Source organism: Flavobacterium sp., from assembly GCF_036759525.1.
Taxonomy (GTDB): domain Bacteria; phylum Bacteroidota; class Bacteroidia; order Flavobacteriales; family Flavobacteriaceae; genus Flavobacterium.
In genome coordinates this window covers 115,343-159,388 of record NZ_DAIOUN010000005.1, presented here as the reverse complement: position 1 = coordinate 159,388, position 44,046 = coordinate 115,343, and the positions used below count along the sequence as shown (strand labels likewise).

Sequence of the window (44,046 nt, the reverse complement as noted above, 5' to 3'; positions counted from 1 at the left end):
TTGGAATGAAAAGCGGGAAAAGCTTCGTAAATTAATCGAATCGAAGGGCTTTTACCGGTGAAATTTTGGTTATAATGTAAGATGGAATTAACAAAACCAGAAGACTTATTATAATTGTTCCTAAATTTACACCTATAAAGAAAAGCCAATTAAAGGATACAGGAGCTTGGGTGACGTAATAATTTTCGGGATTGAGTTTTATGATTCCAAATTGATACTGCAGTAAGAGGAGGGTTATTGCAATTAGATTACCCCAAAGCAATCCTCTAAGAATAATATAAAAAGCGTTGTAGAGAAATATTTTTCGGATTGCCCAATTGTTGGCTCCAAGAGCTTTGAGTATGGCTATCATTTGGGTTCGCTCCAGAATGAGAACCAAAAGAGCCACTATCATGTTTATGGTGGCTACAACAATCATTATAACTAAAATAACTATAATATTAAAGTCGAATAACTCGAGCCATTCAAAAATATAATAGTACTTGTCTGTAATGGTTTTACTGTCTAAACTGTAGGGTATTTGTTCATATACTTCCTCACCCTTTTGACTTATTAGATTAAAATCATCGACAAAAACTTCAAAAGCTCCTACTTCATGGGATTTCCAACGATTGATGCGTTGAATGTGCCGAATATCACCCAATATATAAGTGGCATCAAATTCTTGAAATCCGGAATTGTAAATTCCGACCACTTTAAAAACTCTTAGATTAGGCATTTCGTTACTGTCTTCTTTTAAGAAAAAAGTATTAAATGTATCGCCTACTTTTAAAAATAATCGGTTGGCAAGAAATTGAGAAATGAGAATCTCCTGATTGAGTTGGTTTTTGACATTTGGAATTCGACCTTCTAAAATATACTCCTGAAGATTATCCCAATTATAATCTGCTCCAATACCTTTTAAAATTACTCCTTCAAAAGCTTGCTCGGTTCTGATAATTCCCGCTTTAGTAGCAACAGCCTGAATGTGGCTAATACCTTTTACAGATTTAAATTCGGGATAAAACTCTTGAAGGATTGAAACAGGAACCTTGCTTACTTCCGATTGATTATCATCAAAATTAGAAATAATTATATGCCCATTAAAAGCGGAGACTTTTTGGCGTATTTTTTGTTGTAAACCCAAACCGGTTGCCACAGAGAGCAACATCATTACAATACCAATTGCTATAGCAGATATTGCAATTTTTATAATTGGTTTAGATATACTACTTTTATGCTGTTTTGAAGTAGTTAATCTTTTCGCGATAAAAAATTCTAAATTCAAGGGTATTGGATTTATTGCAAATATAGATTTTTTTTTGGGTGCTAGTGTTATAGAGTAGCAGAGAGACAACGCTTTTTTATTATTTTAAATTATGAAGTATTACTTGTTTTGCCTTGGAATATTGGGAGTATTAATTTGTTGTGGAGTGAAAAATAAAGGAGAATACACTCATTTGAATACAAATCTCACAGATTCACATTTCGAAAATAAATTGGAGAGAATTATTACGGGTTCAGAAAACTATGAGGCTTATGTGAATTTATTATTAGGCAAAAAAGTTGGAATAGTAACCAATCAAACAGGAATTATAACTTATCCTTATTCCAAAGGAGACTTGGTATATAGTACCGTTGATGTTTTTATTGAAAAGGGAATTATAGTTCAAAAAATCTATGCACCTGAACATGGTTTTCGTGGTACAGCAGATGCCGGAGAATTGATTAAAGACGGTAAAGACAGTAAAACCGGATTACCCATTATCTCACTTTATGGAGATAATAAAAAACCAAAACCGGAGCAATTAACCGGAATTGAGGTAATGGTTTTTGATTTGCAAGATGTGGGTGCCCGATTTTATACTTACATTTCATCTCTGCATTATGTAATGGAAGCTTGTGCCGAAAATAACATTCCGCTTATTGTTTTAGACCGACCCAATCCGAATGGAAATATTGTTGACGGTCCGATTTTAGAAAAAGAATTTACCAGTTTTGTGGGCATGCACCCGATACCCGTTTTACATGGTATGACAATCGGTGAATATGCTAATATGATTAATGGTGAAAAATGGTTGAAGAATGGTATTCGATGTCAATTGACAGTTATTCCATGTTTAAATTACAATAGAAGCATGAAATACAGTTTACCTGTAAAACCATCTCCGAATTTACCAAATGACCAATCAATCAATTTATATGCGAGTTTGTGTTTTTTTGAAGGAACCAATGTGAGTGTGGGTCGCGGAACGGAAAAACAATTTCAGATTTATGGTTCGCCTTTTTTATCAAAAACAGATTTTAGTTTTACGCCTCAACCCAATTTAGGAGCCAAAGACCCGATGCATAATGGAAAATTGTGTTATGGAGAGGATTTAAGTACCCAGGAAAAAGTGAATCGATTGGAATTAAAATGGCTTTTGAAAGCTTACGAATCAACTGCTGATAAAAAAGTATTTTTTAATTCGTTTTTTGTAAAACTGGCCGGTACAAAAAAATTGCAAGAGCAGATTGAAAATGGAGTTTCAGAAAGTGAAATTCGAAAAAGTTGGGAAAAAGGTCTGCTAACTTTTAAAGACATGAGGAAGAAATATTTAATCTACCCTTAAATTTCCACCTCAATATTGGGGTTAATTTTCAGCAATTCTTCTACAAATTCTTTTTTCAATTTTGGTGAAATTAATACTTCATCATATGTATTGTAAACAATAGCAATTCTATCTAATGATAAAGCCGGAGAGCTTAATGGATTATTTGTTTTGTATATTCTTTTAATCGAATGAATGTCAATTTTTACCCCCCAAACTTTTAGCATAGTTCCTTCGATCACATATTTTATTTTTGAAAACATCCAAAACATGACAATTAAAATTGAAATCATTATGATTGACAAACCATATTGATTAGTTTGAATACCCTCCAAAATTGGATATCCAAAGATTACCAAAATTAAGAGTAGTAGCCACCAATCTATTTTTGACTTGTAAGTTCTCATATTATAAAGGTAACTTTTTTTTCATTTCTTCTACAATATTATAGGCGGCAGGACAAATGGCTACATTTTTCAATGTTAAATCTGATATTTGTTGAAATTTTTTACGGTCGGTATGAGGGAATTCGCGACAAGCTTTGGGACGAACGTCATAAATAAAACATTTATTATCGCTATCTAGAAATGTACACGGAACCGATTTCAAAACAAAATCATTGTCTTCATCAATTCTAAGGTATTGGTCGATAAATTGTTGTGGTTTTTGCTTGAAATGCTTTGAAATACGTTCAATATCAGCCGACGTAAAAAGCGGACCGGTTGTTTTGCAACAATTGGCACACGCTAAACAATCCGTCTTTTTAAATTCGGCTTCATGTAAATCTTGCATCACATAATCCAAATTTTTGGGTGTTTTCTTTTTTAGCTTATCAAAATACTTTTTGTTTTCGATATGCTTATCTTTGGCTAGTTTTCCGAGTTCCTTTAATTGTGGTTTCAAGTTTCAAGTTTCAGGTTGAACTGCAAAATTAGTGAACTTGAAATTTGAAACCTAAAACAAAAAAAATGAAAGACCTCTTTGGAAAAGCCATTTTAGACTATCAAACCGGGAATAACCCGGAAGATATTATCACAGAAACATCTATTTCTGAAGCAGATGAAATGAGTGTAGCTTATCTGTTTCGAAATTTCAAAGAAATGCCAAAACTGGAAAAAAAAGCTTTAGCACTATCAAATGGAAAAGTTTTGGATGTGGGTTGTGGAGCCGGAAGTCATTCTTTGTATTTGCAAAAAAAAGGATTAAATGTGACGGCAATAGATATTTCTAAAAACGCAATTAAAGCTTGTGAATTAAGAGGTTTAATAAATTGTTATGTTTCAGATATTTTAGAATTTAATACTTCGGAAAAATTTGACACAATCCTATTATTAATGAATGGAACAGGGATTTTTGGCCAATTAAAAACGATTTCTTCTTATCTCAAAAAATTAAAATTACTTTTAAACGAAGACGGTCAAATTCTGATTGACAGTTCCGATTTGATTTATATGTATGACCAAGATGATGCAGGTGCGTATGAAGTTCCGGCTGATAAGTATTATGGTGAATTAACATTTACCATTCATTACAAAGGAGAAAGTGAAGAACCTTTTGATTGGTTGTATTTGGACTATAACACACTTCAAAATGCCGCTCATGCTCACGGATTACTATGTGAATTGATTGAAGAAGGAGAACATTACGATTACCTAGCTAAACTAACTTTATAAAAAAACCCGACTCAAGGTCGGGTTATATTTATTGCATATATTTCATCATGAGGGTTTGTATTCCTTGCCCCCAATCCTGTCCTACTTGTTGTCCTTTGGCATACAATACTTCAGTTTTTGAAGCCAATTTTTTACCCACTTCAGAATCGTAAAATTTTAAAAGCGATTTAATGTCTTCATGCGTAAATTCAGTCATGTACATATCTGCCATTTTGCTCATCAAATCGTTAATAGAAGCGTCTAGCTCTTTTTGAAAATCGGCTCTTTTAGCTTCAGGAATGTTTGAACTCAAATCTTTTGTTAGCATTCTAAAGGTATTTACCTGGCCACTAATCTCTAAATATCTTAGTATATCTTTCTTGAAAGCATCTTGCGAAAACCCTAATTGAGAAACTAAAACAAAGGCGATTGTAAAAATTAATTTTTTCATTTTGTTGATTTTAAATAGCTGTAAATATAAATTAATTTAAGGAATATTCAAATATTTATGGGTTTGCAACGATACTCTCCATTTCGGATTTTTCATCACATACTCAACAATTAAAGGCGTCATTTGTTCTTTTTTACTCCACTCAGGTTGTAAAAATAAAATAGCATCCGAATTTACTTTTGCCGCTTGTTCTTCTGCAAAAATGAAATCGTGTTTGTTGTAAATGATAACTTTCAACTCATTGGCCAAATCATACGCACTTTGAACCGGCAACTTATTTTTCTTAGGTGAAAGGCAAAACCAATCCCATTTTCCCGTAACGGGATAACATCCCGATGTTTCAATATGAATATTTACTCCAACACTTTTCAATTTTTGAGTTAACGGATCCATATCCCATGTAAGTGGTTCACCACCGGTAATTACCACAGTATCCGAATATTTTTTAGCATTCGAAACAATGGTATCTATTTCGGTTGGTGGATGAAGCTCGGCATTCCAACTTTCCTTCACATCACACCAATGACAACCCACATCGCAACCGCCAATTCGAATAAAATATGCCGCGGTTCCGGTATGATAGCCTTCGCCTTGAATGGTATAAAATTCTTCCATCAACGGAAGCATTTCTCCTTTTTCGACAGCTAATTGTATTTCTTTTTGAAGCATTTATACTGAAATAAGTGTGCAAAGATAAGGAAATGGATGCTTGGATTTTTTAGATTGTTAGATTATTCGATTTTTTTGATTGTCAGAAAAAAGAATGCTTTTAAGAAATGCTATTTTTTGAATCATTTCCTTTTAGTACATTTGAAATATAAATCTATTATTATGAGTAAAGCCGAAGAATTCAGTACACATATTAAAAACGGATATGCTTGCAAAGGTGATTTTATAACGCTTGGAGGAGCTATGTTAGATGGTGTTCCCGTTGGTGGTGAAGCCCATGTTAATATTGCTTTAAAAACCTTAAACCGTCATGGATTGATTGCCGGAGCAACCGGAACAGGTAAAACCAAAACTATTCAGGTACTCTCCGAACAACTTTCTCAAAACGGAATTCCGGTATTGATGATGGATATCAAAGGAGATTTCTCCGGAATTGCGATGCCGGGAATTGAACAATCTTTTATCATGGAGCGTCATACTAAAATCAATTTAGGGTATGAAACCAAAGGTTTTCCGGTAGAATTGATGACCATTTCCAAACAAAATGGAGTTCGCTTACGAGCTACAGTTTCTGAATTTGGTCCGGTTTTATTTTCACGCATTTTAGATTTGAATGATACGCAAGGTGGTGTTGTTGCGGTTATTTTTAAATATTGCGACGACCATCATTTGCCTCTTTTGGATTTAAAAGATTTTAAAAAAGTACTACAATATATCACCGAAGAAGGTAAAGCCGAAATTGAAAAAGAATACGGTCGGATTTCCACTTCTTCAACGGGTTCGATTTTGCGAAAAATCATTGAATTAGAACAACAAGGTGCCGATGTTTTTTTTGGGGAATTATCCTTTGACATCAATGATTTGATGCGAATTGACCAAAATGGAAACGGTTATGTCAACATTATTCGCTTGACCGATATTCAAGATAAACCGAAGTTGTTTTCGACGTTTATGCTGAGTTTATTAGCCGAAATTTACAGTACCATGCCGGAACAAGGCGATGCCGGCAGACCGGAATTGGTCATTTTTATTGACGAGGCCCATTTGATTTTTGACCAAGCCAGTAAAGCTTTGCAAGATCAGATTGAAACTATCGTGAAATTGATTCGCTCCAAAGGAATTGGTATTTATTTTATCACGCAAAACCCGCAAGATATTCCGGCTGGAGTGTTGAGTCAGTTGGGTCTAAAAATCCAACACGCGTTGCGAGCTTTCACGGCAAACGACCGAAAAGCGATTAAAATGACAGCTGAAAATTATCCGTTATCCGATTATTACAAAACGGACGAAGTAATTACGCAACTCGGAATTGGAGAAGCCTTTGTAACAGCCTTAAATGAAAAAGGGATTCCTACTCCACTAGTTGCCACAATGCTACGTGCACCAATGAGTCGCATGGATGTGTTGACGCAACCGGAGATTGATTCGCATATTACAAGTTCAAAATTGGCAAAAAAATACAATGAAGTGATTGACCGTGAAAGTGCGTATGAATTATTAAACAAAAAAATTGCCGTTGCTGAAGAACAAGCTGCAAAGCGTGCTGAAGAAGTGGCCAAACAAAAAGAAGCTCAAAAAAATACAACCAGTACTACTCGACGAGCACCCGAAAGTCAAACCACAAAAGCGGTAGTAAAAGTATTAACCAGTGCTACTTTTATTCGCGGTGCATTGGGAATTTTGAGTAAGATGTTTAAGAAGTAAAAGGAAATGGGTAAAGGGTAATAGGTAATTGGTGAATTTTAAATCAATTCGTTTTAGCCATTACCAATTACCGATTACCCATCACCATAAAAAAATGAAAGGATTCTTCACCATAGGATTATTGATACTTTCCAACATCTTTATGACATTGGCGTGGTATGGTCATTTGAAGTTTAAAGAGTTGAAATGGTTTGAAAATGCCGGACTGATTACAATTGTTTTAATCAGTTGGGGATTGGCTTTGTTTGAATATTTTTTTCAAGTTCCGGCCAATCGGATTGGGTATGAAGGCAATGGCGGACCCTTTTCACTCATGCAACTAAAAGTGATTCAAGAAGTGATTACGTTGGTTATTTTTGTGATTTTTTCAATGCTTTTCTTTAAAACCGAAACGTTTAAATGGAATCATTTTGTGGGAATGTGTTGTTTGGTGTTGGCAGTTTATTTTATTTTTAAAAAATAGAGAAAAAACAGAGAATAGACGTTATGAAAAAATATATCATCCAAAAATCCCCATTCATTGTTCCAACAACTGATGGAAAACTAATTGAAGAACATTATGGTAAAGCTTCCGATGGCAACAGCAACATTTCCATTGCTCACATGATTGCTCCGCCTCATTGGAGTGAGCCGTTTCAAACACCAGAATTTGATGAATATACTTTTATCATTAAAGGAAAAAAACAATTTATTATTGAAGACGAAGTAATTGTTTTAGAAGCTGGTCAATCCATCAAAATTGAGAAAAACACACGTGTTCAATATTCCAATCCGTTTGAAGAAGTGTGTGAATACATTGCTATTTGCCTACCGGCATTTGATTTTGAGAAGGTACATCGGGAGGAAGCGTAATTTATTTTGAAAGAAGCGAAATAATCTTCGCTTCTACAGCTTCGCTATCCCAAATCGCCTCAATATTTTCCATTTGCATCACTTCTTCCATGATTTTATTTTGAAAATCGCCAATAGCTAGAGCTTCGGAATACGGTTGCAAACTAAAAGTTACTCGGCTGTACAAGGGCATCCATTTGTCGGGATGTTTATCAGAAAACCATTTTTCAATTTTCTTTTGTAACAAGAATTTCTCATCGGCGGTTTTGGCACTCATTTCCATAAAATTGCGATAGGAAAGTTCGGCAATTGCATCCGCGTTGGGTTTTCGGGATTTTTCATAGGCTTTGAAAATGGCTTCCCAATCATCACCGTATTTTGCAATCATTTCATTTAAAACGGTAATGTCTTCAAATCCGGCATTCATTCCGTGACCATAAAAAGGAACAATGGCATGAGCTGAATCGCCAATTAAAGCCACATTATCGGAATGCGTCCATGGAAAACATTTCATCATCACCAAATAACTAGTTGGATTTTTAAAAAAATCACGCACCAAATCCGGAATTACTTCTTTCGTATCAGGGAAAAATTCGGCAAAGAAATCGACTAATGTTTTTTCGTCTTTCAAGCTTTCAAAGGAATTTTCACCTTCAAACGGCATGAACAGTGTACAGGTAAATGAACCATCCAAATTGGCCAAAGCCATCAACATGAAATTGCCTCGAGGCCAGATGTGTAGCGAATTTTTATCAATTTTATGCGAACCATCCGGATTGGCAGGGATATGCAATTCTTTATAGCCAATATGCAAAAACTCTTGCGAATAATTGAACATACTTTGGCGTTGCATCCGATGGCGAATTCTGGAAAAAGCTCCATCTGCACCAAAAACTTTGTCGTATTTTAAATCAGTCCACTCGCCTCTTTCGGTTTCTCCGATGTGAAGCGTAGCATCTGCCAATGATACATCCCAAATGCGGTGTTCAAAAAAGAATTCAACTCCGGCTTCTTCCGCTAAATCAATCATTTTTCGATTCAAAACTCCACGGGAAAGCGAATAAATGGCTTCCCCTTCTTTTCCGTAATATTGGTAATTGAGTTTGGAATCTTTTAAATGAATGGCACGCTTATCAACCGGAATTCCGATTTTTTTAATTTCCTCGGTCAAGCCGATATCTTCCAACGCTTTCCAACCTCTATTTGACATCACCAAATTGATAGAACGACCGGAAAATTCAACGGTGCGAATATCCGGACTACGGTCTAAAACATGAACAGTATGCCCTAATTTTTTGAGGTAAATTGCCAATAAAGTTCCTACTAAACCGGAACCCACAACAGCAATTTTTTGTGGCGTTTGCATGATAAAAATCAAAAATTGGAATACAAAAGTACGGAATACCAAAAGATAAAACGACCTAAAATCGGGAAAATTTTCAGTTAGAAAATAATTTTGTTTAACTTTTTGTTTTATTTGTTAAACAATTTGTACTTTTGAAAAAAATTGTTTGTGAAAAAGTTTACCAAAGAAGTTATTCAAGAGCTTCCTAAAATTCCGCGATTGAATTTGATTAATAGTTGTACCGGTTATAAATCGGCTAATTTAATCGCCACAAAAACGGCTAATGGAGTTTCCAATGTGGCGGTCTTTAGCAGTGTCACGCATTTAGGAAGCGATCCGGCTCTATTAGGTTTTATTCTTCGGCCGACAACTGTTCCCAGAAATACCTATAAAAATATTAAAGATGTAGGGTTTTTTACGGTGAATCACATTACGGAAACCATGATTGCAGATGCTCATCATTCCTCAGCTAGTTATGATGAACATATATCTGAATTTGATAAAACCAACTTGGAAGAAACGTTTCATGAAGGTATTTCCATACCATTTGTAAAAGGTAGTCCGGTTCAAATTTTATGCAAATACCTCAACGAATATGCAATTAAAGAAAACGGAACGATTCACATTATCGCTTCTATCGAAGAATTATATATTGAGGAAAACTTGATTCAAAAAGACCATTGGCTTCGATTGGATGAAGAAAACGTAGTAACTATTAATGGATTAGATGGCTATTGCGTCCCAAAATTAGTGGATCGATTTGATTATGCCCGACCATATGTACCAACGAAATCCATCCTCTAAAAATGGCTCATAAGAAAGTACATCTTCCTCAAAAAAACTGCAAAACCTGCGGACTTCCGTTTTCCTGGCGAAAAAAATGGGAAAAGAATTGGGAAGAGGTTTTGTATTGTAGTGAGAAATGTAGGAGGAATAAAGTTGGGTGTAAGGAGTAGGGAGTTTACAGTCGCAGTCGCAGTTTTCAGTTTAGTAGTAACCTTTAACCAATTACCTTTAACCCATCACCATAAAAATGAACAATCTAGTTTGGTTTCGAAATGATTTACGCGTGAATGACAATCATTCACTTTTTCAGGCATGTCAAAAAAAAGGAAAAGTGATTGGGGTTTATTTTCTGGACCCGAGACAATTTGAAATGACGCGTTATGGATTTAAAAAAACAGAAAAATTCAGAGCTAAATTTCTGTTGGAAACGCTTCGGGATTTGAAAAATAATTTAGCCGCTAAAAATATTTCATTGCTTATTTTTCATGATTTCCCTGAAAATGTATTGCCTAAATTGGTGGATGAATATCAGATTTCGACCGTTTTTCTTCAGAAAGAATGGACACTGGAAGAAGTCAATGTCAATAACAATATCAATCTCAAAATCAATGGCAATGGCAATTTCAAAAATCAAACTTTAAGGGTTGAATTTGTAGAAACGTACGACCAATTTTTATTCCATCCGGATGATATTCCGTATACTGGTTTTTCCAAAATACCGGAAGTTTTTACAGAATTTCGAAAGAAATGTGAAAAAGAAAGTAAGATTCGACCTTTAGTTGAAATTTCGGTTCAACCCGAAGAAAATTTGGTGGAAACATCCAATATAATTCCGAGTTTGGAAGATTTAGGATTGGAATCGTTTAAGGTGCATAAACATTCGGCCTTCCCTTTTCGGGGCGGAGAAACTTCTGCTTTGAAACGTTTGAACCACTATTTTTTTGACACCGAAAATTTATCCCAATACAAACAAACCCGAAATGGTTTAATGGGTACCGATTACAGTTCGAAATTTTCGGCTTGGTTGGCCAACGGTAGCATTTCTGCCCGAACCATTTATTGGGAAGTACAAAATTATGAGCGAGAAATTTGTAAAAATGAAGACACGTATTGGTTGATTTTTGAATTGATTTGGCGGGATTATTTCAAATACATTTCACTGAAACACGGCAACAAAATCTTTCAACTCGATGGCATTTTAGGAAAAAAATACGATTGGAAGTTCAATGAAAAAGCCCTTCGTCAATGGATGAACGGCAATACGCGTGAGCCTTTTGTAAACGCCAATATGATTGAATTGCAACAAACCGGATTCATGAGTAATCGAGGCAGGCAAAATGTGGCGAGTTATTGGGCGAAAGAATGGGAGCAAGATTGGCGAGTAGCTGCGGCTTACTTTGAAAGCATGTTGATTGATTACGATGTCCATTCCAATTACGGCAATTGGATCTACAATGCCGGTGTGGGAAATGACCCAAGAGATCGCAAATTCAACATCAAACGCCAAGCGGAAATGTATGATGGGGATGGAAAGTATCAAAAATTATGGTTGGGTTAAGTTTGTTTCAGGTTTCAAGTTTCAAGTTGATTGTAGCTGAAAGCAGAATTCATAAGACACGGATTTCACGGATTAACACGGATTTAAAAATTTTACGGAGCAACTCTCAACTTGAAACCTGAAACCTGAAACTTGAAACAAAAGAACAAAAATGAAAACACTTCGGCTTCTTCTCGGTGATCAATTGAATCACAACCATTCTTGGTTTCAACAAACCGATGAAAATGTCATCTATCTGATGGCAGAAATGCGTCAGGAAACCGATTATGTGAAACATCACATTCAGAAAGTCGTGGCGTTCTTTTTGAGTATGCGGAATTTTGCCACGCATCTAAAAAGTAATAATCATCAAGTGGTTTATTTTGAGATTGATGATGCCAAAAATCCGCAACATTTAGAAGCATTAATACAACAAACTATTGAACATTATTCCATTCAAAAATTGGAATACCAATTGCCGGATGAATATCGATTGGATGAACAATTGAAGCAAATTTGTAAAAAACTTACCATCTCAACAGAAGTTTTTGACACGGAACATTTTTATACAACCCGAACCGAATTAGCCGAATTTTTTCAGGGAAAGAAATTGTTGTTGATGGAAAACTTCTATCGCATGATGCGAAAAAAGCACGATATTTTGATGGTTGGAGCCAATCCGGTGGGAAATCAATGGAATTTTGATCACGACAATCGCAAAAAATACAAAGGCGAAGTCCCGATTCCGAAAGCAAAAATTTTTCCTAAAAATGTGGAAAAAGTGGTGCATCAATTGGAAAAAATGGAGGTCAAAACTTTTGGTTCTATTGATGTGGAAAAATTCAATTGGCCGACTTCGAGAGGGGAATGTTTGGAGCAATTGCATTATTTCTGTCATCATTTGTTGAAACATTTTGGCGATTATGAAGATGCTATGCACACTGATGAAAAGTTTCTATTTCATTCCCGTTTGTCGTTTGCGATGAATTCGAAAATGCTTTCGCCGAAGGAAGTGATTGAGCAAGTTGTACAATATTATCATCAAAACGAAGATCAAATTACGCTTTCGCAAGTAGAAGGTTTTGTGCGTCAAATTTTGGGCTGGCGAGAATATGTTCGCGGGATTTATTGGAAAGAAATGCCGAATTACGGACAAATGAATGCATTAGAAAACCAAAACAGATTTCCCGATTTTTATTGGACGGGAAATACTAAAATGAATTGTATGCAAAAAGCCATTTCGCAAAGTTTGGAAGAATCGTATGCACATCATATTCAGCGGTTGATGATTATTGGCAACTTTTCATTGCTTACACAAATTCACCCCGATGAAGTCGATGCGTGGTATTTAGGTGTTTACATAGATGCGATTGAATGGGTGGAAATGCCCAATACACGAGGTATGAGTCAGTACGCCGATGGTGGAATTTTAGCCACCAAACCTTATGTTTCTTCGGGTAGTTACATTAACAAAATGAGTAATTACTGTGGAAGTTGTCATTATAATGTGAAAGATAAATTGGGCGAAAAAGCATGTCCGTTCAACAGCTTGTATTGGAATTTTTTAGATGATAAAAAAGAGCATTTTAAAAACAATCAACGCATGGCGATGATGTTGAATTTGTTGCATAAGATTCCGGCGGAGGAATTGTTTCAAATCAAATTGAGGGCGAAGGAGATTATGGAGGGTTTGGAAAATATTTAAAAAACTATTCTTTTAATCTTTGTTTTAAATCCATTTTTGAATGTAATATTCTTGTAATTTCAATTAATTCTTCTGAAAGTTTTCGATAAAAAATCATGTGTTCACCAGATTTTAGACCGAAAATTTCTATCTCAATCTCATCATACTTCCTACCAATATCTTGATTGTTAGCTAAAAACTGAAAATCACTAATCAATTGCAAATAATATTTATCGGCTTGATTTTCTGACCAAAACTCAAAAGAATATTCCCATATTGCTGTCAAATCTTCAACAGCTTTGTTAGTTAATACATACTTAGCCATTTCTTTTTTGAGCTTTCAATGAAGCTAAATGTTTTTGGGGATTAAAATCATTTGCAATACCACTTTCAATTCCTTCATTAATAGCTTTCTTTAATGCAATTATTTTACGTTCTTCTTCTTCTAACAATCTCAAACCTGCACGAATGACTTCGCTTGCATTTTTGAATCTACCTTCTGAAACACTTTCATCTACAAATTTTTCAAAATAGTTACCTAATGATACTGATGTATTACGTCCCATATTTAAATTTTTTCGTAAAGTTACCAATTTTTGGTAATAAAACAAAACTTATTTAGACTTTGGTTTAAACACCAATTTCCTTGCACTCGCTTCAATCTCCTTTTTATTCATTTTCATTTTTCGGAATTTGCCTTGGTTGTATAGTTCAGCTTGATCATAATAATGTTCACTCAACGGATTTCCCGATTGTCCTGTGGGAAGAATGCTCATACTGTTTTCAATATCTGAAAAATCGATAATTCTGCGGGTGGAAGGACCGGCTTTCACTTGATGATTTCCTGTTTCAGTAAACGTAAACATTAAATTATTGATGACTTCATTGGAACCATTAATTTCAAACGGACCCACATTGAAATAACTTCGTAAAGCAGCTACTTCACCCAACGGATGTTTGTGTTCCACAGTATGCACCTTATTCCACGTCCATCCCGAAACTTGATTGCCCAGTTTTTTTTCCAAATGCGAAATGGTTTGTTGAAAAGAACGCGTCAAAATTTCACTTCTCGTCTCTTTTTTATCCGACGTAGTTTTATTGTCCCACCAAGGAGAAGTTTCATTCGCAATTTGAAACGCAATCATTTGCTTCATAATATGCGTGTTCAATAAAATGGCAAAACGGTCTTTTCCTAATTCATCTTCAAAGGTATTTTGGAGATAGTGATAGAGAAATTGGTTGTAAATGGTGGGAGCTGTGGCTGTTAATCCATTATTTCCATTCCATTTTTGAAGTTGTGAAATAGCTTCTTTTTCGGAATCGGAAAGATTTTCTTGATTAATTCCGTTTAAGATACTTCGCACTATTGAGGGTGCCACCGACGATTGATCATCGTTAATCATGTTCATCATATCTTCTTTCGTCCAATCATTTTTAGGTTCTAACAATTGAACAATGCGTTTGGCTCGATCTTCCGGCAAATAATAACCCGGATATAAATAATCGTCAATTGGTTCTACTTGATTGTTGGACGAATAAACATAGTTCCAATCCGGATTGATGGCATACGGATTTTCGGAAAAATCATAGTATTCTTTTTGTTCGTCTTTCCCATTTGAACCATCCAAAATAAAATTGGCGTTGACATTTTCGGGCATTTTATATAGCTTCCCGGAGGTAATCCAAGCGATATTTCCTTTGGCATCGCCATACATGATATTCAATCCCGGAGCGGCAATCAACTCAATACTTTGATGAAAATGAGCCAAATCTTTCGCATGAGAAAGAGCATAAACCGCATCTAAAATCTGATTTTTATGTTGCAAATACGTCCACCACATCGAAATGGGTTTGTCCACCTTCAAACCTTCTATCAAACCGTTCATTAAAGGTCCGTGATGCGATTTTTTAAATTTTAAATCTACATCGGAACTGTCTTTTACTTTGATAGTTTTTTCTGAAAGTTGATAGTTTTTAAATCCTTCCGGTGTTTGGTATTGGTTTTCATTTTCGGGATTGTTGGTTTCCAAAAACAAATCCATGTCATCGTTTTCAAACATGGTCAAACCGTACGCATAGTCACGATTATGACCTAAAAGCGGAAAAGGAGTTCCGGCTAAATAATAGCCATACATTTCATAATCGGGCGTCACAATGTGAGCTTCGTACCAAGTGGCCGGTTGCGAAAATCCAATATGTGGATCATTGGCAAACAATACTTTTCCGCTTTTGGTTTTTTGAGGACCAACAACCCAACTGTTACTACCAATAAAAGGTGGAATGGGTGATTGTTCCAACAAGGAAGCTACTGATTTTGAAATTTCGGCATACGCTTCTGATTTTCCTTTGAAACTTTTTAATTTGGTATGGGCTAATGAACCATCAATACCAAAATCTTTGAGATACTCCATTCCCAATTCATCCCGAATATCGGTCAATAATGGATCTGTTTTTTGAGCCATAGCAAAGCTGAATGCCATGTAACCAAAAATATTATACACGTCTTTGATAGTGAATTTTTCTTTTGGAACACCGACTAATTGAAACTCGATTGGCGTTGGCCCTTCTTCTAAATACTGATTGATTCCATCAAGATAGGCTAAGGTCAATTGATAACTTTCACTGTTTTTATCCAATTGAGCAATGGCTTTTTCGGAATCTTCATCAATCCCTAAACCGGAGAAAAACTTGTCGTTTTTAAGCATTACCGAACCAAAAATTTCGGATAATCTTCCCGGAGCAATGCGTCGCATGAGTTCCATTTGCCATAAGCGGTCTTGAGCATGCACATAACCCAAAGTAGTCATTGCATCTTTTTGAGATTGAGCGTAAATATGCGGAATTCCATATTCGTCAAAATAAACGGTGGTTTCTTTTTGGATGGAATTTAATACCGCTTCACCCTCATATTTTGGTTTGAGAAAATAGGCATAACCCACTACTGCAAGGGCTAAAATGAGAAAAAGTATAAGAATAACACCAACTATTTTTTTGAGTTTTTTCATGGAAATGGAATTTGACTTAAAGGTATAAAAAAACCATTAAGAAATTAAGATTGATTAAGTTTTGAAACTTAAATTCTTAACTGCTTAACGGTTTAAAATTTGCAAAAACTATTTTCTCGGAAAGTTAATTTTCTCTCCTACATTCATTTTATTGTTTTTGGCTAAAACACCGCACATGTGAAATAACATGCGGGCACCCACGTTTCCATCCCAGTCATCATTCTCTCCTGGGGCGACTTCAACTAAATCAAATCCGATGATTTCTTTGTCGGTTTCGGCTAAACGACTTAACAAAAAAGCGGCTTGTTCAAATGAAAATCCACCCGGAACCGGAGTTCCTGTATTGGGACAATACCAAGGATACATGCCATCAATATCAAAACTGATGCAAACTTTTTGCGGTAATGCCGCGATAATGGCATCGCATTGTTGTTGCCATGTTTTCCCTTCAAACGTTTCTTTTTTCAAATCGGAATCGGTGTGGATGACGACTCTTCCGTTCTCTTTTTTTACCACCTCCACTTCTTGTTCGCAAAAATCACGAATGCCTACTTGCACAATTTTTGAAATATGCGGAATTTGCAAAGCGTTATACATGATAGAAGCATGTGAATACGTGAAACCTTCATAGGCAATTCGCAAATCCATGTGAGCATCTAAATGAAGAATTCCGAAGTTATCGTGTTTTTCAGCTAAAGCTTGGTAATAGCCTAGTGGCGTACTGTGATCGCCTCCTAATAAAACCACTTTTTTACCATGATTTAACCAATACAATGTTTTCTCACGAACGGCTTCTACCATATCGGAACAAGCGTAATTAATTTTATCCAAGTTTTTTTGCAAACCGGGATGATGTTCAATTACTGAACCACTTTCGAGTGCTTCGATAATGGGAGCCGCTTTCTTTTTATATTTTTTGGAATTCTTTTTAACACCTTTTGGCGATTCGTCTAAAAAGATGCCTAATTTCCATAATTCAGGAAATTCTTGGTGGTTTAAATCCACTTGAAAAGAAGCGTCTAAAATGGCTTCCGGCCCTTTTGAAGCACCTGAACCGTAGCTTACGGTTACTTCCCACGGTACGGGAATGACAATGATTTCACTGTCTTCAATGGAAAAAGGTAAGCCAAAAATGGTAGCATCGGCTAAACCGGGTTGGCTAGGGTCGAAGGATTGGAGTATTTCTTGTTTGTTCATTTTTTATTGTGCTAAGGTACTGAGGTGCTAAGTTTTTGAAATTCCTGCTTTTAATATTTGTCCAAATTCATACATGTCTTCAAAAGAGCAGTAGAACGGTGCGGGTGCAAGGCGTATTACGTTGGGTTCACGCCAATCGGTGATGACGCCGTTTTTCATAAGATATTCGAATAATGCTCTGCCTTGACCGTGAAGATAAACCGATAATTGACAAGCTCGTTCTTCTTGGTTTTGGGGAGTGATGATTTCAAATTCGGTTCCGTCGATTTCGCGGTCGATTTCGTGGAGGATGAATTCTAAATAGGCCGTTAAGAGATTTCTTTTTTGAATTAATTTTTTCATGCCCACTTCGGCAAACATTTCAACTGAAGCTAGATAAGGAGCAAGAGATAAAATCGGTAAATTACTGATTTGCCATCCATCGGCACCGTGAACGGGATCAAAATCGGGTTCCATTTTGAAACGACGCTCTTTATTGTGTCCCCACCAACCGGCAAAACGAGGCAAATCGTTGTCATGATGATGTCTTTCGTGAACGAAGCAACCGGAAGCATTACCCGGTCCGGAATTCATGTATTTATAACTGCACCAGCAGGCGAAATCTACATTCCATTCGTGGAGCTCGAGTTCAATATTTCCGGCGGCATGAGCCAAATCCCACCCCACATAAGCACCGGTTTTATGACCGGCTTCAGTGATGGATTTGATGTCGAACACCTGTCCGGTATAATAGTTTACCCCGCCAATTAAAACTAAAGCCAACTCCTCGCCTACTTCTTCAATTTTGGCAATGATATCTTCATGGCGAATGTTGTGTTCTCCTTCTCTACGTTTGATTTCAACTATGGCTTCTTTGGGGTCGTACCCATGAAATTTTACCTGACTTTGAAACATGTATTGGTCGGAAGGAAAGGCTTTTTCTTCGCAGATGATTTTGTATTTTTTGGGTGTGGGTCGATAAAAAGAAACCATCATCAAGTGAAGGTTTACCGTTAAGGTATTCATCACTGTGATTTCGGAAGGTTTTGCTCCTACGATTCCACTTAACGGATTGGCAAAACGCTCATGATAATCCCACCAAGGTTTGTCGGCATAAAAATGACCTTCTACTGCTAATTTTGCCCAATCGTTCATAACTTCATCCACATAATCTTGAGTGCGTTTGGGTTGTAAACCAAGTGAATTTCCGGTGAAATAAATCACGTTTTTACCATTTATACTGGGAAAAATAAATTCGTCACGATACTTATAAAGTTCGTCTTGTGCGTCTAATTGTTGAGCAAATTCGCGTGTATTTTGAAAATTCATGTAGTAGTTTGTTTGTTTGGTAAAGGTAATAATTTTTTGGATTGTAGGGCAGGTCGCGACCTGTCTGTACGGGGAAAAAGAAGAATTTTTATTCCAAAGAAGAATTTTTTATTTGAAACACCATTTGCGTTAGGGATTGAAGCGGAAAGCCCGGAGCACGAAAGCACAAATTTTCTTAGGTTAAAGAAGCGACCAACGGAAGCTCTTTTTAACCTCTTGAAAATTGTGTTTTGGTGTGAGGACTTGGAGTGAAAAGCCCGTAATACTCCCAAAAAAAATCCCAACCGGAAAAGATTGGGATTTTGTATTTTAAGATTTTAAACGTGTTGAGATTAAATAATCAACATGGCGTCACCATACGAATAGAATCTGTATTTTTCTTTAATGGCTTCTTCGTAGGCTTTTTTCATTAAATCATGACCGCAGAAAGCCGAAATCATCATTAAAAGAGTTGATTTAGGTGTATGAAAATTTGTTACCATACAATTGGCAATACTAAAATCGTAAGGCGGATAGATGAACTTATTGGTCCACCCTTCGTAAGGATTCAACGTTTTAGCAGAAGAAACCGAACTTTCTATGGCTCTCATAGAGGTTGTTCCGATACAACAAACACGTTTTTTGTTTGCTATAGCATTGTTTACCACATCGCAAGCTTGTGGGGTGATGAATAGTTCTTCTGAATCCATTTTATGCTTGGATAAATCTTCTACCTCAACCGGATTGAAAGTACCTAAGCCTACGTGTAAGGTTACTTCGGCAAAATTGATTCCTTTGATTTCCAAACGTTTCATCAAATGTTTAGAAAAGTGCAAACCGGCAGTTGGAGCCGCCACAGCACCTTCTACTTTGGCGTAGATGGTTTGGTAACGTTCTTCATCTTCAGGAGTAACTTCTCTGTTGATATATTTTGGGATTGGGGTTTCACCCAACTCAGTTAATTTATTTCGAAACTCGTCATACGAACCATCGTATAAGAAACGTAGCGTTCTACCGCGAGAAGTAGTGTTGTCGATAACCTCAGCCACTAGTGAATCATCGTCTCCAAAATACAATTTGTTTCCGATACGGATTTTTCTGGCCGGATCAACCAACACATCCCAAAGGCGTTGCTCTGCATTGAGTTCACGTAACAAAAACACTTCGATTCTAGCTCCGGTTTTTTCTTTGTTTCCGTACAAACGAGCAGGAAAAACTTTGGTATTGTTCATAATCATTACATCACCATCATCAAAATAATCGATAATGTCTTTGAATAATTTGTGTTCAATTGTTTTTTTGGCTCTGTTCACCACCATTAAACGAGATTCGTCACGGTTTTCTGTTGGAAATTCTGCCAATAATTCGGCAGGTAAATTGAAGTTAAAATGGGATAATTTCATATATAGTGATTAGTGAATAGTAATTAGTGAATAGTTTCACTAGTTCTAAAATTCCGGTGGCAAATATACGATTGCGAAATAGGGGTTGTCAAGTGTTTTGGGATATATTTTTTTGGAAAGGTGTTAAGGTGCTAAGGCATTAAGGTTCTGAGCTTGCATCTTTGTGAAAATTTGGTTTTATTTTGAAATTTGAAAACCGAATTTTTCAAGATCATCCCAAAAAGTAGGATAGGATTTTGAGACCACTTCGGCTTCTTCTATGCTAATGGGTGTTTTTAAGGCTAAAGGTGCAAAGGCCATGGCCATGCGATGGTCTTGGTAGGTTTTGATTGAAACCTCACCCCCAACTCCTCTCCAAAGGATAGGGGTGCGAGCGTCGAGTGTTAATGAATCATTTGTGATTGATACATTGGCTCCAAATTTCGTAAGTTCATTTTTCAAAGCCTCTAATCTATCCGTCTCTTTGATTTTAAGTGTGTGTAAGCCGGTTAAATGGCAATCTAGTCCCAATCCGAAGCAGGTTACAGTGATGGTTTGGGCGATGTCGGGGGAGTTATTTAGTTTCAAGTTTAAGGTTTCAGGTTTCAAGTTGTTTACTTTTTGCAAAACGATTGAATTGTTGTTAAAAATCGTTTCTACTCCGAAGCTTTTGTAGATTTCAACTAATGCAGCATCACCTTGTAAACTGTTTTGTTTGTAACTTGAAAGCGTAACTTGGGTTCCGATTGGAGATAATGCGATAATGGAATACCAATAGGATGCAGAAGACCAGTCTGACTCGATAGTTAAGAGTTGGGAGTTAAGAATTGGGAGTGAGTTAACTTTGATTATATTTTCGATAAATGAGGTTTGTACTCCAATTTCATTCAGCAAAGCCAATGTCATTTTGATATAGGGGATTGATGTAATTTCTCCTTCTAAAGTTAATTCTAATCCGTTTTCGAGTTTGGGAGCAATTAATAATAAAGCTGAAATATATTGGCTACTCACATTTGCCGGAAGGGCAACTTTGTTTTGAGTAATTTTTTTGCCTTTGATACGAATGGGTGGAAAACCTTGATTTTCTATGTAACTGATATCGGCACCCAGTTGTTGAAGAGCTTCAACGAGAATTTTGAGGGGACGCTCTTTCATTCTTGACGAACCGGTTAATATTACTTCCTTTCCTTCTTGAATGGCGAAATAAGCGGTAAGAAAACGCATGGCGGTGCCGGCATGGTGAATATCTATAGTTTGGGTGATGGGTGATGGGTGATGGGTAATTGCCAAAGCTTTTAGCATCACTTCACTATCATCAGAATTAGAGGTATTTTCTAAAACTAAATTAGGATATAGTGCTTGGAGTAACAACAATCGGTTGGTTTCGGATTTGGAACCGGTGATGGAAAGTTGGATGTTGGGAGTTGGGAGTTGGGAGTTATATTTTAATTGTAAATTCATTATTTAGTCACAACTTTAAGTCCGATGATTGAGATGATTAGGGTGCTGATAAAAAATACTCGCCAAAACGTGGCGGGTTCTTTGAATACAAAAATACCAACAAGTACACTTCCAACGGCTCCGATTCCTGTCCAAACAGCGTAAGCGGTTCCGATGGGTAATTCTTTGGTTACTTTGACCAATAAAACCATACTGATGGTAAGGCAGACTAAAAACCCAGCATACCACAACCACATTGTGGTTCCGTTGGCTTCTTTGGCTTTGCCTAAACACGCGGCAAAGGCCACTTCAAATAAACCGGCGATGATAAGGAGAATCCAGTTCACTTCTTTTTTCTGTTTCTTATTTTTTCAAAGATAAACAATTCGGCCAAAGCCATGGAAACTGCCCAAAAAAGAACAAAAAACCAAGGATTATGATTTTCATCTTCCAAAAAATAGGTCATTAACCAGCCTATGAATCCGTAAATAATCAAAGCGGTTATGAAATGAATAACTTTCTTTTTCAATCTATTTCAATTTCTCGTTATTGTGATGACGGTCGTGGTCGCGTTTGGTTTTCAAGTCCATTTTTTTATCAAAAGCGGCTTGTAAATCAACTCCGGTTTGGTTGGCGAGGCAAAGCACAACAAAGACCACATCGGCTAATTCTTCGCCAAGATCTTTGTTTTTATCGCTTTCTTTTTCGGATTGTTCGCCGTAACGACGGGCGATGATTCGGGCTACTTCACCTACTTCTTCAGTAAGTTGAGCCATATTGGTTAATTCGTTAAAATAGCGAACACCGTGGTTTTTGATCCAGTTATCTACTTCGAGTTGGGCGTTTTGGAGGTTCATAATTAAAGTTTTCTCAAAATTATCTTTTCATTTTGTTTTTCAATCATGTTTTTGAAAAAAAGTTTAATTGATTCATAGTGAACAGGCGAAATTATAGACTGATTTATATCAAAACTAGAAATTACCTGAATGATATTTCCTCTGGAACTACAGTTAAATTTAAATGACACTAAACCATCCTCTAATTGCAAACTTCTCGGCTCAGGTAGTGATTCGATTTCGTATCCTTCAGGAATAGTTATAGAAATCGAATTTTTATCTTGTCTTGGAAAAAGAAAATCAATAGGATATTCTCTTTTTTCAACTTTAAATGGATTCTCGGTTTCTGTCAAAAAAAGAAGTGGATATACATACAATTTATTGCCAATTTTTTCTACAAATTGATCCGTTGAGAAAGAGAAATCTTCAACTATAGGTTTGTTTTTTTCCTCTTCATGGGCAACACTGTATTCGCTAATTTCCAAACCCTTATAGGTTTTCTCTAATCGCTCAATATTTGTAGCTTTATTAAGTTTTCCGTAATTTTCTCTGAAACCATAGGCATAATAATCAAAATGTTGTTTTCTAACTTTACCTTCTAATAATCCTTCATCAGTAAAATGAACCAATACTGTATTGTTTTCTTTAGACAAAGTACTGGGCATTAAATCTATTTCTACAGATTTCCCATCCGGCATGATCATTCGTCCTAACCAATTTAATGCTCTAAAAGGCAAACTATTTACAACTGTATTTTTTGATGTTGCATCGAGCAATACCGTTTTACCCAAAAAATCGACTCCACAAACCACATAATTATAAGCCGTTCTATTTGGAAAAATTGCAATTCCATTAGAACGAGTACTTACCAACACCGGATTTGCTTTAAAACCAGCTTGACGTAAAAATGAAGTTAAAATTAAATTGATTTCAGCAACACTTCCAGACTTTTCGCGATAAGCTTTTTTAACTCCTGAATCGCATAAATATCCATATCTTTCATTCCAATTCATTTGGCTTTGAACATGATTAAAAATGCTTGTTAAAAGTTCTTCTTGTGTCTTTTTTTGAGCCATTAGTTTATTTAAATCATCTTCAAAATATGAGGTTTGATTTAATTCTTTTCCAAAACTTTCATGATCATAAATTGACTTAGAAACATCCTCCCAACTAACTGATAAATTCTTGACAGAACCATCCGATTGTTTAATAGAAGCCAATTCATAGCTGACAGATGAAATATAATTGTTTACGTTAGATACATATTTCTCATCATTAAAAGCGGGTACATTGAAAACTTTATAAACTGTAACAAGTTCATTAAAGTTCTGACCTACATTGCGTTGGACCCTCTCAGTACGAGCTACATCTAAATAGGGTTTTAACAAGACATTATACCTGTAAAACTCTGGGGTATGAACAGTATATTCTGAATATTGAACCGGAATTTTAAATTGAAAAAACCATTCAGGTAAAGAGGTAATGTATGGTGATTTGATTACATATTTGTATTCTATTATCGATCCTTCTTTGACATTAGGCATTGAAATTTTTCTGTATTCCCAATTATCGTTTATTCTTTCACGAAACTCACTTTCACTTTTTAATTTTGTTTTTTCAATTTTGTTATCTGTCCAGTTGTAGGTAAAAGCATCTGTGAAATAAATTGACCCCGATCTACCTCCAACGTAAAAAGGGACTTTAAAATCTGCCCAAGAATATCCTTCTTTAGAAAAAATCTTAATCTTCGTATCTACCTCTGTTGTTAAAACAGCATATCCTTGAGCATCAAAATCTATGGAGTGTTTCCCTTTCATAAAAATAATTTCGGCTGGGGCACTGGCATCAATTTTTGAGATAGTTTCCTTTAACTCTTGTTCTGAAACTTTACCAAGCTTATAATTTTGAGCTATTATAAATTGAAAATTAAATACTAAAACTAAAAATACTATTTGTGAGTTTTTCATGTTTTTATCACGATTTACTTAATATAATTTTTTCGTTATTTTTTTCAACAAATGCTTTAAAAAAGCCTTTTAGCATATCGTAATAAACGGGTGCAACAATCGATTGATTGATATCGATTTGAGCTGCTAATTGAATGATATTCCCTACTTGTTTTACATTATACTTAAAAACAATCATCTCGTCCTCTAAGACAATATTTGAAGCCTCAGGTAAAAAATCTACTTTGTAACCCTCAGGTATTGTTACAGATATTGCGTATTTATCAGTTCTGGGAAATATAAAGTCTATAGGAAACTCCCGTGTGTCCATCTTAAACGGATTTTCTGATAAAGCAAAAAACAACATCGGTGAAAAATACATTTTCCCACTGATTACCTCAACTAAATTATTGTGAATAAAAGAAAAATCTCTTACAATTGGTTTTGACAAATCGGATTCGTTAGTAACTTTAAAATCGGTTACTTCTATACCATTATGGCTTTTCTCTAGCCTCTCAATACTGGACTGTTTTGATAGCCCAAAACTAGAATTTCTATATAAAAAAGCATTGTATTCTGATTCTTGAATTCTCACTTTTCCGGTAATAGTTCCTTCTTCATTGAGAGAAGCAATTACCGTAGTAGCTTCTTTTGATAAGAAACCAGGCATTAAGTTGACCGCTGTAGAACTTCCATTTTTACGAATTAATCTTCCATTCCAGTTTAAAGCTTCTGTGGGAAGAATATTAGGTACGCTAAATTTGTTTGTGGCGTCCAGAAGTATCAATCCATCCGGAATTTCAATGGCTACAATCACATAATTAAAAGCGGTTCTGTTTGGATATAAAGGCACACCATTTGATCTGGTACTAACTAAAATAGGATTGGCATCAACTCCTGCAAATCTCAACATTGATAAAAGTAACAAATTGATATCTGCTGTATTACCGGATTTTTGAGAATACGCTTTTTTCAAACCTTCATCCGTTACAAAGCCATACCTTTCATTCCAATTCATTCGCTCTTTAACGAAATTAAATATCATAAAAGCTCTTGTGTTCACATCTGAGACACCGCCTATCAAGGAATTTAAATCTGATTCAAAAAAAGAAGTTCGTTTCAACTCTTCTCCAAAACTCTCGCTTTCATAGATACTTCTAGCTACTGTTTCCCAGTTGGTTGCATAATCATCATAACCGCTATTTGGCATTCTTCTGCCCGCCAATTCATGATGTAATGCAACTCTATAATTGTTTATATTGTTTACAAATGACTCATTTTTAATAGCCGGTATGTTTTGTAAAATATAAGTAGTGTGATTTTCTTTAAATTCTACTTTCTCTGTAACTGTTTTAGGTAACTGCATAACATTTCCCGTCAAATTATTTTCTTTATAACTTAAGTTTATTGCATTTGTTCGAGTTACTTGTTTGACCTCAGGAGCTAGGGTTCCTTTTTGATGAATGTTGTAAAAAAAATATTCGGGAATATGGGTATTGTATTCAGAATACTCAACAGGCACAGCTTTTTGAAAATCCCAAACGGGGAAATTGGTTATGTAAGGAGATCTAATTTCGACTTTGTATTCTACTATGGAACCTTCTTTTACATCAGATAAAGCAATCTTTTTTTGTGACCAATTCTTGTTTATTTTTTCTGTAAATTCAGAGGAACTTTTAAGTTTTATTTTTTCAATTTTACCACCCACTTCATTGTAGGTATATGCTTTTGAAATTACGACTTTCTCTGCAGAACCGCTACTTGGAGTGTAAAAAGAAATTTCAAAATTTCCAAAATCGTATCCGTCTTTGGAGTAGATTTTAATTTTTGACTCAATGACAGTTGATATATAAAACCCATCTGATTCTGAATAATCAAAAGTTGTAGTGCCCTTTTGAAAAAGGTAAGCTGCCGGAGCAGAAGGATCATTGGGATGTTGTTTTTGTGTAAGTTCGTTAATTGTAACATTTCCAAGTTCTATTTTTTGAGAAAATGAAAAAGCAAAACAAAAAAAGATAGTGCAAATAGAAGAATAAAATCTCATGTTCATATAGTTAGGGTTTTATTAAAACAATTTTGGAATTATCATTTCGGGCAATTTGGTCTCTAAATTTTCGAAACTCTTCGTAATCTTCTTTTCCAAAAAGACCATCGTTTATAATTAAATTTCTTTTGAAAATAATTTTATCATCAAAATATTCAAAAGTTAGAGAATAACTTCCAAATTTAGAATTGACTTCAACATTTGTAGGTTTGGCATCAATTTGGAAATCTTTTGGGATATTGATTGTAACAATATCTATATCATTATACCCTCTGGATATTTCAAAAGGATTGTTTCGATCTTTGTATCGTGGTGGTACATTACTGTTTTGATTGAATGCATTTAATGCAAAAATCAACCTACTTCCGTTTTTTGAGGCATAACTTGAGGCACTTAACTCTAACTCCTCTGTAAACTGAACTTGCTCTTTATCATTTTTATATTTTGCTTGCTCAATTTTTAAATTGGGAATGGCATTAAAATAATTCTTATAAAACTTTTCTTTATCAATTTGGGATTGATTTTCCAATTCGAACTTATTTTGATATTGAAAACCGGTAGATAGTATGGTGATTTTTCCAGATATTGAACCATCAGCATGTAAAGCGTAACTTCCCTTTGTTTCTTGTTTATTTTGACTTGGTGTGTAAACCAAAGTTCGAACCAATTCTCCCCCATCGGGTTTAACTAATAAAGCCAATCTGTCATCGGTATCATTCGCTTGAAAATTGAAAGGCATAGTTTGACTGGTACATTCCATCCACTGTATTCCTTGGTTTACAGGTATAGCCAGAATAACGTGATTGCCTTGCATGGAAACAAAATTTTCATCTATATCTTCTTTTTCAGAACCTCTATAAACAACACTGTAATAGGATTCAACACCAACACTTGCAAGGAGAGCTCTGGCATAATTGGTTAAGGCTTTACAATCCCCATAGCCTAGTCGATCAACATCTTTTGCCAGCATAGGCTTCCAGCCTCCGATGCCTAATTGAATACTCACATATCGTGTTTTGTTTTGAACGTATTGAAAAACCATTTGAGCCACTTTAACCGGATCTTTTTCATTCCCCACAAGGGCTTTCATTTTTTGTTTGGTTGTTTCAGGCAATTCATCTGTTCCTGTTAAAAGCTTAGCATACATCCACTTTCCAAAATTTTCCCAAGTGTCTGCTTCTCCATCAACCCCTTCAAGATGAAACTTAGTAAGGCTAAATAGAACATTGGGAACCATTTTTTGCATAGAGGGGGCATATTCTTCTCTTTTAAGAGCCGGAATATTTTCGGCAGTAAAAGTTACAACCCCATTATTTTCAGAATATTTTATTTTTTCATCTCGGTTTACTTCCTTAAATTTCAGTCCCAATTCAGGTAAAACATTGAACGTTAGTTCAGCCTTTTCAGTGCTCAAATAATAATCTTCTAAAGGTCTAAATGAAGGAAGAAAAGCTGTATTAGAAGTTTCAATTTCTGTTTTAAAAACCAAAGTAAATGGATATTGAATAGGAGTATAATCTAAATATAAAATTCTATTGTCGCCAATAATTGAAAACCCATCTGCTAGACTGTTATCTCTAAAATCTTTCCTTTTCAATTTTTTAATTTCTTGTCCAAATCCATTAAAAATTGTAGCTTCTATAGATTTTATTTTGGTAGAATTATCATAATGTGAAGCTGCTTTCATATGCTTTACCCCATACTCATTATAAACTGTAACTATTCGTTCCAAAACCAATTTCATTGACTTTCGGGAAGTAATTGTAACATTTAATTTATTTAATCGAACACAAGCATTGGCATTTTCCTTTAATTGAGGTTGCAAATTAAGCATGCTGATACTTTGTGCTGAAGAGAAATCCAACTTTAAAAGAAGGATTGACAGTAGTAAAAACTTTTTCATCATTTAAATAGTAATTCTTTTGCAAAGAGAATTTGCAATTAGACTGTATTCTATTTGTTGTTGTGGAAATAAATCGTGGTGTTCAAAAATAAAAAAAAAATTATAATTGAATGTTAAATTTTGTCTTTTGTGTCAAAAAGAATTGTCACAGGTCCATCATTGACAAGATTAACTTTCATATCCGCACCAAACTGTCCAGTTTGGACTTTTTTTGCCAAGTCATTTTCAACTTGTTGAATAAATTGATTGTAAAGCGGAATAGCTATATCAGGCTTGGCCGCTTTTATATAAGAAGGTCGATTGCCTTTTTTAGTTGAGGCATGAAGCGTAAATTGACTCACAATGATAACATTGCCACCCACATCTTTAACGGATAAATTCATTACATCATTTTCATCACCAAAAATACGAAGGTTTACAATTTTAGACGAAAGCCATTCAATATCTTCCAGGGTATCGGCATCTTCAATTCCCACCAAAATCAGCAATCCTTTTTGAATAGAAGCTACAATTTCTCCTTCAATAGTAACTGATGATTGTGATACTCTTTGGATAACAGCTTTCATCTTTTGGTAAATTGGTGAATGGTTAATCTAAATCAGAATTCTTTCCCTCTGCATAAACATCATTTCGGTATTGTTCTTCATCTCCCTCAAGAATTTGAAGATAACTTTTATAGCGAGACCAAGCGATTTTATCTTCTTCCAAAGCGGTTTTAACGGCACAATTCGGCTCATCTTTATGCAAGCAATTATTGAATTTACATTGGTCTTCCAAAGCAAAAAACTCTGGAAAATAGCCTTTAATTTCTTGCTTTTCCATGTCCACAATGCCAAATCCGCGAATCCCAGGTGTATCAATAATTTTAGCTCCAAAAGACAAGTCAAACATTTCGGCAAACGTTGTAGTATGCTGACCTTGCTGATGCAGATCGGATATTTCTTTGGTTTTTAAATTTAAACTAGGTTCTAAAGCATTGACTAATGTTGATTTACCAACACCGGAATGACCCGAAAACATACACACTTTACCTCTCATCATGTTCTTTAATACCTCTAACCCTTTTCCGGCTGTAGCCGAAACCCGTAGACATTCGTAACCAATTTGAGAATATACATACTGAAGGTAAAGCTGGTCTTCTAAAGTTGTTTCGTCATAGGTGTCAATTTTATTGAAAACCAAAACCGCTTTAATATGATAAGCTTCTGCTGTTACCAAAAAGCGGTCAATAAAACTCGTGGTGGTTACCGGATTGTTAATCGTTACCAATAAAAAAACAACATCTATGTTTGAAGCAATGATATGCGATTGTTTGGAGAGATTCACTGATTTTCGAACGATATAGTTTGTACGCTCATGAATATTATGAATCAATCCTATGGTTTCATCAGAGGTTTCGTCCAACTCAAAATCTACTATATCGCCTACAGCTATAGGATTGGTACTTTTGATCCCTTTCATGCGGAATTTCCCTTTGATTCTACAATCAAAAAAATGATTTTCTTCTGTCTTGACGGTGTACCAACTTCCGGTAGATTTATAAACAATTCCTGTCATGAAGCAAAGATATTACAATTCTTTAAATCTTTAATTTCAGAATCTATAAAAACAAAAAAGAGCTGCATATTGCAACTCTTTCTTGGTGTTTTAAACACTATATTAGTATTTGTAAGCAATCCCTTTTTTAATAGCTTGAGAACCTCCCAATTGGTTTGAGTTTGCTCCAACAGTGGTTTTATCAGCTGTTTGTAAAATGAAAGGACAACCCATTGCTGCTGCAGCCATTTTCAATTTTTTCTCTGCTTTTTTATCAGCTGTATTACCGGTATGGTAGTTAATTAAACCTGTTTTTCCACGGATTTCGTCAACTTTTTTCAATCCAGCTATATAAGATTTTTCTTCTAAAATAACTACTTTTTCCCAATCTGCCTCACCATTCACAACGATTTTTTCGGTTACTTCTTCAACACGACCCGTTTTACCATATACAATTTTTTCAACTGCATATTTTCCAATTGTGTTTTCAGCATCTTCACCATCGTATTTGAAGATAACCGTGTACTCTTCCAATTTAACCACTTTACCTTCAACAACTTCTCCATTGTGTTTGTAAATCTTATCTACTTGAGCTGTAGCAACGGCAGTTACAAAAAGTAATGCCATAAAAAATAATTTTTTCATCATGTTTGTTATTTATGTTATTATATTTTGATGCGATAGTACGAAAATTATGCCAATAACAAAAATTAATTTTTATTTATTATTTTTTCTTGATGTAAAATGCTTTCTTGGTGAATTGCTTTGAACAATTGTACTACAAAATCTTCACTCAAACCCTTTTGCATTCCACTCTCTGTCATTTTAGCTAAAATTTCATTCCATCTTTTATTTTGAAGAACTGCTACATTTTTTTCTTTCTTCAAAACACCTATTTGATCTACTATTGCCATTCTTCTCCCTACAATTTCGAGAATCTTTTGATCAAACTCATCTATTTGCGTACGTAGTTTTGATAACTTGTATACAAATTCATCGGCATCATCGGTTTGTTTCCGAACTTTTAATTCAATAAAAATCTGCTTTAATACATCTGGCGTGACTTGCTGAGCAGCATCACTCCAAGCATTATCGGGATCAATATGAGTTTCTATAATTAATCCGTCATAATTGAGGTCAAGTGCTTGCTGAGAAACTTCTTGTATCATATCTCTACGCCCTGTAATGTGTGATGGATCACAAATTAAGGGTAAATCTGGAAATCGATTTTGGAAATCGATAGCTATTTGCCATTCCGGATTGTTTCTATACTTCGTTTTTTCATACGTAGAAAAACCTCTGTGAATTACACCGAGTTTTGAAATTCCGGCTCCGGCTAATCGTTCCAATCCACCTATCCATAAAGACAAATCTGGATTTACTGGATTTTTTAGCAATACTATTTTATCGGTATTTTTTAAAGCCTCAGCAATTTCCTGAACTGCAAAAGGATTTACTGTGGTTCGGGCCCCAATCCACAATACATCTATATCATATTGTAAAGCTAATTTCACATGAGTTGCATTGGCAACTTCAACAGCCATTAAAAGACCCGTTTCTACTTTTGCTTTTTGCAACCATTTCAAACCGATTTCTCCTACTCCTTCAAATCCGCCGGGTCTTGTTCTGGGTTTCCATATACCGGCTCTAAAAATACTTACATCTGAGTTTTTCAATTCGTGTGCTATTTGGAGCACTTGATCTTCAGTCTCAGCACTGCAAGGACCGGCAATTACAAGTGGATGCGAAAGTTGAAAATCTTGCAACCACGTTCTGAATTCTTTATTATTTTCCATAGTTTTTCTGAGTGTAAAGTTAATCTCTTTTTTTGAAAATATTCTTAATCTAAATTTGATTTTCCGGATTGATATTCCCCTAAAACTTTGTATTCTGTTGTCATAATTTGCAGTAAGCGGTTGGCTTTTTCAAAAAAAGCATAGTCTGAAAAAACAAAATCAACAAAAAATGAATATTTAAAAGGTTTTTCAATAATTGGCATAGATTGAATTTTAGTTAGGTTGAGTTGTGACGTATTAAGAACGTTTAAAACGGTTGCTAAACTACCCGGTGTATCATCCAATTCAAATTTTACCGAAACTTTATTAGGACTGCTTTTTTGTGATAAATGTTTCTCTTTACTCAAAATCACAAAACGGGTTTTATTTGATTTTACAGTATGAACAGCCGATTTAATCGTTTCTAATTGGTATAGTTGAGAAGCGAGCGGACTTGCCAAAACTCCTACATGCAAAAGTTTATTTTCTCTAACGTTTTTAGCTGCAGCTGCAGTATCTGTTGTTTCTATCAATTTAATCTTGGGAAATTGTTCTAAAAAGACCGAACATTGTAATAATGCAATAGGGTGTGAATGAATTTCTGTAATATTTTCAAGTAAAACACCCGGAAACCCCATTAAATTTAATTGTATATTCAGATAATATTCGCCGATAATTTGCAAATTATGTGTGTCAATTAGTGCATAATTGGGTATTATTGAACCTGCAATAGAATTTTCTAAAGCCATAACACCAAAATCAGACTGAGATTGACTGATTGATTTTGAGACTTCTGCAAATGATTTACACTCCACTACCCGAACCTCTGAACCAAAGTAAGACAAAGCCACCTGATGATGAAAAGAAGCTTGTATGCCTTGAATTGCTACACTTATTTTTTTCATAATAAAAAAAAATCCCGTCAAAAGACGGGATTGTATTACTGAATGTGAATTAAAAATTTACCTTACACAACAAAACAATCCCTTTCTTAGTTTATAAAACAAGAAGTGATAATGAGATTTAAAAGTGTTGCTTATTGCAATCATAGATTGATTAATTTTGGCTAATATATTAATTTTTTATTTAAAACCAAGTATTCAAAAAAACTTTACATTTGCCTAAAACTATAGTATATGTCAATATTCGTTAAAAATATAACTAAAAATTACGGAACTCAAAAAGCTTTGGACAATGTTAGTTTTGAAGTAAAAAGTGGAGAAATAGTAGGCTTCTTAGGACCAAATGGTGCTGGAAAATCTACCTTAATGAAAATATTAACTACTTATACTCAAGCCGATAATGGCGATGCCAAAATTGCCGGAATTGATGTAAAAATGAATCCCAAAGAAGTACGTAAAATAGTAGGGTATCTTCCGGAACATAATCCACTTTATCTGGATTTTTATGTACGCGAATATTTGAATTATAACGCAGAAATTTACAAAATTGACATTAAAAGAGTAGATGAAGTTATAGCATTAACAGGGCTTACTCCGGAATCACACAAAAAAATAGGTCAATTATCTAAAGGGTACCGCCAAAGAGTTGGATTGGCTGCTGCATTACTGCATAACCCACAAGTTTTAATTTTAGACGAACCCACTACCGGACTTGACCCAAACCAATTAGCCGAAATTAGAGAGGTAATTAAAAATATTGGTCGCGATAAAACGGTTTTCTTATCTACTCACATCATGCAAGAAGTTGAAGCTATTTGTGATAGAGTTTTAATTATAAATCATGGTAAAATAATTACAGATAAAACTTTAAACAAACTTATTCAAGAAGAACAAGAACAACTTTTAGAAGTTGAATTTGACAAACCTGTAACCTCAGAATTAATTAACACACTCGTTAATTTAAAAGAAGCAAAAGCTATTTCAGAACACATATGGGAATTGACTTTTGTTTCAAATGAAGATATGCGTTCACATTTGTTTGATTTTGCTACTGCAAATGGGTTAAAAACACTTCAATTGCATTTAAAAAGTAAAAAGCTAGAACAAATTTTCAGAGAAAAAACTTCCAAATAACTAATTGTAAATTAACCTTCCTTGGTAGTGTTGTGTTACATCTACATTTTCAGGATTGGAGTAGAGTATTAAGTTACCGGTAGCATAAAGATTTCCTGTTATAGATTGGGATACATTTACATGTATATCATTAAATCCTCGGTGGTAAAAACTCAATTGATTTATCTCTAAATTTTCGGCACGAAGTATACCGTTTCCATTATAAAAACCAATAAAACAGTCGTTTGTTTTACCTGAAATATAATAATTGGCAACGTTATTATTTTCAATTACAAATTGGTTACAATCCAATTCCATAATAAAATCACCCGTACCGGCTCCCTCTTCGCCGTCTCCATCTTTATCCATGGCAATTAATCTAAGTAATGGATAACTTAAAACCCCATCCGAAATAATTCTTTGTTCCGTTTTAGAGCGAATTTCAATCAAATTAGGGGCCGTAATATAAACGGTTGTTTGTCCGTAGTCTCTAACCCAATTGCAAGTAGTTTTATCTTTTATAAATAAAGTATTTTCACGAACTAGAACTTGTATATCATCAATTAAATTTTTTCCGGAACGAACCTCTACTTTGTATTCATCTCCTTGTTTGATAACTAAACCAATCCCTTTATAAACTCTAATATACTCAAAAGGCTCTACTTCAATTTCTTTGGTCACCATACTTCCGGTAGATTTTATACAATCACCTGGATTTTCGCAACCAAATAATACAAAAGAAACAATAATTACATACAATATTTTCATAAGTTACAATCTAACACCAACCACAAATTCCATAGCCTCAGCCAAAAAAACATGTGTTTTAATTGATAATCCGGTGTACATTTTATTAGTAAAATAATATTTCATTCCTAAACGATCGTAAACCGGAATGTCTGATTTATAAGGTTGGTAAACATAATATCCCAGTTGAGCTTCCAACGAAATTCTATTTATAAATAATTCATATCCTACAAATACCCCAACTCTTCTAGAATCAGTATCAATAGTTACCTCTTCATTAGGGTAGGCTATTGCCATGAATTTTATATACTCTTTGTAGGATTGAGAAAAAAATAACTCCGCACCTAATTGCAACGCTGATTTTCGATTTATTCGTTTATCAATGTAAAATGCCGGATGAAAAAAGGGTTTCTGACCACTCCCTACGATTGAACTTTCACTAATACCCATTCGCATCAAAATATTGTAGCGTATTGGTTCTGAAAATTGGGGTTTGGGAAGTGTGTCTTTTTTGAATTCCAATGGGTCTTCGAGGTGGTATGTCAAACCTAAATTAATTCCGTAGGTATTCACACCACTATTGGGTGCTTTAATTCTTCCATTGGAAAAATGTGTAAATAAAATACCGGCTTGTAAATCAAAAGAACGAAATAAAGGTCTCGTGTAGTTTAATGAAAAATTGGTGTTGGCTACAATTCTTGACCCAAAAGCAGCATTCTTATTGTTTGTAATTTTATCATGAGGATGGGTCGTATAGGCAATTCCTTGAGCAATTTTAAACTTTAAACTTCTATTCAAAAAATAAAAATTATAGTGTGCTCCCACTCCATAAACCTTTCCTAAGATGTCACTTTTAAAATCTTGAAATATAAAATAACCCCCATAATCCGGATAATCAAAAGCTCTTTCCCATTCTTCATTCCCGTAGGTTTTTTTATACAAACTTATCATAATCCCTTCGGGATGACCTTGTAAAAAATGTTGCAAATCATCTGTATGAGGCAGGACATTACTTCGTATGAAAGAAACATCTATTGCGGTAGTTTCTGTTTTTTCTTGAGCATGAAGAAAAAAAGAAAAAAGCCATAGTAAGTATTGATATTTCTTCATTTTAAAGGTTATACCGGCAAATATAATAGAATATATTTAGTACGAAAACTTTTAAGGCTACTTTAAAATATCTCTTTGGCAATTGCTTTGATGTTTTCTGCTTTTCCCATAGAATAGTAATGCAATACCGGAATTCCGGCTGCAACCAATTCTCTGCTTTGTGCAATACACCATTCGATTCCGATTTGTTTTACGGCATCATTATCTTTTGCTTTTACAACAGCCATTATCAAATCGTCTGGTAAATCCACTTTGAATCGATGCGGAATCAAATTCAATTGTTTTTTGGTAGCAATGGGTTTCAATCCCGGAATAATGGGTACAGTGATTCCGGCAGCTCTGCATTTGGCAACAAAATCAAAAAAACGTTTGTTGTCAAAAAACATTTGCGTAATAATATAATCCGCTCCGTTTTTGATTTTTTGTTTCAGAAAATGAATATCGCTATCCATACTTGGTGCTTCCATGTGTTTTTCAGGGTAACCGGCAACACCTATACAAAAATTGGTGCACGATGAATTTTGTAAATCTTCATCCAAATAAATTCCTTTATTCAAATTGTGGATTTGTGTCACTAATTCGGAAGCGTACTCATTTCCTTCTTTTTCGGGTCTGAAATAAATTTCGTTTTTCAAAGCATCTCCTCGCAATGCCACTACATTATCAATGCCTAAAAAATCTAAATCAATTAATAAATTTTCGGTATCTTCTTTTGTAAAACCACCGCACAAAATATGTGGAATGGCATCTACATCGTACTTATTTTGAATTCCGGCACAAATGCCAACCGTTCCCGGACGTTTTTTTACAATTTTCTTTTGCAATAATCCGCTTGGTAATTCTTTGAATTCATATTCTTCACGATGATAGGTTACATCAATGAATGGTGGATTGAACTCCATCAATGGATCAATCGAATCAAAAATAGATTGAATATTTTGACCTTTTAATGGCGGTAAAATTTCAAATGAGAATAAAGGTTTGCCATTGGCGTTTTCGATATGTTGGGTTACTTTCATGTTTTAAGTTTCAGGTTTCAGGTTTCAGGTTTCAGGTTGATTGAACAACTTGAAACTTGAAACCTAAAACAAATTATTACTCTGCTATATTCGGCGAAAGCCATTTCATCGCCATTTCTACACTACTATTTCTACGTTTGGCGTAATCTTCTACTTGGTCTTTTTTGATTTTTCCCAATCCAAAATATTTGCTTTCCGGATGGGCAAAATAATAACCGGATACCGATGCTGCAGGCCACATTGCCATGCTTTCAGTCAATTTCACACCAATTTCTTCTTCTACATTTAACAATTTCCAAATGGTTGGTTTTTCCAAATGATCCGGACATGCGGGATAACCCGGTGCCGGACGAATTCCTGTATAATTTTCTTGTATTAAATCCTCATTGGATAACTTTTCATCGGAAGCATAGCCCCAAATTTCTTTTCGTACTTTTAAATGTAAATATTCTGCAAAAGCTTCCGCCAATCGATCGCCCAAGGCTTTTACTAAAATGGAGTTATAATCGTCTAATTGTTTTTCAAATTCGGATGCTTTTTCATCTACACCAAAGCCGGTTGTCACACAAAAACAGCCGATGTAATCTTGAATTCCGGATTCTTTTGGAGCGATGAAATCGGCAAGAGCGATGTTTGGAGCACCTGCAGTTTTTTGAGATTGTTGGCGAAGTGTTAAAAAGGTTGTCGGTTGTCGGTTGTCGGTTGTCGGGAAAACAGAGATGTCATCATCATTTATCGAATTTGCCTGAAAAATTCCTAAAATCCCTTTGGCGGTAAACCATTTTTCATTGACTATCTGTTCCAACATTTTTTGAGCATCTGCATACAAATGAGTCGCTTGTTCACCAACTACTTCATCGGTCAAGATAGCCGGATATTTTCCATACAATTCCCAAGATTGAAAAAAGGGAGTCCAATCAATGAAATCAACTAATTCGGACAATTCAACTTCAATAGTTTTTGTTCCAATGAAATTGGGTTTTGTTGGCTGATAATTTTTCCAATCGAGTTGTAATTTATTTTTTCTGGCTTCTTCGATCGATAGAAAATTCTTTTCTCTACTCCTATTCAAATAACCTTCGCGAAGTTGGTTATACTCTTCTCGAACTGTTTTGGCGTAAGCTGTTTTTGTCTCCGGTTGTAATAAATTCGTTGCAACTGTCACCGCTCGCGAAGCATCATTCACATGCACAACCGTTTCTTTATATTCGGGTGCAATTTTTACAGCGGTATGAGCACGAGAAGTTGTTGCTCCACCAATCATAATTGGAATTTTGAAGTTTAATTTATCCATTTCTTTGGCTAAATAAACCATTTCATCCAACGATGGTGTGATTAATCCGCTTAGACCAATGATATCCACATTTTCACGAATTGCAGTTTCGATGATTTTTTCCGGCGGAACCATTACGCCTAAATCGATGATTTCAAAATTATTACAAGCTAAAACAACTGCCACAATATTTTTACCAATGTCGTGAACATCACCTTTTACCGTTGCCATTAATACTTTTCCAGCAGATGATGAAGCGGTTGAATCTTTTTCTGCTTCTATAAATGGAAGTAAATAAGCCACTGCTTTTTTCATCACTCGAGCCGATTTTACGACTTGAGGTAAAAACATTTTCCCGCTTCCGAATAAATCGCCAACGACATTCATTCCAGCCATTAAATTGATTTCGATAACTTCGATGGCTTTTGAAGCATTTAGTCTGGCTTCTTCCACATCAATTTCGATGAATTCATCGATTCCTTTAACTAATGAATGGGTTAATCGTTCTTGAACGGAATCATTTCGCCATTCCATCCCCCCCTTAATCCCCCCCGAAGGGTGGGAAAGTACACCTTTGTAACTCTCGGCTAAAGCCAAAAGTCGTTCAGTGGCATCTTCTCTTCGGTTTAATAAAACATCTTCTACATGTTCTAATAAAGTTGCATCGATTTCATCATAAATTTCCAGCATTTCAGGGTTCACAATTCCCATGGTCATTCCGTTTTGAATGGCATGATATAGGAAAGCGGAATGCATCGCTTCACGTACTTTGTCGTTTCCACGGAAAGAAAAGGAAACGTTACTCACACCACCGGAAACATGAGCAAAAGGTAGATTTTCACGAATCCATTTAGTGGCTCTGAAAAAATCCAACGCATTAAATTTATGTTCTTCCATTCCGGTTGCAACCGGAAAAATATTAGGGTCGAAAATAATATCTTCGGCTGGAAAACCTACTTTATCGACTAATATATCGTAGCTTCTTTTACAGATTTCGATACGTCTTTCATAGGTATCCGCTTGACCTTTTTCGTCAAATGCCATAACGATAACAGCTGCTCCGTAACGTTTGATTAATTTGGCGTGATGGATGAACGTTTCTTCCCCTTCTTTTAGCGAAATGGAATTGACGACTCCTTTTCCTTGAATGACTTTTAATCCGGCTTCGATGATTTCCCATTTGGAACTGTCAATCATAACGGGAACACGAGCAATATCGGGTTCGGCAGCAATTAAATTCAGGAATTTGGTCATGGCTTGAACACCATCCAACATTCCTTCATCCATGTTGACATCGATGATTTGGGCACCGCCTTCTACTTGAGCACGAGCAATATCAAGAGCTTCTTCGAACTTTTCTTCTTTGATCAAACGAAGAAATTTTCGTGAACCGGTAACGTTTGTTCGTTCGCCGACGTTTACGAAATTCGTTTCTGGAGTTATAATAAGCGGTTCGAGACCGGATAATTTTAAATAGTTGTTGGTTGTTGGTTGTTGGTTGTTGGTCTTATCAATACTCATTTCATAATTTTTTATAGTAATTAATAAACCCATTTATCAATCGTTTACATATTTGAATTTGTTGTAAAACATCTTCAAAATCGTTAGTTGATAAATAATTTTGATCTAATGATAAATATATTTGTGTTTCTAATTCATACAAAGAACCCCTAGAAATGTGTAAAAAATGAATTGTTTCTTTGGATGTTTGCCTTCCACACCCTTCTGCTATATTTGAAGGAACAGAAACTGCACATCTTCGTATTTGGTTAATTAAGCTAAATAATTCTTCTTTTGGAAAATTTTTTGTTACAGTATAAACAAGATTTGCCAATTTTCTGGATACTATCCAAACTTCAAGTTTTGTATATTCCATTAGTATGCAATTTTTGATCCATCAACCGACAACTGACAACCATCAACTCTTCTCGGTTTAAATTCTTTTGCCACTTCGGTGATTAATTTGATGTGTTCCGGTGTTGTGCCACAACAACCCCCGATGATATTGACTAAATTATCTTGTAAATATTCACGGATTAAGCCTTGCATTTCTTCCGGAGTTTGGTCGTATTGACCGAATGCATTGGGTAAGCCTGCATTGGGATGAGCGGAAATATTGAGTTGTGTATTCATCGCCAACCGTTTCAAATAGGGCTTCAATTGGTCTGCTCCTAAAGCACAATTGAATCCGATGCTTAACAATGGAATATGTGAAATGGAAATTAAAAAAGCCTCAACGGTTTGACCGGAAAGTGTTCGTCCGGAAGCATCTGTGATGGTTCCGGAAACCATAACCGGAATATCAATGTTTCGTTCTTCTTTAACTTCTTCAATAGCAAAAAGAGCTGCTTTGGCGTTGAGGGTGTCAAAAATGGTTTCTACTAATAATACATCACAACCACCGTCAATTAGAGCTTCTACTTGTTGTTTGTAAGCAATGCGTAAATCGTCGAATGTTACGGCACGAAATCCTGGGTCATTAACGTCCGGACTCATGGATGCGGTTCGATTGGTTGGACCGATGGAACCGGCGACAAAACGAGGTTTATCGGTGAATTCATCGGCAACTTCGCGGGCAATTTTGGCGGATTGATAATTGAGTTCGTACACCAAATCTTCGAGATGATAATCGGCCATACCGATGGTAGTTCCGGAAAACGTGTTGGTTTCTACAATATCTGCACCTGCTTGAAAATAGGCTCGATGAACGGCTTTTACGGCTTCGGGTTGGGTAATGGAAAGTAAGTCGTTATTGCCTTTTAGCGGATGAGGGAAATCTTTGAAACGTTCGCCACGGAAATCTTCTTCGGAGAAATTGTTTCGTTGCAGCATGGTTCCCATCGCTCCGTCGAGGACAAGGATTCTTTCTTGTATGGCTTTTTCTATTTTTGACATTTTAATTTTTTATTTAACCGCAAAGTTCGCAAAGGGTTTTCGCAAAGTTCACCACTACTTCTTTGTTGCACTGACGCCTAGCCCCGATAGAAGTAGAAAGCCTTTTGCAGGATTGTTGCATTTTTTCTTGGCAAAATAGAGCGACCAAAGGAAGCTCCTTTTTTGACTTAGAAAAAAGCAACAAGACAAAAAAGCTTGTAATGAATAGCGGGATTAGCTTCTAACAAAAAAATTATCAAGAAATAGAGGAAATAAACGAGTTATCTGTTCTCGTTTTTTGAACGAGATAGAATGTAGCACCTTCTACAGTTGCAGGGTTGCTAAGCTTTCACAGGGTCTAGTCCCTCCGGCTTTCGTGATAACGACCAGTATGTGTATGAACGGGGCAAATATAAAGACAAAATTGATATTTTAGAATATTTTTCTATTTTTTATTTTAATTTATAACAATACAGAAAAATATTCTAAGAATACCAATTTATTTAGTTATTTGGTTGGTTAAAATTAAATGAAAACAGATTCTTTTACTTTTATTTTTTCGGCAATTTTGAGAATATCATTTAAAACGCCTCGGGCGGTGACTTGTTTTCCGGCACCGGCACCTTGGATGACGATGGGGATTTCGCCATAGGATTGGGTGTAAATTTCGATGAGATTGTCGGCCCCTTTGAGTTGTCCGAGTGCTGAATTTGTTGGGGTTGAAATGAGTTTAACTTCGAGTTTTTGGTTGATTACATCGAGTTCGCCCACATAACGCAATACGTGGTTTTCGGCTTGGGTGATTTTGGCGATTTCATAAGGTTTATCGAGCAATTTTTTGTTTGACGCGTATTCGGCTTTGGTAGTTTCTTGGTTTAAATTGGGCACTAAAAGGGAAGATACTTGTACGTCTGAAAACTCTTTTTGGATTCCGATTTCTCTGGCAAGGATGAGTAATTTTCGGGCGACATCGTTTCCGGAAAGGTCTTCTCTGGAATCGGGTTCGGTGTAGCCGGATTTTTCGGCTTCTTTTAAAATGGTGGAAAACGATGTGTTTTCGTTGCCAAATCGGTTGAAAATATAGCTTAATGAACCTGAAAAAACACCTCTGATTTTGGTAATTTTTTCGCCTGAAAGATACAATTCATTTATAGTTTGTACAACGGGTAAGCCGGCACCAACATTGGTTTCGTAATGAAAATATTGATCGGATTTTTGAAGATTTCGACGTAATTCTTTGTAGAAATCGAAATGCATAGTATTGGCTTTTTTGTTGGCAGCCACGATGCTAAATCCATTTTGAATGAGCGGAATGTAAAATTTGATTAACTCATCGCTGGCAGTGGCATCGACGGCGATTAGATTTTCGAGGTTATGGGTTTGAACATAATTCACAATATCTTCGATGGAATAAGGAAAAGCGGCTTGTTGAAAATTGGCTTCCCATTGGTTTTTGACACCTTCTTTTTCGAAGAATGCTACAGTTGAATTGGTTATGATTGGAAATCGGAGGTCGATGTTTCTTTTTTCGAGAAAAAATTGCTGACTTTCCAAAACTTGATTGATGAGCGTGCTTCCTACGTTTCCGATTCCGAAGAGGATGACATTTATTCTAAGCGTTGACATATTTTTGTGTGTTTTGAGTTTTGAAAATGGGTGATAAAAAAGTGGCTAATTGATTGGATTCGATTAAAAAAGCATCGTGACCGTGAATGGATTGAATTTCGTGATAGAAAACATTTTCTTTTATTTTTTTTAGGTTTTGATAGGTTTCGCGATTTTCTTCAGCAATGAAAAAGTAATCGGTATCAACAGAAACGATGTGAATGTTGGCTTGAATTTGACTTGCGACAGTTACAAAATCCTTCCTGTTTTTGGTTATATCATTCGTTTTTAGGAGATGATTCATTAATTTATAGGACGATAATCGGAAGCGGTTTTTGAGTTTTGAACCGTGATTAGTTAACCAATTTTCTACTTCAAAAACGTTCTGTTGTTTGCGTTGAAACCGTTGGTTGATAGACTGCGGAGTTCGGTATAGTAACATCGCGTGCAAACGAGCATCGGCAATGGGATCATCGGAATTAATGAGAATTTGATCTTGTATGAGTACGTTGGCAATCACCCAATCAGTAGCTTTCCAATCGGTTGCAATTGGGATTAGGTTTTGAATTTTAGCGGGATATTGAGCGGCCATTTCCCAAGCTATTGCTCCACCTAAACTTCCGCCGATAACGGTGAAAAGTTCTTGGATATGGAGATGAAATACTCCTTCCCAAAAAATTCTTGCCACGTCACGGATGGTAAAATCTTTGTAATCTGAAATGAGATTTCCGAAGACATTATCGTAACCGTTTCCGGGAATATTAAAAGCGATGACGGTGAAATCATTTGTATTAATGGTTTTGTTTTCGCCGATTAAATCATTCCACCAACCGTTTTCACCTGTGATGGTTGAGTTTCCGGTTAAGGCGTGATTCACTAAAACTACGGGAGCAGAACCGATGGGCTGACCAAACGTTTCGTAGTAAAGCGGAATATAGGGTCTGACTTTTCCAATTTCTAAATTGAAATTAAATAAGTCTATTTTTTTTAAATTTTTCATAGTTATTTTCTAGCTTTTTTTAAAAACTGTCTTTTTTCAAACGTGGAAAAAAGACAGTTGTAAACAAACAAACAAAACTTAAACAAACTTTCTACTTTCAATTTTTTCAAACACCGTTTTTAAATCGGCTTTTAAATCTTCTATATCTTCTAATCCGACAGAAAGACGAATTAAATCTTTGGTAACGCCGGTTGCTTCTTGCTCGGCATCAGACAATTGCTGATGCGTTGTGCTTGCCGGATGAATAATCAATGATTTGGTATCGCCGATATTGGCTAAAAGCGAGAATAATTTCGTTTCATCGGCTACTTTTTTGGCTGCTTCAAATCCGCCTTTGAGTCCAAATGTGACGATACCGCTCTTTCCTTCGGGTAAATACTCATCGGCTAACGCTTTGTATTTTGAAGTTTCCAAACCAGGATAATTCACCCAAGCTACTTGTTCCTGATTTTGAAGCCATTGAGCTAAAGCCAATGCATTTTCGCTGTGTTTCTTAATTCGAATTTCCAGCGTTTCCAATCCTTGAATGGTTTGAAAAGCGTTGAACGGACTCAAAGCTGATCCGAAATCACGTAAACCTTCAATTCTAACTTTGGCAATAAACGAAGCTGCTCCAAGTACTTCATAATATTTCAACCCATGATAACCGGTAGAAGGTTCTGTGAATTCAGGAAACTTTCCGTTGCTCCAGTCAAAATTTCCGGCATCGATGATTACGCCTCCCAACGATGTTCCGTTTCCGGTAATGTATTTGGTTAAGGAATGAATGACAATGTCTGCACCGTGTTGGATTGGGTTTAGCAAAAAGGGGGTTGCCACTGTA

43 protein-coding genes and 1 riboswitch (1 of these 44 running past the window's edge) are annotated in these 44,046 nt (G+C 35.5%); of the genes, 10 read left to right on the top strand and 33 right to left on the bottom strand.

Features of this window, described 5'->3' with window-relative positions; all coding sequences use genetic code 11:
* Window positions 1-31: 31 nt before the first annotated feature.
* Window positions 32-1,267 (bottom strand): ABC transporter permease, encoded by a 1,236-nt coding sequence (locus tag V7M80_RS06190; RefSeq protein WP_333694787.1) that lies wholly within the window; start codon window positions 1,265-1,267, stop codon window positions 32-34.
* 91 nt (window positions 1,268-1,358) lie between these two features.
* Between V7M80_RS06190 and V7M80_RS06185 the strand changes: the two genes are divergently transcribed.
* Window positions 1,359-2,591: an exo-beta-N-acetylmuramidase NamZ family protein gene (locus V7M80_RS06185; protein WP_442902344.1), complete on the top strand. Its 1,233-nt coding sequence runs from the start codon at window positions 1,359-1,361 to the stop codon at window positions 2,589-2,591.
* On the opposite strand, the gene V7M80_RS06180 is transcribed toward V7M80_RS06185, so the two are convergent.
* A complete protein-coding gene (locus tag V7M80_RS06180) occupies window positions 2,588-2,863 on the bottom strand; it encodes a PH domain-containing protein (RefSeq protein WP_333694783.1) in 276 nt (91 codons plus the stop codon). The genes V7M80_RS06185 and V7M80_RS06180 overlap by 4 nt on opposite strands.
* Window positions 2,864-2,978: 115 nt before the next feature.
* Window positions 2,979-3,473: a YkgJ family cysteine cluster protein gene (locus V7M80_RS06175; protein ID WP_333694781.1), complete on the bottom strand. Its 495-nt coding sequence runs from the start codon at window positions 3,471-3,473 to the stop codon at window positions 2,979-2,981.
* A 65-nt stretch (window positions 3,474-3,538) separates the two neighbouring features.
* Here V7M80_RS06175 and V7M80_RS06170 point away from each other — a divergent pair, with 65 nt between their 5' ends.
* Entirely contained in the window at window positions 3,539-4,243 is a 705-nt protein-coding gene (locus V7M80_RS06170; RefSeq protein WP_333694779.1) for a class I SAM-dependent methyltransferase, read from the top strand.
* A 28-nt stretch (window positions 4,244-4,271) separates the two neighbouring features.
* Here the strand turns inward: V7M80_RS06170 and V7M80_RS06165 are convergent, their stop codons facing one another.
* Window positions 4,272-4,673, bottom strand: coding sequence for a DUF2059 domain-containing protein (locus V7M80_RS06165; protein ID WP_333694778.1), 402 nt, complete (start codon window positions 4,671-4,673; stop codon window positions 4,272-4,274).
* Between the two features lie 36 nt (window positions 4,674-4,709).
* Window positions 4,710-5,342 (bottom strand): 7-carboxy-7-deazaguanine synthase QueE, encoded by a 633-nt coding sequence (locus V7M80_RS06160; RefSeq protein ID WP_333694776.1) that lies wholly within the window; start codon window positions 5,340-5,342, stop codon window positions 4,710-4,712.
* 162 nt (window positions 5,343-5,504) lie between these two features.
* Here V7M80_RS06160 and V7M80_RS06155 point away from each other — a divergent pair, with 162 nt between their 5' ends.
* The 3 genes from V7M80_RS06155 (at window position 5,505) to V7M80_RS06145 (ending at window position 7,898) form a co-directional block, all read left to right on the top strand.
* Entirely contained in the window at window positions 5,505-7,046 is a 1,542-nt protein-coding gene (locus tag V7M80_RS06155) for a helicase HerA-like domain-containing protein (RefSeq protein WP_333694775.1), read from the top strand.
* A gap of 94 nt (window positions 7,047-7,140) precedes the next feature.
* Window positions 7,141-7,509, top strand: coding sequence for a DMT family protein (locus V7M80_RS06150; protein ID WP_333694773.1), 369 nt, complete (start codon window positions 7,141-7,143; stop codon window positions 7,507-7,509).
* A gap of 23 nt (window positions 7,510-7,532) precedes the next feature.
* Window positions 7,533-7,898 (top strand): cupin domain-containing protein, encoded by a 366-nt coding sequence (locus V7M80_RS06145; protein WP_333694771.1) that lies wholly within the window; start codon window positions 7,533-7,535, stop codon window positions 7,896-7,898.
* A 1-nt stretch (window position 7,899) separates the two neighbouring features.
* Here V7M80_RS06145 and V7M80_RS06140 read toward each other — a convergent pair whose 3' ends face one another.
* Window positions 7,900-9,243 (bottom strand): FAD-dependent oxidoreductase, encoded by a 1,344-nt coding sequence (locus V7M80_RS06140; RefSeq protein ID WP_333694769.1) that lies wholly within the window; start codon window positions 9,241-9,243, stop codon window positions 7,900-7,902.
* 147 nt (window positions 9,244-9,390) lie between these two features.
* On the opposite strand from V7M80_RS06140, the gene V7M80_RS06135 reads away from it, so the two are divergent.
* From V7M80_RS06135 to V7M80_RS06120, 4 genes are all read left to right on the top strand, one after another.
* Window positions 9,391-10,026, top strand: coding sequence for a flavin reductase family protein (locus V7M80_RS06135; RefSeq protein WP_333694768.1), 636 nt, complete (start codon window positions 9,391-9,393; stop codon window positions 10,024-10,026).
* A 2-nt stretch (window positions 10,027-10,028) separates the two neighbouring features.
* A complete protein-coding gene (locus V7M80_RS06130) occupies window positions 10,029-10,178 on the top strand; it encodes a DUF2256 domain-containing protein (RefSeq protein WP_333694767.1) in 150 nt (49 codons plus the stop codon).
* Between the two features lie 77 nt (window positions 10,179-10,255).
* Complete coding sequence (locus V7M80_RS06125; RefSeq protein ID WP_333694765.1) at window positions 10,256-11,566, top strand: DASH family cryptochrome; 1,311 nt, start codon at window positions 10,256-10,258, stop codon at window positions 11,564-11,566.
* A gap of 151 nt (window positions 11,567-11,717) precedes the next feature.
* Complete coding sequence (locus V7M80_RS06120) at window positions 11,718-13,250, top strand: cryptochrome/photolyase family protein (protein ID WP_333694764.1); 1,533 nt, start codon at window positions 11,718-11,720, stop codon at window positions 13,248-13,250.
* A gap of 4 nt (window positions 13,251-13,254) precedes the next feature.
* Here V7M80_RS06120 and V7M80_RS06115 read toward each other — a convergent pair whose 3' ends face one another.
* The 18 genes from V7M80_RS06115 to V7M80_RS06030 form a co-directional block, all read right to left on the bottom strand.
* On the bottom strand, window positions 13,255-13,554 hold the full coding sequence (locus V7M80_RS06115) for a type II toxin-antitoxin system RelE/ParE family toxin (RefSeq protein ID WP_333694763.1): 300 nt from the start codon (window positions 13,552-13,554) through the stop codon (window positions 13,255-13,257).
* Complete coding sequence (locus V7M80_RS06110) at window positions 13,547-13,795, bottom strand: type II toxin-antitoxin system ParD family antitoxin (protein ID WP_333694762.1); 249 nt, start codon at window positions 13,793-13,795, stop codon at window positions 13,547-13,549. The genes V7M80_RS06115 and V7M80_RS06110 overlap by 8 nt, the downstream gene beginning before the upstream one ends.
* A gap of 48 nt (window positions 13,796-13,843) precedes the next feature.
* Window positions 13,844-16,234 (bottom strand): penicillin acylase family protein, encoded by a 2,391-nt coding sequence (locus V7M80_RS06105; RefSeq protein ID WP_333694760.1) that lies wholly within the window; start codon window positions 16,232-16,234, stop codon window positions 13,844-13,846.
* Window positions 16,235-16,342: 108 nt separating this feature from the next.
* Window positions 16,343-17,431, bottom strand: coding sequence for an agmatinase family protein (locus V7M80_RS06100; protein ID WP_333694759.1), 1,089 nt, complete (start codon window positions 17,429-17,431; stop codon window positions 16,343-16,345).
* A gap of 27 nt (window positions 17,432-17,458) precedes the next feature.
* Window positions 17,459-18,739 carry a kynureninase gene (kynU, locus tag V7M80_RS06095; RefSeq protein WP_333694758.1) on the bottom strand — a complete coding sequence of 427 codons (1,281 nt, stop codon included), beginning with the start codon at window positions 18,737-18,739 and terminating at the stop codon, window positions 17,459-17,461.
* A gap of 332 nt (window positions 18,740-19,071) precedes the next feature.
* Window positions 19,072-20,121 carry a tRNA preQ1(34) S-adenosylmethionine ribosyltransferase-isomerase QueA gene (gene queA, locus V7M80_RS06090; RefSeq protein WP_333694756.1) on the bottom strand — a complete coding sequence of 350 codons (1,050 nt, stop codon included), beginning with the start codon at window positions 20,119-20,121 and terminating at the stop codon, window positions 19,072-19,074.
* A 177-nt stretch (window positions 20,122-20,298) separates the two neighbouring features.
* Complete coding sequence (locus V7M80_RS06085; RefSeq protein ID WP_333694755.1) at window positions 20,299-21,561, bottom strand: 3-phosphoshikimate 1-carboxyvinyltransferase; 1,263 nt, start codon at window positions 21,559-21,561, stop codon at window positions 20,299-20,301.
* Window positions 21,561-21,887 carry a DMT family transporter gene (locus V7M80_RS06080; protein ID WP_333694753.1) on the bottom strand — a complete coding sequence of 109 codons (327 nt, stop codon included), beginning with the start codon at window positions 21,885-21,887 and terminating at the stop codon, window positions 21,561-21,563. The genes V7M80_RS06085 and V7M80_RS06080 overlap by 1 nt, the downstream gene beginning before the upstream one ends.
* Window positions 21,884-22,069: a hypothetical protein gene (locus V7M80_RS06075; protein ID WP_333694751.1), complete on the bottom strand. Its 186-nt coding sequence runs from the start codon at window positions 22,067-22,069 to the stop codon at window positions 21,884-21,886. The genes V7M80_RS06080 and V7M80_RS06075 overlap by 4 nt, the downstream gene beginning before the upstream one ends.
* Before the next feature lies 1 nt (window position 22,070).
* Window positions 22,071-22,397, bottom strand: coding sequence for a nucleotide pyrophosphohydrolase (locus V7M80_RS06070; protein ID WP_026711001.1), 327 nt, complete (start codon window positions 22,395-22,397; stop codon window positions 22,071-22,073).
* A gap of 2 nt (window positions 22,398-22,399) precedes the next feature.
* Window positions 22,400-24,343: a DUF3857 domain-containing protein gene (locus V7M80_RS06065; RefSeq protein WP_333694749.1), complete on the bottom strand. Its 1,944-nt coding sequence runs from the start codon at window positions 24,341-24,343 to the stop codon at window positions 22,400-22,402.
* A gap of 7 nt (window positions 24,344-24,350) precedes the next feature.
* Window positions 24,351-26,372, bottom strand: coding sequence for a DUF3857 domain-containing protein (locus tag V7M80_RS06060; protein ID WP_333694747.1), 2,022 nt, complete (start codon window positions 26,370-26,372; stop codon window positions 24,351-24,353).
* A gap of 4 nt (window positions 26,373-26,376) precedes the next feature.
* The gene (locus V7M80_RS06055) at window positions 26,377-28,200 is read right to left on the bottom strand and encodes a DUF3857 domain-containing protein (RefSeq protein WP_333694745.1); all 1,824 of its coding nucleotides are present in this window, start codon (window positions 28,198-28,200) and stop codon (window positions 26,377-26,379) included.
* Window positions 28,201-28,382: 182 nt separating this feature from the next.
* Complete coding sequence (dtd, locus tag V7M80_RS06050; protein WP_333694744.1) at window positions 28,383-28,835, bottom strand: D-aminoacyl-tRNA deacylase; 453 nt, start codon at window positions 28,833-28,835, stop codon at window positions 28,383-28,385.
* A gap of 22 nt (window positions 28,836-28,857) precedes the next feature.
* A complete protein-coding gene (gene rsgA, locus V7M80_RS06045) occupies window positions 28,858-29,826 on the bottom strand; it encodes a ribosome small subunit-dependent GTPase A (RefSeq protein ID WP_333694743.1) in 969 nt (322 codons plus the stop codon).
* 102 nt (window positions 29,827-29,928) lie between these two features.
* The gene (locus tag V7M80_RS06040; protein ID WP_333694742.1) at window positions 29,929-30,432 is read right to left on the bottom strand and encodes a hypothetical protein; all 504 of its coding nucleotides are present in this window, start codon (window positions 30,430-30,432) and stop codon (window positions 29,929-29,931) included.
* Between the two features lie 83 nt (window positions 30,433-30,515).
* Window positions 30,516-31,601: a bifunctional 3-deoxy-7-phosphoheptulonate synthase/chorismate mutase type II gene (locus V7M80_RS06035; RefSeq protein ID WP_333694741.1), complete on the bottom strand. Its 1,086-nt coding sequence runs from the start codon at window positions 31,599-31,601 to the stop codon at window positions 30,516-30,518.
* Between the two features lie 44 nt (window positions 31,602-31,645).
* Entirely contained in the window at window positions 31,646-32,485 is an 840-nt protein-coding gene (locus V7M80_RS06030; protein ID WP_333694739.1) for a prephenate dehydratase, read from the bottom strand.
* A 231-nt stretch (window positions 32,486-32,716) separates the two neighbouring features.
* Here V7M80_RS06030 and gldA point away from each other — a divergent pair, with 231 nt between their 5' ends.
* A complete protein-coding gene (gldA, locus tag V7M80_RS06025; protein ID WP_333694737.1) occupies window positions 32,717-33,616 on the top strand; it encodes a gliding motility-associated ABC transporter ATP-binding subunit GldA in 900 nt (299 codons plus the stop codon).
* Here the strand turns inward: gldA and V7M80_RS06020 are convergent, their stop codons facing one another.
* The 9 genes from V7M80_RS06020 to V7M80_RS05980 all read right to left on the bottom strand — a co-directional run.
* On the bottom strand, window positions 33,617-34,363 hold the full coding sequence (locus tag V7M80_RS06020; RefSeq protein WP_333694735.1) for a head GIN domain-containing protein: 747 nt from the start codon (window positions 34,361-34,363) through the stop codon (window positions 33,617-33,619).
* 3 nt (window positions 34,364-34,366) lie between these two features.
* A complete protein-coding gene (locus V7M80_RS06015) occupies window positions 34,367-35,452 on the bottom strand; it encodes an acyloxyacyl hydrolase (RefSeq protein WP_333694733.1) in 1,086 nt (361 codons plus the stop codon).
* 62 nt (window positions 35,453-35,514) lie between these two features.
* A complete protein-coding gene (metF, locus tag V7M80_RS06010; RefSeq protein ID WP_333694732.1) occupies window positions 35,515-36,471 on the bottom strand; it encodes a methylenetetrahydrofolate reductase [NAD(P)H] in 957 nt (318 codons plus the stop codon).
* A 76-nt stretch (window positions 36,472-36,547) separates the two neighbouring features.
* Window positions 36,548-39,265, bottom strand: coding sequence for a methionine synthase (gene metH / locus V7M80_RS06005; protein ID WP_333694730.1), 2,718 nt, complete (start codon window positions 39,263-39,265; stop codon window positions 36,548-36,550).
* A 1-nt stretch (window position 39,266) separates the two neighbouring features.
* Window positions 39,267-39,620, bottom strand: coding sequence for a four helix bundle protein (locus V7M80_RS06000; RefSeq protein WP_333694729.1), 354 nt, complete (start codon window positions 39,618-39,620; stop codon window positions 39,267-39,269).
* Entirely contained in the window at window positions 39,620-40,639 is a 1,020-nt protein-coding gene (locus tag V7M80_RS05995) for a homocysteine S-methyltransferase family protein (protein WP_333694728.1), read from the bottom strand. Before V7M80_RS05995 ends, V7M80_RS06000 begins: the two co-directional genes overlap by 1 nt.
* A 257-nt stretch (window positions 40,640-40,896) precedes the next feature.
* A riboswitch (SAM riboswitch) is annotated at window positions 40,897-41,004 on the bottom strand.
* Between the two features lie 139 nt (window positions 41,005-41,143).
* The gene (locus V7M80_RS05990) at window positions 41,144-42,244 is read right to left on the bottom strand and encodes an aspartate kinase (RefSeq protein WP_333694726.1); all 1,101 of its coding nucleotides are present in this window, start codon (window positions 42,242-42,244) and stop codon (window positions 41,144-41,146) included.
* Window positions 42,231-43,223, bottom strand: coding sequence for an alpha/beta fold hydrolase (locus V7M80_RS05985; protein WP_333694725.1), 993 nt, complete (start codon window positions 43,221-43,223; stop codon window positions 42,231-42,233). The genes V7M80_RS05990 and V7M80_RS05985 overlap by 14 nt, the downstream gene beginning before the upstream one ends.
* Window positions 43,224-43,301: 78 nt before the next feature.
* A protein-coding gene (locus V7M80_RS05980; protein ID WP_333694724.1) for an O-acetylhomoserine aminocarboxypropyltransferase/cysteine synthase family protein crosses the window boundary here: on the bottom strand, window positions 43,302-44,046 show its 3' portion. Its footprint extends 548 nt past the window's final position; only the last 745 of its 1,293 coding nucleotides appear in the window; the start codon falls outside the window, past its right edge; its stop codon occupies window positions 43,302-43,304.

What these genes read in the sequence shown, in the direction of transcription:
- V7M80_RS06185 (WP_442902344.1), top strand. Translation starts at nt 1,359, where the DNA reads ATGAAGTATTACTTGTTTTGCCTTGGAATATTGGGAGTATTAATTTGT.
- V7M80_RS06180 (WP_333694783.1), bottom strand. Translation starts at nt 2,863, where the DNA reads ATGATTTCAATTTTAATTGTCATGTTTTGGATGTTTTCAAAAATAAAA.
- V7M80_RS06170 (WP_333694779.1), top strand. Translation starts at nt 3,539, where the DNA reads ATGAAAGACCTCTTTGGAAAAGCCATTTTAGACTATCAAACCGGGAAT.
- V7M80_RS06165 (WP_333694778.1), bottom strand. Translation starts at nt 4,673, where the DNA reads ATGAAAAAATTAATTTTTACAATCGCCTTTGTTTTAGTTTCTCAATTA.
- V7M80_RS06160 (WP_333694776.1), bottom strand. Translation starts at nt 5,342, where the DNA reads ATGCTTCAAAAAGAAATACAATTAGCTGTCGAAAAAGGAGAAATGCTT.
- V7M80_RS06155 (WP_333694775.1), top strand. Translation starts at nt 5,505, where the DNA reads ATGAGTAAAGCCGAAGAATTCAGTACACATATTAAAAACGGATATGCT.
- V7M80_RS06150 (WP_333694773.1), top strand. Translation starts at nt 7,141, where the DNA reads ATGAAAGGATTCTTCACCATAGGATTATTGATACTTTCCAACATCTTT.
- V7M80_RS06145 (WP_333694771.1), top strand. Translation starts at nt 7,533, where the DNA reads ATGAAAAAATATATCATCCAAAAATCCCCATTCATTGTTCCAACAACT.
- V7M80_RS06140 (WP_333694769.1), bottom strand. Translation starts at nt 9,243, where the DNA reads ATGCAAACGCCACAAAAAATTGCTGTTGTGGGTTCCGGTTTAGTAGGA.
- V7M80_RS06130 (WP_333694767.1), top strand. Translation starts at nt 10,029, where the DNA reads ATGGCTCATAAGAAAGTACATCTTCCTCAAAAAAACTGCAAAACCTGC.
- V7M80_RS06125 (WP_333694765.1), top strand. Translation starts at nt 10,256, where the DNA reads ATGAACAATCTAGTTTGGTTTCGAAATGATTTACGCGTGAATGACAAT.
- V7M80_RS06120 (WP_333694764.1), top strand. Translation starts at nt 11,718, where the DNA reads ATGAAAACACTTCGGCTTCTTCTCGGTGATCAATTGAATCACAACCAT.
- V7M80_RS06115 (WP_333694763.1), bottom strand. Translation starts at nt 13,554, where the DNA reads ATGGCTAAGTATGTATTAACTAACAAAGCTGTTGAAGATTTGACAGCA.
- V7M80_RS06110 (WP_333694762.1), bottom strand. Translation starts at nt 13,795, where the DNA reads ATGGGACGTAATACATCAGTATCATTAGGTAACTATTTTGAAAAATTT.
- V7M80_RS06105 (WP_333694760.1), bottom strand. Translation starts at nt 16,234, where the DNA reads ATGAAAAAACTCAAAAAAATAGTTGGTGTTATTCTTATACTTTTTCTC.
- V7M80_RS06100 (WP_333694759.1), bottom strand. Translation starts at nt 17,431, where the DNA reads ATGAACAAACAAGAAATACTCCAATCCTTCGACCCTAGCCAACCCGGT.
- kynU (WP_333694758.1), bottom strand. Translation starts at nt 18,739, where the DNA reads ATGAATTTTCAAAATACACGCGAATTTGCTCAACAATTAGACGCACAA.
- queA (WP_333694756.1), bottom strand. Translation starts at nt 20,121, where the DNA reads ATGAAATTATCCCATTTTAACTTCAATTTACCTGCCGAATTATTGGCA.
- V7M80_RS06085 (WP_333694755.1), bottom strand. Translation starts at nt 21,561, where the DNA reads ATGAATTTACAATTAAAATATAACTCCCAACTCCCAACTCCCAACATC.
- V7M80_RS06070 (WP_026711001.1), bottom strand. Translation starts at nt 22,397, where the DNA reads ATGAACCTCCAAAACGCCCAACTCGAAGTAGATAACTGGATCAAAAAC.
- V7M80_RS06065 (WP_333694749.1), bottom strand. Translation starts at nt 24,343, where the DNA reads ATGAAAAACTCACAAATAGTATTTTTAGTTTTAGTATTTAATTTTCAA.
- V7M80_RS06060 (WP_333694747.1), bottom strand. Translation starts at nt 26,372, where the DNA reads ATGAACATGAGATTTTATTCTTCTATTTGCACTATCTTTTTTTGTTTT.
- V7M80_RS06055 (WP_333694745.1), bottom strand. Translation starts at nt 28,200, where the DNA reads ATGCTTAATTTGCAACCTCAATTAAAGGAAAATGCCAATGCTTGTGTT.
- dtd (WP_333694744.1), bottom strand. Translation starts at nt 28,835, where the DNA reads ATGAAAGCTGTTATCCAAAGAGTATCACAATCATCAGTTACTATTGAA.
- rsgA (WP_333694743.1), bottom strand. Translation starts at nt 29,826, where the DNA reads ATGACAGGAATTGTTTATAAATCTACCGGAAGTTGGTACACCGTCAAG.
- V7M80_RS06040 (WP_333694742.1), bottom strand. Translation starts at nt 30,432, where the DNA reads ATGGCATTACTTTTTGTAACTGCCGTTGCTACAGCTCAAGTAGATAAG.
- V7M80_RS06035 (WP_333694741.1), bottom strand. Translation starts at nt 31,601, where the DNA reads ATGGAAAATAATAAAGAATTCAGAACGTGGTTGCAAGATTTTCAACTT.
- V7M80_RS06030 (WP_333694739.1), bottom strand. Translation starts at nt 32,485, where the DNA reads ATGAAAAAAATAAGTGTAGCAATTCAAGGCATACAAGCTTCTTTTCAT.
- gldA (WP_333694737.1), top strand. Translation starts at nt 32,717, where the DNA reads ATGTCAATATTCGTTAAAAATATAACTAAAAATTACGGAACTCAAAAA.
- V7M80_RS06020 (WP_333694735.1), bottom strand. Translation starts at nt 34,363, where the DNA reads ATGAAAATATTGTATGTAATTATTGTTTCTTTTGTATTATTTGGTTGC.
- V7M80_RS06015 (WP_333694733.1), bottom strand. Translation starts at nt 35,452, where the DNA reads ATGAAGAAATATCAATACTTACTATGGCTTTTTTCTTTTTTTCTTCAT.
- metF (WP_333694732.1), bottom strand. Translation starts at nt 36,471, where the DNA reads ATGAAAGTAACCCAACATATCGAAAACGCCAATGGCAAACCTTTATTC.
- metH (WP_333694730.1), bottom strand. Translation starts at nt 39,265, where the DNA reads ATGAGTATTGATAAGACCAACAACCAACAACCAACAACCAACAACTAT.
- V7M80_RS06000 (WP_333694729.1), bottom strand. Translation starts at nt 39,620, where the DNA reads ATGGAATATACAAAACTTGAAGTTTGGATAGTATCCAGAAAATTGGCA.
- V7M80_RS05995 (WP_333694728.1), bottom strand. Translation starts at nt 40,639, where the DNA reads ATGTCAAAAATAGAAAAAGCCATACAAGAAAGAATCCTTGTCCTCGAC.
- V7M80_RS05990 (WP_333694726.1), bottom strand. Translation starts at nt 42,244, where the DNA reads ATGTCAACGCTTAGAATAAATGTCATCCTCTTCGGAATCGGAAACGTA.
- V7M80_RS05985 (WP_333694725.1), bottom strand. Translation starts at nt 43,223, where the DNA reads ATGAAAAATTTAAAAAAAATAGACTTATTTAATTTCAATTTAGAAATT.